Source organism: Marinimicrobium sp. ARAG 43.8 (assembly GCF_050113635.1).
GTDB lineage: Bacteria > Pseudomonadota > Gammaproteobacteria > Pseudomonadales > Cellvibrionaceae > Marinimicrobium.
In genome coordinates, this window is the sequence record NZ_JBNJLT010000011.1 from 1 (window position 1) to 48,335 (window position 48,335).

The 48,335-nt window shown below is 57.3% G+C and carries 46 protein-coding genes and 1 tRNA gene; 16 read left to right on the forward strand and 31 right to left on the reverse strand.

Annotated features, from left to right (window positions below; all coding sequences use genetic code 11):
- Positions 1–129 precede the first annotated feature (129 nt).
- Positions 130–411 carry a hypothetical protein gene (locus tag ACQCLF_RS15160; RefSeq protein ID WP_426988792.1) on the reverse strand — a complete coding sequence of 94 codons (282 nt, stop codon included), beginning with the start codon at positions 409–411 and terminating at the stop codon, positions 130–132.
- Between the two features lie 13 nt (positions 412–424).
- Positions 425–3,346: an RNA polymerase-associated protein RapA gene (rapA, locus tag ACQCLF_RS15165; RefSeq protein ID WP_426988794.1), complete on the reverse strand. Its 2,922-nt coding sequence runs from the start codon at positions 3,344–3,346 to the stop codon at positions 425–427.
- Between the two features lie 159 nt (positions 3,347–3,505).
- On the opposite strand from rapA, the gene ACQCLF_RS15170 reads away from it, so the two are divergent.
- Positions 3,506–4,405 carry a D-hexose-6-phosphate mutarotase gene (locus ACQCLF_RS15170; RefSeq protein WP_426988796.1) on the forward strand — a complete coding sequence of 300 codons (900 nt, stop codon included), beginning with the start codon at positions 3,506–3,508 and terminating at the stop codon, positions 4,403–4,405.
- A gap of 83 nt (positions 4,406–4,488) precedes the next feature.
- Here the strand turns inward: ACQCLF_RS15170 and ACQCLF_RS15175 are convergent, their stop codons facing one another.
- The 6 genes from ACQCLF_RS15175 to ACQCLF_RS15200 form a co-directional block, all read right to left on the reverse strand.
- A complete protein-coding gene (locus tag ACQCLF_RS15175) occupies positions 4,489–5,472 on the reverse strand; it encodes a malate dehydrogenase (protein WP_426988798.1) in 984 nt (327 codons plus the stop codon).
- Between the two features lie 176 nt (positions 5,473–5,648).
- Positions 5,649–6,836, reverse strand: coding sequence for a lipopolysaccharide assembly protein LapB (gene lapB / locus ACQCLF_RS15180; RefSeq protein ID WP_426988800.1), 1,188 nt, complete (start codon positions 6,834–6,836; stop codon positions 5,649–5,651).
- A gap of 5 nt (positions 6,837–6,841) precedes the next feature.
- Positions 6,842–7,141, reverse strand: a complete 300-nt coding sequence (locus ACQCLF_RS15185; protein ID WP_426988802.1) for a LapA family protein — start codon at positions 7,139–7,141, stop codon at positions 6,842–6,844.
- Positions 7,142–7,234: 93 nt separating this feature from the next.
- Entirely contained in the window at positions 7,235–7,528 is a 294-nt protein-coding gene (gene ihfB / locus ACQCLF_RS15190; protein ID WP_426988804.1) for an integration host factor subunit beta, read from the reverse strand.
- Positions 7,529–7,710: 182 nt separating this feature from the next.
- Positions 7,711–9,612 (reverse strand): molecular chaperone HtpG, encoded by a 1,902-nt coding sequence (htpG, locus tag ACQCLF_RS15195; RefSeq protein WP_426988806.1) that lies wholly within the window; start codon positions 9,610–9,612, stop codon positions 7,711–7,713.
- 502 nt (positions 9,613–10,114) lie between these two features.
- Positions 10,115–12,565, reverse strand: coding sequence for a glycoside hydrolase family 3 protein (locus tag ACQCLF_RS15200; protein ID WP_426988808.1), 2,451 nt, complete (start codon positions 12,563–12,565; stop codon positions 10,115–10,117).
- Between the two features lie 256 nt (positions 12,566–12,821).
- Here ACQCLF_RS15200 and ACQCLF_RS15205 point away from each other — a divergent pair, with 256 nt between their 5' ends.
- The 3 genes from ACQCLF_RS15205 to ACQCLF_RS15215 are packed head-to-tail and all read left to right on the forward strand — an operon-like array spanning position 12,822 to position 14,576.
- A complete protein-coding gene (locus ACQCLF_RS15205; RefSeq protein WP_426988810.1) occupies positions 12,822–13,241 on the forward strand; it encodes a secondary thiamine-phosphate synthase enzyme YjbQ in 420 nt (139 codons plus the stop codon).
- Positions 13,242–13,299: 58 nt separating this feature from the next.
- On the forward strand, positions 13,300–14,262 hold the full coding sequence (locus ACQCLF_RS15210; RefSeq protein ID WP_426988812.1) for a DnaJ C-terminal domain-containing protein: 963 nt from the start codon (positions 13,300–13,302) through the stop codon (positions 14,260–14,262).
- Between the two features lie 2 nt (positions 14,263–14,264).
- Positions 14,265–14,576, forward strand: coding sequence for a chaperone modulator CbpM (locus ACQCLF_RS15215; RefSeq protein ID WP_426988814.1), 312 nt, complete (start codon positions 14,265–14,267; stop codon positions 14,574–14,576).
- Here ACQCLF_RS15215 and ACQCLF_RS15220 read toward each other — a convergent pair.
- Positions 14,573–15,244: an RluA family pseudouridine synthase gene (locus ACQCLF_RS15220; protein WP_426988816.1), complete on the reverse strand. Its 672-nt coding sequence runs from the start codon at positions 15,242–15,244 to the stop codon at positions 14,573–14,575. The genes ACQCLF_RS15215 and ACQCLF_RS15220 overlap by 4 nt on opposite strands.
- A 30-nt stretch (positions 15,245–15,274) precedes the next feature.
- Here ACQCLF_RS15220 and ACQCLF_RS15225 point away from each other — a divergent pair, with 30 nt between their 5' ends.
- Positions 15,275–15,535 carry a DUF2970 domain-containing protein gene (locus ACQCLF_RS15225; RefSeq protein ID WP_426988818.1) on the forward strand — a complete coding sequence of 87 codons (261 nt, stop codon included), beginning with the start codon at positions 15,275–15,277 and terminating at the stop codon, positions 15,533–15,535.
- Between the two features lie 41 nt (positions 15,536–15,576).
- Here ACQCLF_RS15225 and ACQCLF_RS15230 read toward each other — a convergent pair whose 3' ends face one another.
- On the reverse strand, positions 15,577–16,041 hold the full coding sequence (locus ACQCLF_RS15230; protein WP_426988820.1) for a MarR family winged helix-turn-helix transcriptional regulator: 465 nt from the start codon (positions 16,039–16,041) through the stop codon (positions 15,577–15,579).
- Between the two features lie 232 nt (positions 16,042–16,273).
- A complete protein-coding gene (locus ACQCLF_RS15235) occupies positions 16,274–16,408 on the reverse strand; it encodes a hypothetical protein (RefSeq protein ID WP_426988822.1) in 135 nt (44 codons plus the stop codon).
- A 303-nt stretch (positions 16,409–16,711) separates the two neighbouring features.
- Between ACQCLF_RS15235 and ACQCLF_RS15240 the strand changes: the two genes are divergently transcribed.
- Together ACQCLF_RS15240 and ACQCLF_RS15245 are read left to right on the forward strand one after the other, a co-directional pair.
- On the forward strand, positions 16,712–18,376 hold the full coding sequence (locus tag ACQCLF_RS15240; RefSeq protein ID WP_426988824.1) for a nitrite/sulfite reductase: 1,665 nt from the start codon (positions 16,712–16,714) through the stop codon (positions 18,374–18,376).
- Entirely contained in the window at positions 18,360–18,869 is a 510-nt protein-coding gene (locus tag ACQCLF_RS15245) for a DUF934 domain-containing protein (protein WP_426988826.1), read from the forward strand. Before ACQCLF_RS15240 ends, ACQCLF_RS15245 begins: the two co-directional genes overlap by 17 nt.
- Positions 18,870–18,949: 80 nt before the next feature.
- Here the strand turns inward: ACQCLF_RS15245 and ACQCLF_RS15250 are convergent, their stop codons facing one another.
- From ACQCLF_RS15250 to ACQCLF_RS15290, 9 genes are all read right to left on the reverse strand, one after another.
- Entirely contained in the window at positions 18,950–20,128 is a 1,179-nt protein-coding gene (locus ACQCLF_RS15250; protein ID WP_426988828.1) for an ABC transporter permease, read from the reverse strand.
- On the reverse strand, positions 20,125–20,877 hold the full coding sequence (locus tag ACQCLF_RS15255) for an ATP-binding cassette domain-containing protein (protein WP_426988830.1): 753 nt from the start codon (positions 20,875–20,877) through the stop codon (positions 20,125–20,127). Before ACQCLF_RS15255 ends, ACQCLF_RS15250 begins: the two co-directional genes overlap by 4 nt.
- Before the next feature lie 12 nt (positions 20,878–20,889).
- Positions 20,890–22,320 carry an alpha/beta hydrolase gene (locus ACQCLF_RS15260; RefSeq protein ID WP_426988832.1) on the reverse strand — a complete coding sequence of 477 codons (1,431 nt, stop codon included), beginning with the start codon at positions 22,318–22,320 and terminating at the stop codon, positions 20,890–20,892.
- 53 nt (positions 22,321–22,373) lie between these two features.
- A complete protein-coding gene (locus ACQCLF_RS15265; protein ID WP_426988834.1) occupies positions 22,374–23,516 on the reverse strand; it encodes a patatin-like phospholipase family protein in 1,143 nt (380 codons plus the stop codon).
- A gap of 71 nt (positions 23,517–23,587) precedes the next feature.
- Positions 23,588–25,198, reverse strand: coding sequence for an AMP-binding protein (locus tag ACQCLF_RS15270; protein WP_426988836.1), 1,611 nt, complete (start codon positions 25,196–25,198; stop codon positions 23,588–23,590).
- A gap of 224 nt (positions 25,199–25,422) precedes the next feature.
- Positions 25,423–26,268, reverse strand: a complete 846-nt coding sequence (locus tag ACQCLF_RS15275) for a dienelactone hydrolase family protein (RefSeq protein ID WP_426988838.1) — start codon at positions 26,266–26,268, stop codon at positions 25,423–25,425.
- A gap of 99 nt (positions 26,269–26,367) precedes the next feature.
- The gene (locus tag ACQCLF_RS15280; RefSeq protein ID WP_426988840.1) at positions 26,368–26,688 is read right to left on the reverse strand and encodes an NGG1p interacting factor NIF3; all 321 of its coding nucleotides are present in this window, start codon (positions 26,686–26,688) and stop codon (positions 26,368–26,370) included.
- A gap of 33 nt (positions 26,689–26,721) precedes the next feature.
- Positions 26,722–27,579, reverse strand: a complete 858-nt coding sequence (locus ACQCLF_RS15285; RefSeq protein ID WP_426988842.1) for a CheR family methyltransferase — start codon at positions 27,577–27,579, stop codon at positions 26,722–26,724.
- A 63-nt stretch (positions 27,580–27,642) separates the two neighbouring features.
- Positions 27,643–28,599, reverse strand: a complete 957-nt coding sequence (locus ACQCLF_RS15290; RefSeq protein ID WP_426988844.1) for a chemotaxis protein CheV — start codon at positions 28,597–28,599, stop codon at positions 27,643–27,645.
- A 214-nt stretch (positions 28,600–28,813) separates the two neighbouring features.
- Between ACQCLF_RS15290 and flgA the strand changes: the two genes are divergently transcribed.
- From flgA to ACQCLF_RS15325, 7 genes are all read left to right on the forward strand, one after another.
- Positions 28,814–29,554, forward strand: coding sequence for a flagellar basal body P-ring formation chaperone FlgA (gene flgA / locus ACQCLF_RS15295; RefSeq protein ID WP_426988846.1), 741 nt, complete (start codon positions 28,814–28,816; stop codon positions 29,552–29,554).
- 154 nt (positions 29,555–29,708) lie between these two features.
- Positions 29,709–30,026 carry a flagellar biosynthesis anti-sigma factor FlgM gene (gene flgM / locus ACQCLF_RS15300; RefSeq protein WP_426988848.1) on the forward strand — a complete coding sequence of 106 codons (318 nt, stop codon included), beginning with the start codon at positions 29,709–29,711 and terminating at the stop codon, positions 30,024–30,026.
- Between the two features lie 77 nt (positions 30,027–30,103).
- On the forward strand, positions 30,104–30,583 hold the full coding sequence (locus tag ACQCLF_RS15305; protein WP_426988850.1) for a flagella synthesis protein FlgN: 480 nt from the start codon (positions 30,104–30,106) through the stop codon (positions 30,581–30,583).
- 117 nt (positions 30,584–30,700) lie between these two features.
- A tRNA-Arg gene (locus ACQCLF_RS15310) sits at positions 30,701–30,776 on the forward strand.
- A 29-nt stretch (positions 30,777–30,805) separates the two neighbouring features.
- Positions 30,806–31,519: a 16S rRNA (uracil(1498)-N(3))-methyltransferase gene (locus tag ACQCLF_RS15315; RefSeq protein ID WP_426988852.1), complete on the forward strand. Its 714-nt coding sequence runs from the start codon at positions 30,806–30,808 to the stop codon at positions 31,517–31,519.
- 13 nt (positions 31,520–31,532) lie between these two features.
- Complete coding sequence (gene relB / locus ACQCLF_RS15320; protein ID WP_426988881.1) at positions 31,533–31,706, forward strand: type II toxin-antitoxin system RelB family antitoxin; 174 nt, start codon at positions 31,533–31,535, stop codon at positions 31,704–31,706.
- A complete protein-coding gene (locus ACQCLF_RS15325) occupies positions 31,690–31,956 on the forward strand; it encodes a type II toxin-antitoxin system RelE family toxin (RefSeq protein WP_426988854.1) in 267 nt (88 codons plus the stop codon). The genes relB and ACQCLF_RS15325 overlap by 17 nt, the downstream gene beginning before the upstream one ends.
- Positions 31,957–32,034: 78 nt before the next feature.
- Here the strand turns inward: ACQCLF_RS15325 and ACQCLF_RS15330 are convergent, their stop codons facing one another.
- Together ACQCLF_RS15330 and ttcA are read right to left on the reverse strand one after the other, a co-directional pair.
- A complete protein-coding gene (locus ACQCLF_RS15330) occupies positions 32,035–34,485 on the reverse strand; it encodes a putative bifunctional diguanylate cyclase/phosphodiesterase (protein WP_426988856.1) in 2,451 nt (816 codons plus the stop codon).
- A gap of 209 nt (positions 34,486–34,694) precedes the next feature.
- A complete protein-coding gene (ttcA, locus tag ACQCLF_RS15335; RefSeq protein WP_426988858.1) occupies positions 34,695–35,573 on the reverse strand; it encodes a tRNA 2-thiocytidine(32) synthetase TtcA in 879 nt (292 codons plus the stop codon).
- Positions 35,574–35,882: 309 nt separating this feature from the next.
- Here ttcA and ACQCLF_RS15340 point away from each other — a divergent pair, with 309 nt between their 5' ends.
- Both ACQCLF_RS15340 and ACQCLF_RS15345 read left to right on the forward strand, forming a co-directional pair.
- Complete coding sequence (locus tag ACQCLF_RS15340) at positions 35,883–36,635, forward strand: flagellar brake protein (protein ID WP_426988860.1); 753 nt, start codon at positions 35,883–35,885, stop codon at positions 36,633–36,635.
- Positions 36,636–36,743: 108 nt separating this feature from the next.
- Positions 36,744–38,315, forward strand: a complete 1,572-nt coding sequence (locus tag ACQCLF_RS15345) for a methyl-accepting chemotaxis protein (protein ID WP_426988862.1) — start codon at positions 36,744–36,746, stop codon at positions 38,313–38,315.
- Positions 38,316–38,337: 22 nt separating this feature from the next.
- On the opposite strand, the gene gorA is transcribed toward ACQCLF_RS15345, so the two are convergent.
- The 9 genes from gorA to lolA form a co-directional block, all read right to left on the reverse strand.
- Entirely contained in the window at positions 38,338–39,699 is a 1,362-nt protein-coding gene (gene gorA, locus ACQCLF_RS15350) for a glutathione-disulfide reductase (protein WP_426988864.1), read from the reverse strand.
- Positions 39,700–40,017: 318 nt separating this feature from the next.
- Positions 40,018–41,433 carry a DUF3482 domain-containing protein gene (locus ACQCLF_RS15355; RefSeq protein WP_426988866.1) on the reverse strand — a complete coding sequence of 472 codons (1,416 nt, stop codon included), beginning with the start codon at positions 41,431–41,433 and terminating at the stop codon, positions 40,018–40,020.
- A complete protein-coding gene (locus ACQCLF_RS15360; protein WP_426988868.1) occupies positions 41,430–42,491 on the reverse strand; it encodes a DUF2868 domain-containing protein in 1,062 nt (353 codons plus the stop codon). Before ACQCLF_RS15360 ends, ACQCLF_RS15355 begins: the two co-directional genes overlap by 4 nt.
- 97 nt (positions 42,492–42,588) lie before the next feature.
- Positions 42,589–42,822: a hypothetical protein gene (locus tag ACQCLF_RS15365; protein ID WP_426988870.1), complete on the reverse strand. Its 234-nt coding sequence runs from the start codon at positions 42,820–42,822 to the stop codon at positions 42,589–42,591.
- 94 nt (positions 42,823–42,916) lie between these two features.
- Positions 42,917–44,335 (reverse strand): siroheme synthase CysG, encoded by a 1,419-nt coding sequence (gene cysG / locus ACQCLF_RS15370; RefSeq protein WP_426988872.1) that lies wholly within the window; start codon positions 44,333–44,335, stop codon positions 42,917–42,919.
- A gap of 79 nt (positions 44,336–44,414) precedes the next feature.
- Positions 44,415–45,707: a serine--tRNA ligase gene (serS, locus tag ACQCLF_RS15375; RefSeq protein ID WP_426988873.1), complete on the reverse strand. Its 1,293-nt coding sequence runs from the start codon at positions 45,705–45,707 to the stop codon at positions 44,415–44,417.
- Positions 45,708–45,773: 66 nt separating this feature from the next.
- Positions 45,774–46,148, reverse strand: coding sequence for a fluoride efflux transporter CrcB (crcB, locus tag ACQCLF_RS15380; RefSeq protein WP_426988875.1), 375 nt, complete (start codon positions 46,146–46,148; stop codon positions 45,774–45,776).
- A gap of 10 nt (positions 46,149–46,158) precedes the next feature.
- Positions 46,159–47,499, reverse strand: coding sequence for a replication-associated recombination protein A (locus ACQCLF_RS15385; protein ID WP_426988877.1), 1,341 nt, complete (start codon positions 47,497–47,499; stop codon positions 46,159–46,161).
- Entirely contained in the window at positions 47,496–48,119 is a 624-nt protein-coding gene (gene lolA, locus ACQCLF_RS15390; protein ID WP_426988879.1) for an outer membrane lipoprotein chaperone LolA, read from the reverse strand. The genes ACQCLF_RS15385 and lolA overlap by 4 nt, the downstream gene beginning before the upstream one ends.
- Between the last annotated feature and the right edge of the window lie 216 nt (positions 48,120–48,335).

The window sequence follows — 48,335 nt, forward strand, 5'->3', positions numbered from 1 at the left end:
CAGGCAAGCACCTGCTCCATTGGGAGACTCTTGGAGGCATGGATGCCGACATGAAGCCTACAGGGAAGTATTTACGGCGGGTCTCCCAATGGAGCAGGTGCTTGCCTGCCGACGACCTACAAAGTCCCCTTACTCATCAAACATCTGAATCATGTAACCGCCTTTGATCGCCGCCTGCATTGCCTTATCGGCCTCCACCACACGAGGATCCTTGCGCAGCGACTCCCCGACAAACTTATGGTTCTCAATCTCGATATCCGTGAACCCGGCGCGCATCAAGTACACCTTGCACAACTGCTCCGCGCCAAAACGGTCCACATAATCGATATACACAATGAACGGCTTTCGATCCCCTTTGCGAATATCATCGCGATCCACACGTGCCGTACCATTGGCTGAAAAAATATACATAGTCCCGCTCCACTTAAACCGTCATGATGACCCGCACCGCATCCAAGCGCAATTGCGCACGCCGCAAGTACGATTCCGCCTGATCCCGCTGTTCACCCAGCGCTTCAATTTCATGGCGACGCACGTTTGGGTTCACTTCTGCCAGCGCTTCCAGGCGCTCCTTTTCCGCCGAGAGCGTGCGGCTGGCAGCCGCCAGAGCGTCGTCGACCAGCGCCTGTTGGCGCGGACCGACCAATGCTTCGGCTTGATCCATCATGGCTGACAGTTGCGGACGGGCATGTCGCACCAGATCCTGAGCGGATGGACGAGGCACTTTTTGCAGCAGCTCATCCAGCTTTTCAACGCTCAGCACCTGACTCAAGTCCTTGCCTTTAGGATCGATTAACACCCGTAAGACGGACTCCGGTAGATAACGGTCCAACTGCAACTCTGTCGGGGCCGGACAGTGCAGAACAAACAACGCTTCCACCAACAAGGTGCCGGGTTTCAATGGAGGCAGTTTAATTGTGGCCAGGGCGGTATTGCCAAACTCACTGTGGGCGATCATTTCCTGAGCGCCGTGGACCAACGGATGCTCCCAGCTGAGATAATGAATATCTTCACGCGACAGGGCCAGGTTTCGGTCGAACGTAATGGTCATGCCATCTTCGATTAAACCTGGAAAATGTGGCACACGCATGTGCTCACTCGGATGGATCACCCAGGCTTTTTCGCTGTGCTCTTCCTGATCCACACCAAAGGCATTAAGCACACGTTCCAAATAATCAGCCAGGGTGGGATCATGATCCTGCTCCTGAAGCGCCGACACCAGTGGTGCCACTCTGTCCGGCTGGCACGAATTCAGCTCCAGCAGGCGATCCCGACCGGCCTGTAATTGCTCGCGCAACGCATCGGCTTTTGCACGAGTGTCGTCGAGCAATGCCTCGAAAGCCGAGCTGTCACTATCCACCAGCGCGGCCAACAACCTGGACTCTTGAGCATCATACAGAGCACGCCCGATTGCGCAGGTGCGCTCGAACGCATCAAGCCCCTCGTGATACCACATCATCAGCCGCTCTTGTGCGGTATCGGGATAAAAGGGAACGTGGATATTCACATCGCCCTGTTGACCAATGCGGTCCAGACGCCCGATGCGTTGCTCCAGTAAGTCCGGATTGAGGGGAAGGTCGAATAGCACCAGGTCTTGGGCAAACTGAAAGTTGCGGCCTTCACTGCCGATCTCGGAGCAAATCAGCACTTGGGCGCCCATTTCTCCGTCGGCAAAATACGCGGCGGATCGATCACGCTCCAACAAGCTCAGCCCTTCATGGAAAACGGCGGAAGCCACACCTTTGCGCAACCGTAAATACAGTTCAAGCGACTGGGCGCTGTCGGCGTTGGCACAAATAACCAGCACCTTGTGACCGCGACGGCTTTTCAGGAACTCAGTGAGCCACGCTACCCGCGGGTCCACCAACCACCAATCTTCACCGGTTTCATCCTGCCAGAAGCTTTCCGGTTGTAGTTGTTCGCGCAAAGGGCGCTCGCTCAACGCGAGCAACTGCTCATCAATATCCAGCTCATGACGGTGCAAACAGCGCTGCGGAAAGCCGCTGACAGAGGCCCGGGTATTGCGGAACAGCACGCGCCCGGTACCGTGGCGATCCAGGAGCTGGTGAATCGCTGAATCCAGCGCGGCAACCGGGCTCTCCTCGGCCTCACGCTTGAGACGTTGCAGGGCGTCGTTCGACAGCCAGTGGGAAAGCTCGGCCTCCAGATCTGCTGGCCAATGGGGTGTATCCGCATCCCGCGCGGCCAGCAACTGCTGGACCTGCTCATTAAGCGCCGCGTATCCCGCCTGCTCGCTCAGAAACGTCGCCAAGTCGTGATAACGTTCGGGGTCCAACAGGCGCAGCCGGGCGAAGTGACTTTCCATCCCTAACTGTTCGGGCGTGGCGGTCAACAGCAGCAGCCCGGCGGCCACACTGGATAAGCCTTCGATACAGGCATATTCGGGGCTGGCTTCGCCACCCTGCCACTGCAGGTGGTGAGCTTCGTCCACCAGCAGCAGATCCCATCCGGCGTCTACTGCTTGCTGGTAGCGATTCGGACTGCCGACCAGAAATTCCAGCGACGTTAAAATGAGTTGCTCACTTTCAAACGGATTGTCATCCGCTTCGGCGATCACAATGTCTTCGCCTTCCGGCAGCAAGGAAGGGTCAATATCATCGAGACTCATAAGCGCCTGGCAGCGTTCTTCGTCCAGTAACGTGAAGGACAAATTGAAGCGCCGGAGCATTTCGACCAACCACTGATGCTGCAGGCTTTCCGGAACCACCAACAACGCCCGGCGTACCCGCCCGGTCATTAATTGCTGATGCAGGATCAGGCCGGCTTCAATGGTTTTCCCCAGCCCCACTTCATCCGCCAACAGCACTCGGGGCGCTGGCCGACGGGCCACTTCACTGGCAATGTACAGCTGATGGGGCAACGGTTGCACACGCGGTCCACTCAACCCATAGGCGGGACTGGCCCGATGCTGATGCATGGTCTCCAGTGTCTGGTAACGCAAACTGAAGTGTCGATATTTGTCGATTTGCCCGGAGAACAGCCGCTCCCTTGGGGTACTGAACTGCACGAAGCTATCCAGCTCGAACTCCGGAATCAGTTGCTCTTCACCTTCCTCGGTCACACCGCGATAGGCGAGCAACAGCCCCTGCTCCAGGACTTCGCGAATGGTAATAGAGGTACCATCCTGATGCTGAACCGCTTCGTCTACCTGATAGCGCACACGGCTGACCGGCGCGCTGCGCAGAGCGTAGGTTCGCCGCTGCCCGGCGGCGGGAAACCCCAACGTCAGTTGCCGCTCATCCACTTCCAGAACAATACCTAAACCCAGTTCTGCCTCAGTGTCACTCACCCACCGCTGCCCGGTCACAAATTGCTGTTGACTCACGCCTGCCTCTGTCAATCGCCGATTTCAGGATGCGCATGATACTGACTGTATGTCCGGGGGTAAACGCCGAAGAAAGAGCAATGGTCCGCAAAGGGCCGCTTGACGTAAAATACCGGGTTTAATCCTGATTCATCGAACGCTATTTATCGAGGAGAACCCATGGCAGAACTGGCCGAGATTATCGCGCCCTATGAGGGAATCACTCTGACCGACAGTCAGTCTCTCTTTCCGGACTCACAGGGCGAAGGCCTGCCGCTGATTCACATCCGCTCCGCTCTGTGCGAAGCGGTTGTCGCGCCTCAGGGAGCACAGCTGCTCTCTCTGGTACGGGCCGACGGCACGCCGCTGCTCTGGTTGAGCCCACAGTGCCATTTTGAAGCCGGTAAGGCACTCCGAGGCGGCATTCCGGTGTGTCTCCCCTGGTTTGGTCCCCACCCGGACGGTGATAAGCCTCAACATGGTTTTGCCCGCACTCGGGACTGGATGCTAACCCAAATCGCCCAGGCTGAAGACGGGCGCTGTGAACTGTCCTTTGAGCTGAATCACGCCGGGGACGACCTCTACCCCGCCGCGTTTAGCGCTCGGTTGCGCATGCGGCTCGGCCAGCACGCCGAGCTGGAGCTGGAGATCCGCAATGAATCCAGGGCCGAGGCTTACTTCACGTGGGCGCTGCATTCTTACCTGCCGGTGGACGATGTCGCTCGGGCAGTGGTTCCTGCGCTCGCAGGACGACAGTACCGGGATAACCTTCAAAACCACGCTCGACTCACGCAAAAAGGCCCATTGATGTTCCCGGGAGAGGTGGATCGGGTATTTGAGCGCATTGAAGAGCCGGTGGAATTGGGTCCCAACCCGAGCTTACGCATTGAGCACGACAATGCACCCAGTCTGATCGCGTGGAATCCAGGCGCCGAAAAAGCGGCCAAGATGAAGGATATGGGGGCGGGCAACGAGCAAACGTTCGTATGTCTGGAGCGCGGGGCTGTACTGGACGAAGGATGGACACTGGCCGCTGGCGAGAGCCGTCGCGCCAGGATGATGATTAAGGCAGGTGCATAGACACGGCGCAGTGCCATTTATAGAAAAACCGCCATGGCACCCTGGATGCCATGGCGGTTTCCTTTCAGCGTTAACACACTGGATCAGGCCGGCAGCAGATCCTTCACCGCATCACGCTCTTCCAGAAGCTCTTTCTCGGTCGCCTGCATTTTCTCACGGGAGAAGTCGTTGACGTCTACACCCTGAACAATTTCCCACTCGCCGTTTTTGCACACGCAAGGGAAGGAGTAAATCAAGCCTTTCTCGATGCCGTAGCTGCCATCGCTGTAGACACCCATGCTGACCCAATCGCCCTCGGCTGAACCCAGAGCCCAGTCACGCATATGGAAAATAGCGGCGTTGGCGGCAGAGGCAGCGGAAGAAGCGCCACGGGCTTCAATAATGGCGGCACCGCGTTTCTGAACCACCGGGATAAAGTCTTTTTCATACCAGGACTGATCCACCAGCTCCATCGCGTTGGTACCGGCCACCTGCGTTTGATGAATGTCGGGGTACTGAGTCGATGAGTGATTACCCCAAATGGTGAGATGGGTAATGTCGTTAATGGTTTTGTTCGTTTTCTGAGCCAGTTGGGTCAGTGCACGGTTGTGGTCCAGCCGTGTCATGGCGGTAAACTGGCGCGGATCAAGGTCCGGGGCATTGCGCTGGGCGATCAGCGCATTGGTGTTGGCGGGGTTGCCCACCACCAATACTTTTACATCACGGGAAGCGTGATCGTTCAGTGCCTTGCCCTGAACGGAGAAGATTTTGGCGTTGGCTTCGAGCAGATCTTTACGCTCCATCCCCGGACCACGAGGACGGGCCCCGACCAGCAGCGCATAATCGGTGTCCTTAAAGGCAACGGAAGCGTCGTCGGTGCAGACCATACCGGCCAACAGCGGGAACGCGCAGTCATCCAGCTCCATGGCCACACCTTGCAAGGCCTTCAGCGCCGGGGTGATCTCGAGCAATTGCAGGATAACCGGCTGGTCCGGGCCAAGCATTTCTCCAGCGGCGATGCGAAACAGGAGGGAGTAGCTGATTTGGCCGGCGGCGCCGGTAACGGTAACGCGTACAGGTGCTTTCACAATGTGTCTCCGTTTTGGGTAGTAATTCATGGACTTGCTCCCCGGGGATACTTCGCTGGCCTGAGCGCAGCGGACCCTACCGACGGGGTGCCGGCTGTCTTGTTGTGGGACGTGTTGACGCAGCCTGACGGCGGGACATTATAGGGGATTGACAGAAAATTTCACCTGACCGGGCCCTACTCGCCTTCCACCCCGGTAATCGGGGTGATACTGCCCCAGGTTTTACAGCCCGGACACAACCAGTGCATCTGATTTCCAGCGAACCCGCATTTCTTGCAATGATAGCTGGGCTTGGCGGTCATCACCTGATCCACCAGCTGTTTCAGTAGTTGCAGATTGTCCCTGGCGCGCCCTTCGGAATGCAGTAAATAGAGCTCCACCGCACGATTCAGAAGTTTAATCGTGGGCCGTCGGCGCAGGTGCTCGGCAATGAAGTCGGCCGCTGCGTGATCGTCTCGCGCCCAGCGGACCTGCTCGGCCATTTTGATCACCAGCGAGCTGCTCGGGTATTGCGCCAACAGCTCTTCCAAATAGCGCTGCAAGCCCCGGTGGTCTCCCAGTCGTTCGTAACAGGCGCACAACAGGTCGAGTGACTCCACGAGCAATTCAGGGTCCTGATGGGGAACCCGGTGCAACGCTTTCAGCGCTTCACGCTCATTGCCCAGCCGATGTTCCATCTCGCCCCACAACAGGCTCGCCCGCACGCATTGGCGATCAAAACCGAGCGCATTTTGCAGGTAGCGACGGGCGGCGAGCATGTCATTTTGTTCCATGGCATCTTCTGCCAGTTCGCAACAAAAGTGCGCACGGGCTATGGCCCTCTCCCCCGCCGCCTGACGACCGAACCGTCGCAGGCTAAGCTGATTGGCTGACTCAATCGCCTTGCCCCAGTCCTTTTCATCCTGGTAGATTTCGATCAGGTGACCCAGCGCTTCGGCTTTATACTGGCTGTTCACATCCACCAGTTCCTGCAACAAGCCTTCCGCGCGGTCCAACAAGCCGGCGCGAATAAAATCCCGCGCCAGCTCAAGTTGAGCTTCGTGCAGTTGCTGGGTGGTGAGGCTGGGGCGGGCCAGTAAGTTCTGGTGGATACGGGTGGCCTTCGCCACTTCCCCCTTGCGGCGCAGCAAATTGCCCAATGCCAGGTGCGTTTCCAGCGTGTCCGGATTGACTTCAAGGGAATCGATAAACGCGTCGACAGCACTGTCTGCTTCATCGTTCAACAGGTAGCTGAGGCCTTTGAAATACTTGGGCCCGAAATGGCGGTCATCTTGTTGTAGGCGACGCCCCCGTTGCCGCCACCCGAGGAAAAAACCCGCAGCAATGGCGACCACCAGGAGGCCGAACAAGCCGATATCGACCATTGCAATCAGTCTCGGATGGGTTGCAGGCGCAATTGCTTGAGCTCTTTCTCACAGCGCGCCAGTTGGCGGTCACGAGTTTTCAATTGACGTCTCAGACTCATTACCGGCATCAGTGCCACGGCCATACCGAGCAGCGCACCGCAAACGGCAAAAACCAGCAACCACACCCCCAGGGACAAGGTGGGCAGAGCAATACCTAGCAGCGTCACCGGTACGGCTTGAGCGTTTTCCAGCGCAAACCAAAGGCCCAGCACAAAGGCAAGAATCAGGACGATGATTTTCATCCAGCGCCAGAGGGGTTTCATGCAAAGAGTCCCTCTTGGGGCGGCCGTTTGGCTGTAGGGAAGCGGTCAACGTTAAACAGTGCGTCGGCCAGGGAGCTGATTTGAGAGTCTGAGTCAGTCATGCAGGCTTTCATTGACACGATCGCGCATCTCCTTCCCCGGTTTGAAATGGGGGACGTATTTGCCTTCCAGTTCAACGGTTTCACCCGTTTTGGGGTTGCGGCCCATGCGAGGCGCACGGTAATGCAGCGAAAAGCTACCAAAACCGCGAATCTCGATGCGTTCGCCGGATGACAACACATCGGCCATATGGTCGAGAATAAGCTTCACCGCCAGCTCAATGTCTTTAACCGGCAGTTGCTGGCCCTGCTGTTCGGCAATGTACTCTATCAGTTCCGATTTCGTCATGGCGTATGCCCTGTTATTGGTGAGAAGAGCGATCGCTGCTTCCTGTGCTCTCCTCGCACTTATTCTTGTCCATTTTCAACAACTTAGGCTAGCTTATACCGGACTTTCCGTGCGCGCAAGGGGGCGCCCGGTTTGCGGGGGTGAGCCTGGCGGATGGGCTTTCCCCATCCGCCCTCCGCCATTCAGTGACTGAGTTCCAGCAACAGTTTGTTCAACCGCTGCACATAAGCCGCCGGATCTTCAAGCTGGGTGCCTTCGGCGAGGTTAGCTTGATCGAACAGCACCTTCGCCAAATCCGCAAAGCGGTCTTCATCGGCCTCCTGATCCAGCTTCTGAACCAGCGGATGATCGGGGTTGATTTCAAAGCTCGGCTTGGTTTCCGGCAGGGCCTGGCCCGCCTGCTCGAGAATGCGGCGCATCTGGGCACCCATCTCGTGCTCGGCCACCACCACACAGGCCGGAGACTCGGTCAGACGGTGAGTAATGCGTACTTCCGCCACTTCCTCACCAAGCGCTTTTTTCACCCGTTCGATCAAGGGTTTCAGCGCTTCAGCCTGCTCCTCCTGGGCCTTTTTCTCGTCTTCACTGTCCAACTCTCCCAGGTCAAGCTCGCCCTTCCCGGCGTCTTGCAACGACTTACCGTCGTACTCATGCAGGTGGCTCATCAGCCACTCATCCACGCGGTCATACATCAGCACCACTTCGATGCCTTTTTTGCGGAAAACTTCCAGATGGGGACTGTTTTTCGCCGTGTTGAAATTTTCCGCCGCGATGTAGTAAATCTTGTCCTGTCCCTCTTTCATACGACCGATATAGTCGTCCAGGGACTGATCCTGATTCGCGTTGTCGGTATGGGTACTGGCAAAACGCAGCAGCTTGGCGATTTTTTCGCGGTTGGCGAAATCCTCAGCAGGCCCCTCTTTGAGCACCTGGCCAAACTCTTTCCAGAACGAGGCGTATTGCTCGGGTTCTTTTTTCGCCAGCTTATCCAGCATATCCAGAACACGTTTCGTCAGCGCGGTGCGCATAGTGTCGATGTTGGGGTCTTTTTGCAGAATTTCCCGGGAAACATTCAACGACAAATCATTGGAATCCACCACGCCTTTGATAAAGCGCAGGTACAACGGCAAAAACTGTTCCGCATCATCCATGATGAAGGTGCGCTGAACATACAATTTCAAGCCACGGGCACCGTCGCGGTTATAAAGGTCAAACGGGGCGTGTTCAGGCACGTACAACAGGCTGGTGTAATCCAGGTTTCCTTCCACACGGTTATGGCTCCAGGTGAGCGGGTCCGCGTGATCGTGGCTGATGTGTTTGTAGAACTCTTTATATTCCTCGTCACTCACCTCGGAGCGCGAGCGGGTCCAGAGTGCCGTAGCCGTGTTCACGACCTCGTCTTCCGGCTCGGCTTCTTTATCGTCTTCCGACATTTGCAGCTTCTGCATCACCACCGGGATGTCGATGTGGTCCGAGTACTTCTTGATAATCGAGCGCAAGCGCCAGTCATCAGCAAACTCTTTAGCATCTTCTCGCAAGTGCAACTCAATGGTGGTACCACGTTCAGCTTTCTCGATATTCTCGATGTTGAATTCAGCCTCACCTTCACTTTCCCAGCGCACCCCCAGATTCGCATCCGTGCCTGCCTTGCGGGTGGTCACCACCACCTTGTCGGCAACGATAAACGCGGAGTAAAAACCCACCCCAAACTGGCCGATCAGCTTGGAGTCTTTTTGTTGATCACCCGTGAGGTTTTTAAGAAATTGTGCCGTCCCGGATTTGGCGATGGTACCGAGGTTATCGATAACCTCTTCACGGTTCATGCCGATACCGTTATCACTGATCGTAAGGATATTGGCATCCTTATCAGCGCTGACACGCACTTTAAGATCGCTGTCACCTTCGTAAAGCGCGTCGTTCTCCAGCGCCTGGAAGCGCAATTTGTCCGAGGCATCGGACGCGTTGGAGATCAACTCACGCAGGAAAATTTCCCGGTTCGAATACAACGAGTGAATCATCAGGTGCAGCAGTTGTTTGGCCTCGGTCTGAAAGCCGAGCGTTTCTTTGTGCGCGTCCACGGTCATGAGGTGTAGCTCCTGTTATATCAGTCTGCCAGTGGCGTTAAACATGCACCCCCCGCCAGCCTGGCGGAGGATTAAAAATGCGTTGAAGCGGATTTGGGGGCTTTGCCGGGAATATCAAGGGTGGGGTTTAGGCGTCGCACTATGAAGGAGTTGGGGTTAGCACTTTGAAGAAGGCGCTCCGGGAGGTAAGAGCCCTTCGAGACACGCCGTGAACCCATCCTTGGGGGCTCGGTTACCCGCCGTCCAGGCGGGTAACGGTCTCGAAGGGCTCTTACCTCCCTACGCCGTGCCATCTGCAATAATGGAGAGATAGCACCATGCCCTCCATCCATATCGCTCTACCTGCGAAACAGCGTCAATTTGGCACAGCCGCAAATCACTTTCCCGTTGTGAGGCCGTTACCTGCCTGGACGGCAGGTAACCGAGCCCCCAGGGATGGGTTTACGGCGTGCCTCACAACGGGAAAGTGATTTGCGGCACCCCATTCAAAGCGATGAAAGAATCAGACCGCGTTTTTCTCAATACGAACCCCGGAGAACGTCAGATCGAGCCGCCCTTCCGTGGCCAGACAAAACGGCTCCAGTACCCGCGTGAAAAACTCCTCCGGCGGCAAAACCAGCCCAAAATCCGACCCCACATCCGGAAAGCGACTCAACGCCACCACCAGCGTCGTCCAGCCCTGTCCGGCCAGCTGCCGCAACTCATCCGTCACATCCACCTCGGAAATGGCCGACGGGCCACAGCCCATGCGCATCTGCACCGTCGCACTGGGGGCCACATCCACCCGTAGATCCACCACAACAGCCCCCGCATCGCGCAGGTAATCCGTCAGCACCTGACGGTCGCGGGTTGCCAGAGACACCACCCCCGCGCCCTGGCCACTCCAGCACACCCGACGCGCGTCCTCCTGCACCTCGCGATCCACCGCCGAGACCGTCAGCGTCGACACCGACACTTGATTACCCGTCATCACCGCGCGATCATTTTTGTTGCCCTCAACCTCCAGTTGCCAGTGATCGAGCGGACGCTGGCGGAACAGGTGCCACACGTCTTCCGTGGCCGACAAAACCAACCCTTCTTCCGGCAAATGGTCGGAGATCTCGCCCGACTCCCCATAGGCTAAACCATAACCGCAGGGAAAGAGCGGGGCGTAATCGGGAACGTCCGGATGCAACGGTGCCTGATCGGGCCTAGCGGGCCAGGAAAAACTGAGCTTGCCCTGAACCGGGTAGCGAACGCGTCCCTCGCTGTCGGAGAACAGAACATCGGCGACACCATCGCCTTCGGTACCAGGCTGCCAAATCACCATAAAAGCGTCCGAAGCGTTCAGCTCCCGATTGACCCACAACGGACGACCGGTGACGAACAGGGATATTACGGGAATGCCGCGCGACTTCAGGGATTTCAGCAATTCCCAGTCACGGGTGTCCCGGGGCTTATATTGCACGTTTTGCACGTCGCCCTGCATTTCTGCATAGGGGTCCTCGCCAAACACGACCACCGCCACATCCACCGGCTGGTCGCACTGCCCTTCAGCATTCACGATCAACTCACCACCCGCATCGCGCACCACAGCGTCAAAGGCACTTCTCAGCGTGGCCGCTCCCGGGAAGTCCTTCATCGAGGTCCCCGTTCCCTGCCAGGTAATCGACCAGCCACCAACCTGTTTGCTGATGTTGTCCGCGCCATCGCCCGCCAATAAAATGCGCTGTTTCGGGTTCAACGGCAAAAGCTGGTGGCGGTTTTTCAACAGCACCAGCGACTCACGAACGGCACGACGCGCCACCGCACGATGCTCAGGCGCGCCGAGCAGTGCCTGCTGCCCCGCCAGCGCACGGCTGGACGGTCTGCCGCGCTCGAACAGACCGGCGCGCAACTTCACGCGCAGAATGCGACGCACCGCGTCGTCAATGCGACTCATAGGAATCGTGCCATCCCGGGCCTGGGACAGCGTGTTATGAAACAAGGTTTTCCACTCCGGGTGCGGCACCATGAAGATATCCAGTCCGGCGTTCACGGCCTGGGGACAGTTGAGCACCTCGGCCCCCTCGATAAAGGCATGACCGTTCCAGTCACCCACGACCAATCCGTCAAACCCCATCTGGTCTTTCAACACCTCCGTCAGCAAGTAACGATGCCCGTGCATGTGCTCGCCGTGCCAGCGGTTGAATGAAGCCATAATCGCCTGCACACCGGCCTCAATCGCGCTGATGTACCCCGCCCCATGAACATCGCGCAAACGAGCTTCCTCATCAAGACAGTCTCCGCGATCAATACCGTTCACGGTGCCGCCGTCGCCAATAAAGTGCTTGGCTGTGGCAATAACGTGCCGATCGTCCAGTTGCTCATCAGCCCGGCCTTGCAGCCCCTCGACCATCGCTGCGGCGTAGTCACTGACCAACTCGGGGTCTTCAGACCACGACTCATACGTGCGCCCCCAGCGGTGATCCCTCGCCACCGCCACGGTCGGCGAAAAGTCCCAATCAAGACCGGTGGCGGCGATTTCACGGGCGGTGGCCTCCCCCACCGATCGCAACAGCTCTGGGTCTCGAGCCGCTCCCAAAGCGATGTTGTGTGGAAAGAGTGTGGCGCCTACGAGGTTGCCTACCCCGTGCACAGCATCGGTTCCCCACATGATCGGAATCGCCAGATAGCCGTCGCTATCATCCATCGAGGCATCCCAAAACTGGTCCGCGAGAGCCACCCAGTCATGCGCCGTGGCATAACGATCATTGTTGGGCACGCTGCCACCACCGTTGAGTACCGAACCGAGGTGGTATTCGCGAATGTCGTTTGGGGTGACATGGCGAATTTCCGGCTGAATCATCTGCCCCACTTTCTCCTCCAGGGACAACTGGGCCAGCAAATCCTCCAGCCGCGCTTCAAGCGCTCTGTCTTTGGGAATGGCACTGGGAACACGGGGCCACCGGGCCGCACGCACGGCATCAGACATAAAGCAACAGACTCCGATTGACAATACACTGTGCCGACGCAGGGCTCGCCATTGGCACAACTGTGAGATGGCACCACCGCCCCTTTTTATGGTTTGGTGGACTATAAGGTCGCGCATTTTAGCATAGTAAACCGGTTTCATGCTGACCGGCCAAAAGGACGAAGCCCCTCAGAGAAGATTGCCCCCCTCACGTCACTTGAACATTAAGCGCTTTGCGTTACTCTGATTCTTTTCGACAGCCGTGGAGACCAGTAGTATGTGGCGACAAGCCGAGTTTCAACTATCGCCCAAACAGCGTGGATTTCACCTCGTTACCCGGGAAGTCATGGCAGGTTTGCCGGATATCTCCGGGATACGCTGTGGCCTTCTGCATTTATTCATTCAGCATACCTCAGCCTCACTAAGCATCAATGAAAACGCCGACCCGACCGTGCGCGGCGATCTTGAGCGGCATTTTAATGAATTTGTGCCGGAGCGAGCGCCCTACTACGAGCATGATTATGAAGGCGACGACGACATGCCAGCCCATATCAAATGCTCAATCCTCGGCGCGTCGGTGACGGTACCCATCACGGATGGGCAGTTGAACCTGGGCACCTGGCAGGGCATTTATCTGTGCGAGCACCGCAACCGGGCGGGCCGTCGAACACTGGTGGCAACCGTTCAGGGAGAGTAAGCTTTCAAACCATTGCTGTGATGTAAATTGTTGTGACGTAAAGAGGCAAGCGATCACGATGGAATACAAGGATTACTACCACACCCTAGGCGTTGAACGCGATGCCAGCCAAGACGATATCAAGCGTGCTTACCGGAAGCTGGCTCGAAAGTACCACCCCGACGTCAACAAAGAACCAGGCGCTGAAGACCAGTTCAAAGAGCTGGGAGAAGCCTACGAAGTGCTCAAAGACCCTGAAAAACGGGCCGCCTACGACCAGCTCGGCACCCAATGGCAGCGCGGCCAGGATTTCGAGCCACCTCCGGCCTGGGATCACCCCTTCGGGGCCGGCGGAGGGGCCCACAGCGCCAGTGGCGGTTCCTATCAGTCCAGCGGTGACTTTAGTGACTTTTTCGAGAACCTGTTTGGGGGTGGCTTTCAGCAACAGGGGTTTCGGCAAGACGGCAATCGGCGTATGCCGGGCCAGGATCTACACGCCCGCATCCAGATTGATCTGGAAGACGCTTTCAGCGGGGCGACCCGGCAAATCACACTTCAGCACCGGGAGGTCGACGCTCAGGGCCGAACCAGTAACCGCCCCCGCACGCTGAATATCAAGATTCCCAAAGGTATCAAGCCCGGCCAGAGCATTCGGTTGGCCGGGCAAGGCGAAGCCGGTTTCGGTGGCGGCCCGAAAGGCGATCTGTATCTGGAAGTGGAATTTCGCCCCCATCGCTACTTTCGGGTCGAGGAGCGCAATCTGTTCCTCGACCTGCCTCTGACGCCCTCGGAGGCGGCACTCGGCGCAAAAATTCAGGTTCCCACACCCGCCGGAGCGGTGGAACTCAAAATACCTCCCGGCTCGCAAACCGGGCGCAAGCTACGCCTTAAAGCCCGCGGATTGCCAGGCAACCCACCCGGCGACCTGTACGTGGAGCTCAGCATTCACGTACCGCCCGCCAATAGCGACAACCTCAAAGCTCTGTATGAGCAGCTGGCCTCAGCAACGCCGTTTAACCCACGCCGTCATCTGGAGGACTGACTATGGTAACCGACTCACGAGGCCTCAGTGGGCCCATTCTGGAAGAAGAAGTCGAACTGAGCCTGAGAGAGTTGTGCCACAGTTGCCGGGTCGAAACCGACTTCGTGGTGGCACTCGTTCAAGAAGGCGTCATAGACCCGCTGGGTCCACAGACGGCCCGCTGGCGATTTCACGGACACTGCCTCACCCGGGTAAGGCGCGCCGCCAATCTGCAACGCGATCTGGGCATCAATCTGGCGGGTATTGCACTGGCCCTGGACTTAATGGAGGAAAGCGACCGTTTGCGCACGGAGCTTGCACGCTGGCGCACTTAAAACGGCACATCCACCTCAAAGGTTAAGCGCTCCCCGGTTTCCGGGTGATCGAAGCTCAATCGGTTCGCGTGCAGCAGCAGCCGATCCGCCCGCGCCACCACAGAAGGCGGCGCATAAAATTCACACCCCAGGATTGGATGACCCAGGGCTTTGCAGTGCAACCGTAACTGATGAGAACGGCCGGTAATGGGATGCAACGCCAGGCGACTGGTCCCTCGCTCGGTATCTCGGGACAATACGCGATACTCCGTCAGCGCCGGCTTTCCGGAAGCGCTCAGTCGGCTGCAAGGTCGATGCTCCCGGTCCGGCTCCATCGCCCACTCCATGCGCCCCTGATCCTCCACCACCAGCCCCTCAACCACGGCGGTGTAGGTTTTCTTAACCGTGCGAGCCTGGAACTGGCGGCTGAGGTGAGAGAGGCTGCGGCGCTCCAGCGGGACCACGACAAGACCGGAGGTATCGAAATCCAGCCGGTGAACGGCATGGAGGTCGGGCCACGTCTCTCGCAAGCGAGCGATTACGCTGTCCCGGTTTAACGGGTGGCGACCGGGCACGGTCAGCAAACGCGTGGGCTTGTTAACCACCACAAAGGTCGCTTCCTGGCGTACAATCTCCAGAGGCTCGTCGCAGGCGGGCAGTACGATCAACTGATCCACGGATTCCGTCATAACAACCTTCAAATCAATACGGAGTGGCTGATGGCTTCATCCAAACAGCAATCAGACGTTCGGGCATCCCAGGCGAAATCTACCAAGCGAGCGGGAAAACCCGGTTTCTTCCAGATTGTGCTAAGCACCCTTGCCGCGGCGTTTGGGGTGCAGAGCAACCGGAATCGCGAGCGCGATTTCAGCCACGGCAGCATTTTCCCTTATATCGCGGCGGGGGTGATCTTTACCGTGCTTTTCGTGGTGGCGGTTATTTTCCTGGTCCGCCTGGTGCTGCATACCGCTGGCGCCTAGGCTGAGCGCGCCATCACCGCACTCACTGGAAAATAGCGTTGCTACATGTGCTTCCACAGCTGCAGGCTGTCGATATCCGCGGCCCTCAACATCTTCTGAATATTCCCTTTGAACGCTCGAACTTCGGTCGGGTGAAGCTGGCTTAGAAACTCAGCCTGATGGGTTTCGGCCCGCTGGTTCAGTGTCTCCACCAGCCCGGCACCTTCTTTAGTGAGATGGATTTTGACCGAACGGCGGTCCAGTCCATCGTGCTCACGCTGTATTAATTGCTTGTGTTCCAACCGATCCAGCAACCGCGTAACCGCCGAGCGGTCCACAGCAATATTGTCAGCAATTTGCGCGGGAGTGCGCGCCAAGTCATGAAACAAGACGTTGAGGATCATCCACTGCGGCCAACTAACGTCCTCTTCCTCCAACGCGCGATTGAACGCCTCACGCATACTGCTGGCCAGACGGTTGATCCAGAACGTAAAACTGTTGTGCAAATGAAAACCACTCCGAGTCATTCGCTCACCGCCCGCTGCGCTTGCTCCATTTGATGACCTCATACTTGCCGTGCCTCTTTTCTTCGATATCCTTGCATTTTAATTGCAGTTACAACTATCCGCAAATGAGATAATGTTATCGGAAAGCAAAAAGAGCAGGAATGGGCGGGATCATACAAAAAAGCCCGCCTGGCGGCGGACTCTCTACAGGGAATACTAATGTTACAGGGAGTACAAATGACTACCCGAAATGCTACTGGCCGCTGATCCAGAAAATACAGGTGGCGACAAACAGTGCAATAAGCGCCACGGCGGCTATCGCATCGGCCATGGCGTCTTTCTCACTGGGTTCGTGCGTCTCAGTGGTGGTATGGGTCGGATTCGTCATTTTGTTATTCTCCTCTGGTGTACACTGGGAATTAGCGTCCGAATACCGCATATAACCATACCTGTCCGAGCTTTGACAAGCCGGATATAACCAACCGGCATGACCTTAGCCCAAATTAATGGTTCAAACCCGACGTCGCCTTTGCTATGTTGCAGGGATTAAGGCCCAGGGCGGCCGGGCTCGCGCCGGAAGCGCTTTTCGTGTATCCTCCGCCGCGGCCCAACGCCGCATTTGAGGCCAGTCACAGGCCCCGAACCAACCGTGGTTTGCAACCCTTCGGCAGTACAGGTAATACAGCCCTCTATGTACATTTACGACGAATACGATCGCCGCATCCAGGGGCAGCGCGTGAAACAGTTTCGCGCCCAGATGGAGCGCTATCTCGACGGACAGCTGGAAGAAGCCGAATTTCTTCCCCTGCGTCTGCAAAACGGCCTTTACGTACAGCGCCTGGCCCCCATGCTGCGCATCTGTGTGCCCTACGGCCTGCTCAACAGCCGCCAGTTGCGCAAACTGGCCCATATTACCCGCACCTATGACAAAGGCTACTGCCACGTCAGCACCCGGCAGAACATCCAGTTGAACTGGCCCCAGCTCGAGCAGGTGCCGGATATTCTGGACGAGTTGCTGGAAGTGGAGATGCACTGCAACCAAACCAGCGGGAACTGCATTCGCAATACCACCACCGATCAGTTTGCCGGGGTTGCCACCGATGAATTACTGGACCCCCGCCCCTACTGTGAACTGATCCGCCAGTGGTCCACATTCCATCCCGAGTTTGCGTTTTTACCGCGTAAATTCAAAATCGCCGTGAGCGCCACTCAGGAAGACCGTGCAGCCATTCGGGTTCACGATATCGGTTTGCAAATCGTGCGCAATGAGGCCGGCGACGTCGGTTTCAGCGTCTACGTGGGCGGCGGTCTGGGCCGCACACCGGTCATTGGCAGCCTGATTAACGAATTTGTGCCCGAAGCCCATTTGCTGACTTACCTGGAAGCCATCCTGCGTATCTATAATCAGTTTGGCCGCCGGGACAATAAGTTCAAGGCCCGCATCAAGATACTGGTTCGTGCGATGACCCCTGAGGTATTTGCCGAGAAAGTGGCGGCCGAGTGGGAGCATCTGCGTAACGGCAGTGCCACCCTGACCCAGGAAGAAATTGATCGCGCCAAGAGTTACTTCACCGAGCCGGCCTACGAAACGCTGGACGATACCGCTGCCCAGGCGGAAGTGGATCGTCTCGCCAGCGAGACCAAGGCATTTGCCAACTGGCTCAAGCGCAATGTCCACCCACACAGAGTGCCCGGTTACACCGCCGTAAACCTGTCATTGAAACCGACCGGAGTCGCCCCGGGCGATATCACTGATAAACAGCTGGAAGTGATTGCCGATCTGGCGGATCAGTTCAGCTTCGGCGAGGTACGTACCACGCACGAGCAAAACATGGTACTGGCGGACGTGAAAAAATCCGACCTGTACACACTGTGGCAAAGTGCCAAAGCGGCCGGTTTTGCCACACCCAACATTGGCACCCTGACCGACCTGATCTGCTGCCCTGGCGGGGACTTCTGTTCACTGGCCAACGCCAAGTCCATTCCGATTGCCGAGGCGATTCAGCGCCAGTTTGACGATCTGGATTACCTGTACGATCTGGGAGATATCGACCTGAATATTTCGGGCTGCATGAACGCGTGCGGTCACCACCATGTGGGTCATATCGGCATTCTCGGCGTCGACAAGAAAGGCGAGGAGTTCTATCAGGTCACCCTTGGCGGCCATTCCGGCAACGAAGCGTCTCTGGGCCGGGTGATTGGCCCTTCCTTCAACGCTGAGGAAATGCCCAGCGTGGTGCAGAAAATTGTCGATGTGTATGTCGAGCAACGCACCGATGAAGAACGCCTGATCGACACCGTCAACCGAGTGGGCATTGCCCCCTTCAAGGAGCGCGTCTATGCCAAAGCTAGTTAAAGACGGCGCCATCGTCGACAATGAGTGGACGCTGATGGCCAAATCGGAAGAGGATGCCTCCAGCGTTAAGGTTCCTGAGGGTCAGGTTATCGTACCGCTGGCCGTATGGCAGGCCCAGAAAACCACGCTGGCCAATCGCCAGGATATCGGCGTGTGGCTCGACACCGATGAAACCGCCGACCAGTTGGGCGACGATGCACGTCAACGGCCACTGGTGGCGGTACACTTTCCCGCTTTCGCCGATGGCCGGGCTTTTACCACCGCGCGAATGTTGCGTGAGCGATTCGGTTTCGAAGGCGAGCTGCGTGCTATTGGTTACTTTCTGGCGGAGCAGGCGTGCTACCTGCGTCGCTGCGGCGTCAACGCCATGGACTTTGGGGAAGACCGCGAGCAGCACCTGCAAGCGGCCATCGAGGCGCTGAACGACTTCACCGAATACTACCAATCCTCCGTGGATCAACCGTTGCCTCTGTTCCGGCGCCGCGCTGGCTAACCATCGAACGGCGATGCAGAGTAAAACCAAAAGGCCCCGGTGCTTTATCAGACCGGGGCCTTTTTTGTATCCAACCATTATTACGGAAGGATTTTTTCCTGACGGTATCGATACACTGTCAGGAGCAGCAACCCGGCTGACAGCAATACCGTAACGCTCACCGACGCTGCCAGGGACGCTATATCAATCCCCCGCCCCATCACAAGGTTTAGTGCTATCTGGTATTGCCCCAGCAAAGGCACCGCCGCCGTACCGGGGGTGTCTGGTATGTTAAGAAACTGGAGCAGAAAAAACGGCAGCATCGGCACCATCATGGCTAAGCCAAGTTGCGTCTGCGCCTCTTTTGTCGAGCGTGAAAAAGCGGCAATGACCAACAGAAACGCCGTCAGCAGTAATGCGACCGGCAAGTACAATACCGCCGTCCATAAAAATGTGGACATCGAAAAATCGTAGCGACTGGCGAAGCCGCTGTCGTCCATAAACTGAAAACCAATAAAAGCGGTGATCAGCGGCAGGATCAACGACAACAGTACAAACGTGAGCACGGCGGCGTATTTGCCCGCGACCAAGATACGCCGCGGCACCGGCAGCGCCAACAGCGGTTCAAGGGAGAGTCGCTCGCGCTCTCCGGCCGTACTGTCCACCGCCAGATAGAAGCCCCCCATCATCATGGAAAACAGCACGATAAAAGGCAGCATCAAGCCCACAAATGCTTCCGTCACCTCTCGCTCCGCCACGTCCCGTTCACTGATACTCAGAGGTTCGAAGATGCCGGGATCAATGCCTCTTGCCCAATAGCGCAGTTCTCTGAGTTGGCCGTGATACGCATCGAGCGCCGATTTCAGCTGGCGGCGCAAAGGCTCTGCCGCATCATTGCCGCTGTCGTAATGAATCATGAGCGGGGCTGGCTCGCCTTCTGCCAGTGCCGCACCGTACGTGTCGGGAATCTCCAGCACCACGGATGCATCACCATCGCGCAGCCAGGAAGCCAATTGTTCCCGCTCAACGTCTACGGACTCTGGTTTGAAATTGCGGCCCACCAGATACGCCGCCAGATTCGGCGCCCGATCCAACCCCACCACCGACAGGGGGCGTGTCTGCTCCGGATTCACGCTGTGTTTATTGACGGTAAAAATCAACGGCCCAATCATTAGCGTCGGCAACATCAATGGACCGTACAACAACGTAAAAAACATGGAGCGACGATCCCGCAGGTTATCGCGTATCTCCTTGAGCCATAACGTCAGGAAGGCGCTCATGCAAACGCCTCCGGCGACTCACCAATGGCCACGACAAACGCATCTTCCAGGTCCTGTTGTTTAGTGCGCGTCAGAATGCCCTCCAGAGAGTCAGTCATGGCCACCCGTCCTTCGCTGATAATCGCTACCCGATCACACAGGCGGGAGACTTCCTGCATGATATGACTGGACACCAGAATGCAGTGCCCGGCATCACGCAGCTCACGCAAAATACGCCTCAGGTTGCGCGTGGCCATAACATCCAGCCCATTGGTGGGTTCATCCAAAATCAGGGTTCTGGGTCGATGGATCAGCGCACGCCCCAGTGCCACCTTGGTGCGCTGCCCTTGTGAAAACCCGTCGGTTCTCCGGTCGGCAAAAGCCTGCATATCCAGTTGCTCCACCAGGGAGTCAATGCGCTGCCGGGTATCACCGCGAGTCAGGCCGTACAGGCGGCCGTAGTACGCCATGTTTTCACGTGCCGTCAGGCGCGGATACAGGCCCGCATTGTGGGGCAAAAAGCCCAGGGTACGCCGCACGTTGTGCGGGTCTGAGAGCACATCGTACCCATCCACGGTGGCGCCGCCTTCATTGGGCCGAATCAAGCCGGCGAGAATTCTCAGCGTTGTGGATTTACCGGCGCCATTGGGTCCGAGCAGGCCGGTAATCTGTCCGTCCTGCGCCGCGAAGCTCACGTCCTGCAACGCGACCAGAGGCGTTTTTCGGCCCTTGGGCTTGAAGGTTTTGGATAACTGGAAAGCCTCAATCACAGCGAGCTGTCCTCAGGGCGATGGCCCGTTGCGATGAAAAAACAGGGGGACGGGCTGCGTACGCTGCAGACAGTCGGCCCGAATGGAATCCACATCGGCACTCTCGACAAATTGACCGATCAGCCGGGGAACACAACCGGACGGGCCGACGTGATGTGCCCTGGCAGGTACTACTAAATGGCGGGACTGATTTAAGCCCTCTTTTACTTGATCGCCATAAGCGGGCGGCGTGATGGGATCACGCTCACCACTGAGCAATAGCGTCGGCACCGATGACACCAACGGTGCTTTAAAGCCCGAGGACACCTTGCCCCGAGGCCATACATCACACAGCGCTTTCATTCCCTGAACCAGCGTCTCCCCCATGTAGGTGTCATTCAACGGTTCCGTCGACGCGTCGGCGTAGAAAGGCACATCTTCCGAACACACAATGCTGTTATGCATTCCCATCGCCATTTGGTCGCTCCAGTCCAGCTCAGCGGACAGACGTGCCAATACGGTGAAATCTTCATTCCGATAAGCGGCTTCCAACGCCTGCGGCAACACGGACAACAGATGGCTGTTGTACAACGCCATACGAATCACGCCAGTCAGGTGGGCACGCTCGAAACGCATTTCCTGCCAGCCACCCGTTTTGAGGGACTCAAAGCGGACCATCACCGGTGCACCGGACAGTTGTTGAAACAGGCCCACTATGCCTGAGGCGAGTTCCGGGAAGCGTTCGTGACAGGAGGGGTCTTCCTCGCACTGCGCCAGTAAGGCTTTTAGAGCCGCATCACTGAACACTGCTATCTCCGGCCCCAACGCCACAGGCAGGGGGAGAACACCGTCGAGCACAACGGTCCGCAATGCGCCTGGAAAGTGGCGCATATACAATTGGGCAACCCGCGTTCCGTAGGAGACGCCATAAACATTCCACTGCGGCAGGTTCAGGGCGCGGCGCACCCGTTCCAGATCCCGCACTGCCACCTCCGACAAATAGAACCGGGGGTCCCCCTCGAACTGTTCCAGGCAGGCCGAACCGAGTGCGCGCCACTGCTCGGGGTCATCACCGGTCATAGCGTCAACCCCCGCAAGGTCACAACGCTGGGGATTTGAGTGGCCTGTGCCGCGTTGATCGATCAGATAAATATCCCGGGTGCTGGCCACATCGCTCAGCCAGCGGTCCATCCAGAGAAAGCTTTCGCTGGCCGACTGTCCCGGACCGCCCGCCAGAGCCACCAACGGATCTCCAGTCGACTGAGCTCCCGACGTCGGCAACCGCACAATCAATAGCTCAATGGTTTTCGATGACGGGTCTGCCTCGTTTTCGGGAACGGCCAGAGTCGCACACTGGACGATGCGTTGACGCGGCTCACCCTCGAGAAGACATGTGCGAAACGCGACGTCTCCAACGGTGGCCACGGGTTGTTTGTCGAGCACAGTCAGGGCAATCGCAGGCATTGCCAAAAACGTGAGGACGCCAGCATGACACAGCTGTCGAACTCTACAGGCGATCACGGCGAGACACCAAAGAAAGGACGCAGTGACTCTGCCTCCCACATGGTGTCCTGATAACCGAGTTCAATCAGGTCGCGAATAAACTCCTGATGAAACAACAGGTAGCTGGCCGCTGTCGCGCCGCCGCCTTTGGTGGTAGCACCAATCGCCCTCAGGAAAAAGCGCAAACTTTTCGGTAAATAGCGCACCTTGCGCCCGGCTATGTGATCCAGCTCCCGCGAAGGCGAAATAACCCGATTGTCCACAGCGCGCAACGGCAGGCCCGCCGAGGACAAGCGACCTTCTGGTATCATTTTCACTAGCTGATTGATACGCTCCATATGCTCCAGGTCGCCCTCCAATGCGTCGATAAACGCACTGTTAAACAGTTGTCCCACAATTTGAGCCATAGAGGGAGAGTGCTTGACTGACCGGGGTTTAACAGGTTTTTTCATCTCACGGTTACCGCTCACACCCACGATGAACAGTGATTCAGCGCCCAAGTGAAGCGCGGGACTGATCGGCGCCAATTGCCGCAGCGCCCCGTCGCCATAATATTCACGGTCAATACGGACTGCGGGAAAAATGGTGGGGATGGCCGCTGAGGCCATCAGGTGCTCCAGCTTCAGCTTGGTGGGCACACCCAAACGGCGGTGTCGGTTCCAGCCTTCCAAATCGGGCGCGCCCTGAAAGAAACTGACCGATTTGCCTGAGCTGTAGCCCATGGCATTGACCACCACCGCCATCAATTTACCACTGGCAATCGCCTTATCGAGGTTATCAAAGCGTATCGAGGTGCCCAGGAGATTCCAAAGCGGGCCGTTGTCCAGCATGGATAGAGGACGTGTCCGCCCCACCCCTTCGTTAAACAGCGAAAACCCCAGCAAACCAAACCCTTTCCCCAGGTCTCCCCAGCTGTGTTTGTAAATCCGATCCGGAGTCAGCCCCTCCCATATGCCCGCGAGGGAGGCCACCGCCTCCCGAAAATTACCGGGGTGGCAGGCCAGGGCCAACGCATTGATTGCGCCGGCCGAAGTGCCACAAATAATCGGGAACGGGTTAACGGTTTCTTCAGGGAGGATACTGGCCAAGGCCTGCAGCACACCCACCTGATAAGCGGCTCGCGCGCCGCCACCGGAGAGAATCAGGGCTCGTTTCATCGATACCACTCAATGTTTGTCACACGATAGAACGCGGAATCGCGATTCCGTTATGAAAATCAGCCTTGTAGTTATTTGGCGTCTCCGTCGCGCAGTTCACGACGTAATACTTTACCGACGTTGCTTTTTGGCAATTCCTCACGAAACTCAACAGCGTGGGGGACTTTATAAGCCGTGAGTTTTTCTTTTGCAAATGCCCGCACATCGGCTTCCGACAATGTTTTGCTCGTCACCACAAAGGCTTTAACCAACTCGCCGCTTTCTTCATCCGGGACACCCACCACCGCCGCTTCCACGATGTCAGGATGCGTGCAAAGCACATCCTCTACTTCGTTGGGAAATACTTTAAATCCGGATACATTGATCATATCTTTCTTGCGGTCAACAATTTTGATGTAGCCGTCTTCATCAATTTGCGCCATATCACCAGTGCGGAACCATCCGTCTTCCGATAAGACTTTCGCGGTTTCATCGGGACGATTGCGATAGCCTTTCATGACCTGGGGCCCTCGCACGCAAAGCTCTCCGGGTTCGCCATTCGGGAGACGCTGCCCATCTTCGTCGATGACCTTGCACTCTGTATCAGGCAGCGCAATACCGACCGTGCCCAGCCGAATACCATCGGGGGGATTGATGGCCACCACGGGCGATGTCTCCGTTAATCCATACCCCTCCAAAATATCCGAGCCAGTCACCTCTTTCCAGCGCTTGGCCGCAGCGGCGGTCAATGCCATCCCCCCGGACGCCGTCAAGCGCAAATGGCTGAAGTCCATTTTGACAAAATCGGCGTTGCGGCACAGCGCATTGAACAATGTGTTCAACCCCACAAAGCAGGTAAAAGGCTTGCCTTTAATGGCTTTCACAAAGGCCTTGATATCCCTCGGGTTGGGAATCAGCAGGTTGTGGTTTCCCAGTGCCATGGCGGAGGTGATGTGCAGCGTAAAGGCGTAGATATGGTACAGCGGCAAAGGCGCGACATAGAATTCCTGATTAACCCGGAAATGCCCATCCATGTGGCGATTAAGCTGCATCATGTTGGCCACCAGATTGCGGTGCGTCAACATTGCGCCCTTGGCCACGCCGGTGGTTCCTCCCGTATATTGCAGTACGGCCACGTCCTCCGGCATGCTGCCCGTCGGCTTATGAGTCGCGTCGCTGTCGAGGGTTCGACGAAAGGAAACCGACGTCGGAAAATGAAAGTCAGGCACCATTTTTTTAATGTACTTCACGACCGTATTGATCAACCAGCGCTTCAGCGGTGGGTGAAGATCGGCCAGTTCAGTGACGATAACCTGTTCTACATCGGTCTGTTCGATCACGGCGGCGGCTTTGTCAGCAATATTCGCGAGCACCACCAGCGCCTTGGCACCCGAGTCCTGAAGCTGGTGGCGAACTTCCCGCTCGGTGTACAAGGGGTTGGTATTCACCACGACTAACCCGGCGCGCAATGCACCGAGCAATACCACCGGATATTGCAGAATGTTGGGTAACTGAATGGCGATACAGTCCCCTGGCTGAAGACTCGTTTCTCGCTGCAGGTAAGCGGCAAAGCGACTGGAGAGCCTGTCAATATCGCCGAATGTGAGGGTTTGACCCATGCAGCTAAAGGCGTCACTGCGAGCGTAGCGAGTCAAGGCTTCTTCAAACACTGACACCAGGGTACGGTCATAATCTTGCGCCATAATCACCATTCTCCATGCTGCTGATTGCAATCCGCCCAAGGGGTAACCATGGCACTCCCATGGGAGGAAAATTGGCCACTGCGTAAGACGCACCGGGGCGTGGGCCGACCCTTATGGCTCTCACGGATTATCAATCCCTTACGACAAGGTTGCAACCGACAGCCAACGGTTTTGCGAATCACCCCGCGACCGTCTCACCGCACGGTCTGCCACGCGGTGTCACTTCAGTCAAAAAGCTGCTCAAGAAATTGTTGGGTCTGGCGCCAGGAGTCCGCATCGGCTTCCGGGTCATACGCCAACGGAAGGTCAAAGCGCTCGCCCGCTTCGGTGGCATCCGAGTTGGTAAAAGCGTGTTTGGCACCCTCGTAATTCACCACCCGATAATCCACATCGGCTTCACTCATTTCTTTTTCGAAGGCCGCCACTTGCTCCGCAGGCACCATTGGGTCCGCTTCGCCGTTGAACACCAGTACTTCGGCCTTAATATCGCCTTTGCTGGCCGGTTTATCAGTACCCAGCATGCCGTGGTAGCTGATCACGCCCTCAAGATCCAGGCCCCGGCGCGCCATATTCAACACCACGGCTCCGCCAAAACAGTACCCCAGCGCAGCGATGCTGTCGCTGTCCGTCTGGGGCTGCTCTTTTAATACGTCCATGGCTTTGCGAAACCGTGCCTCGGCCTGTTGCCGGTTACTCATCACCGCCTGCATGAACGCCTGCGCTTTCTCGGGGTGATCGGCGTATTTGTCTGAGCCATACATATCCAGTGCAAAGGCGGTATAACCGAGCCGGGCGAGCATATCCGCCCGCTTGCGTACGTAATCCCCATGGCCCCACCATTCGTGTACCACCAGTATTCCGGGGCGTTCGCCCTGCACAGAGTCGTCAAATGCCAAGTACCCCGTATAGGGTTCACCCTCCACTTCGTAGCGGATCTCCCGGGAGGTGACGTCGGCATGAGCCAGCGCCGTCATCATCGTCAGTAAAATGGCCAATAGGGAGGCAAAATGACGCTGCCAATGAGTCGGCGCCTGGCGGCTCGCCAAAGTGAGAGACCGCAATTGTTTCATATCCGCATACCTCTTGAAGGAGTCGAAAACGCTACCGTTATATACACCCACTACATATACGTCCACTACGCTTCTCTGCATCAATCGCTCTCTGACCCGTTATTCTGCGCTCAGATCCGCAAGCTTCCAGACATCATAAGCGGGTTCTTCATAAGGATGGGCTTGCCTAAGGGCCGAGATAGCCGCGCGGATCCGGTCATCGGCGCAAACCATCTCCACGCGATATTCGTTCACCGTTTCTACCGCGCCCTCCCTTCCCAGATAAGGCTGGCTACCCGCCAAGGGCCGGAACTGCCCCTGTCCAGAAATCTGCCAGCAGCAGCGGTCATAATCGCCTATACGCCCGGCTCCAACGGCAAACACGGCCGCTTTCACCGCATCGGCGTGAGTTTCCGGCACAAAAAACACGAATTTGTACACCGTTTTGCTCCTTAGGCCTGACACACTTGACGCTCACCGCGCCCGGTACAGAATGCCAGGATCACAACGAATCATGTCGTACAGGTGAGCGGTGCCGGAGAGCCCCTCCGAAGAGCCGAGGAACAGCACGCCGCCCGGTTTCAGACAGGCATGGATTTTCTCCAGGATGCGACGCTTGAGTTCGGCATCGAAATAGATCAGCACATTGCGGCAAAACACCGCATCAAACTTACCCAGTCCGGCGTAGGAGTCCAGTAGGTTCCAGGCACGAAATTCGATACGGTCTCGTACCAAAGGCTTCACGCGCCAGACATTCTCCGCCGGATTATCAAAAAACCGGGTCAACCGTTCGCCGGATAAGCCTCGCACCACGGAGAGCCGGTCATATTCACCTCGGCGCGCCTGATCCAGAACAATCGAGGAGAGGTCCGTCGCCACTACCTGAACCGGTCTGTGCAAGACGCCCATGCGTTGCCGACGAAACTCCTCCACCACCATACTGATCGAATAAGGTTCCTGACCGGACGAACATGCCGCCGACCAAATTCGAATCGGTCCGTCTCCCCGGTGCTTAGGCTCCATCCACTGAGGTAACAATGTGCGATTCAAGTACTCAAACGGATAGACATCCCGAAACCAAAAGGTTTCATTGGTGGTCATGACATCAATGACCTGTTCCTTCAAGCGCCGGTTTGAGTTTTGTTTCAGGGCGCGAACCAGGTCACTGAACGAGGACAACTTGTGTTCCTCCAGCAATCGACGAATACGATTAGAAACCAGATACTGTTTGTTATCGCCCAGCGCAATACCACAAGCATCACGCAAAAACTGGCGAAAATGGTCGAACTCCGCCTGGTCATAGGCCTCACGTTTGCCCGCTGCTTCATTCATTGTCTCGCCACCACTCTCCCGGTTCCCCTTTCCAGAACTACAAGCAACACTTCACTGGGCGCACTATTCCGCAGTCTCTTCGATCAGGTCTTCGCCGGATATGGCCTTGATTCGCTCATTTACCTGAAAGGCCAGTTCATTCGGGCTGAATTTCGCTAAGAAGTTATCCGCACCGACCTTCTGCACCATAGCTTTATTGAACACACCACTGAGCGAAGTGTGCAGCAAAATATACAAGTCTTTCAATTCGGGATGATTACGCACCTCCGCCGTAAAGGTGTAACCGTCCATTTCTGGCATTTCAATGTCCGAAATAATCATAGCCAGAGATTCGGCCGGTTTCTCGCCCCGGGCCACCATGTCCAGTAAATAATCCAGCGCTTCACGGCCATCCTGACGTATGGTCGTCTCAACCCCCAGGGATTGCATGACTCTCTGGATTTGTTTTCTGGCAATCACCGAGTCGTCGACGATGAGCACATGCTTTTTCACACCTCCTTCACTGGCACCGCTACCCAATACATCCTCGCCGATGCGCTCATTGATCGGAGCCGTTTCCGCCAGGATTTTTTCCACATCGATAATCTCAACCAGCTCGCCATCGACCTCGGTCACGGCGGTTAAATAGTGCGCCTGGCCTGCTCCACGCGGTGGTGGATGGATATCACTCCAGTTCATGTTAACGATCCGGTCGACGCCCTGGACCAAAAACCCCTGCGCCGTGCGATTGTATTCGGTGATAATGACGAACGCGTGGTCAATAGCGCCCAGCGAAGCCTTACCGATAGCCAGACTGGTATCGAGTATGGACAAGGTGCCCCCCCGAATGTGGGCCACGCCACGCACCACCCGATTACGCCCCGGGAGTGCGTTGAGCGTAGGGCAAGGTAATACTTCCTTTACTTTGAAGACATTGATGCCATACACCTGTTTACCAGCGAGTCTGAAAAGCAGCAGCTCAAGCCGGTTTTCCCCCACCAGATTGGTTCGCTGATCCACGTTGTCTAACACACCGCCCATGTCCTACCTCTTGAAGTCTGAAATTCGCTGAGTCTAAAATTCGCGCGAGTTTAAAATCCCAGCAACGCCTGGGCGCATCCTACACCAGAAATCACACCAGCTAGCGTGACTTCGCGGCCCGGCACGCTCTTTGCTTTAATATCCGCTATAAGGTTTAGCGGCTGAAAACCGTCACGCTTTAATCGCCTCGCTTACAGGAAGAATAGGACAAAACATGAGGCTGTGTCGCCTATTGAACCATCAGCAGACAGGAGCCCACCGTAAACGGCGGCTATGGCTGGCTCTGTGCCTGTGGATACCCGCTTCTGTGGCGGCCAATCCAACACAGGATCTTGCGACGCTGCGCTCAGCGGTTGCTGACTATTTAATGGCGTTTTATCAGGTGCCAGGCATCGAGCGCACCCGGGTAGCGGTGGAGCCTTTGGACCGACGCCTGCGGCTGGCACCGTGCGAACAACCACTGGAGTTCCGTCTGAGCGACGAGGAACGCCGGGGAGGCAACCTGACGGTTCACACCCGTTGCCCGGGCCCTACCGCCTGGGCATTATATGTTCCCGCCCAGATTGCCGTATACCGGCAAGTCGCCGTGGCAGCGAAAGCCTTGGGCCGCGGCCACCGAATCACGGCAGCGGATGTGGCACTTGAGGTGCGCAATACCGGCCAATTGCGTCAAGGTTTTGTCGCCCAGGCGGAAACGGTGACAGGAAAAGAGTTGCGTCGCCCCCTGAGCGCCGGAGAGCCAATGCGGCTGAGTATATTGCAGGAACCCACCGTGATTGAACGGGGCGACCAGGTACGATTGCGGGCGAACGTGGGCACTATTATGGTCGACACCACAGGAACCGCTCTCGGTTCAGGCCGGGTAGGCGACCAGATCCGGGTGCGCAATGATCGTTCAGAACGGGTAGTACGAGGCCGAATTACCGCCCCGGGGACGGTAGAGGTCCAGCTATAACGCGAAACACGTCACGTTTATGCCAAAAAGGCATTAAAGTTATAAGGATGCCGGCCGTTATCCAGAGTAGCAGCCCTTTGAACAAGGGCCAAGGGCCGAGTGAGCCAGGCCCGGCTTCGGTCGGCATCATCGAAGATTTGTTGGGGAACAATCTATGGTTATCGATTCAGGCAATAGCATCAAACCCGGAAACGGCGGCAACAACCGTTCGGCGGGCATTCCCGCGACTGAAAATCGCTCTAAAACCGGCGACGCCCAGCAAAGCGCCCGCGCGCCTCAGGGCGATCAGGTGCAGCTAAGCGCGGAGGCGCAAAGCATTAATCGCCTGGAAGACCAGCTGTCCAAGCTGCCGGAGGTTGACATCGAACGCGTCGCCAGCCTTAAACAGGCTATCGCTGAGGGGCGGTTCGAAATTAACGCCGAGCGCATCGCCCAAAATATGCTTCAGCAGGATGATCTGCTCGGCGAATAGTGTAATAACCCGGCACCTCGGGCCTCCCCACCCGGGTACCGGTTTTGCTCCGATGATGGCCACGACCGAGGTTACCCATGACCCCATCCCCCGATTATCTCCGCGAGATGCTTACGTTGGACCAACAGCGTATAGACCAGCTTGAAACGCTGCTCGAGCAAGAAAGAGAAGCACTTGAACAACGCCACCACGAGACGCTCTCGGGCCTGATCGACACCAAACAACAGTTGATGGCCGCCCTGGGAGAGCACGCCCGCCAACGTCAAAGCTGGCTGGAAGCCGCCGGATTGAACCGTGACCACGAAGGCTGGCAACGCTGGCTCCAGCAACGCCCTGATGGGCAGGCGCAAATCCCCCAATGGCAGGCGTTGGCCACACGCTTTGAACACTGCAAAACTCTGAACGATATTAATGGCAAAATTATTCAGCGCGCTCAGAGTTCTCTGGGACAACTGCTGAAATTGATGCGCGGACAAACCACCGACGGGCCTTCCCTGTACAACGCCCAGGGTCAATCCGGAGGCGCTGGAGAATCACAAACACTGGGCAAAGCCTGAGTCGTTAAGGCAAAAACCGCCACAGTCCATACAGAACGCGCCGCCCGGCACGTCGCTTGTGCCGCTGACACGCTTTTTAGTATAGTGGCGCACCTTGCCGGTCTGACCGGTCATCGCGTCCCCGTCGATTAACAGGATAAATCCTCCGCCTCCTAAGCGGAAGCTCCAGGTTCGAGTCCTGGCGGGGACGCCATTTACCGACGAGCCTTCTCTCTCCATACTATGAACCTGCTCCTGCTCGAAGCTCAAGATTTACGCTCACCTGAACGCGCGTTGATTCGCGACGAACGGCGTCTCACCCATATTCGCAATGTACTAAGAGCCGGAAATGGCAGCACGTTGACGGTAGGGCTACTCAACGGTGCCATGGGAGAGGGTCACATTGTTCAAGACAACGCCCAGGGTATTGAGATAGCGTTATCACTGAACGGGCAACCCCCGGAGCCCCTGCCGTTGACACTTGTGCTGGCCCTTCCCCGACCTCAGCAACTGAAGCGAATTCTGCAAACAGTGGCCGGCAGTGGTATCAAGCAATTGCATTTACTGCACAGTCGGCGGGTCGAAAAAAGCTATTGGCAGACACCGGCTTTAAAAGCCGAAGAGATAGAGCGTCAGTTTACGCTGGGATTGGAACAGGCCGTGGACACGGTCATGCCCACCGTGCATTTTCACCAGCGCTTCAAACCTTTTGTAGAAGATGCGTTACCCGAGTTGATGTCCGACCATCTGGCATTGGTTGCCCACCCCTACCGCGCCGTGCCCTGCCCCAATCAGGTTCGACGCCCGATTCTATTGATGGTCGGCCCGGAAGGCGGTTTCAACGACTTCGAAATATCTTTACTGGAGGAGCGAGGGGTACAGACCGTGGAGCTCGGCCCACGCATCCTCAAAACGGAAACCGCACTGCCTTTTTTATTGGGACGGATTACCCGATGACATTGAAGCCCGCCTGACCGCCCTCGCCGCCAAAACCGGCCGTACCAAGACCTTTTACGCCAAGGAAGCCATCCTTGAGCACCTGGACGACATGGAAGACAAGTACCTGGCCATCAACCGCCTGGAGAACCCTGGCAAGCGCTGGACACTAGACGAGATGGAGCAGGACCTTGACCTGGAGCGTTGAGTTTGACGATGCGGCCGCCAAGGAGATGCGCAAGCTCGACCGCCAGGCCCAGCAAGAGATTCTTCGCTACTTCCGTGAGCGCATTACCACGGATGAAGACCCCCGCCGCTTTGGTAAGCCACTGCCCCGCGATCTGGCGGGATTGTGGCGTTACCGCGTTCGCAACTACCGTATGATTTGCAACATCGAAGACGACAAGCTGATTGTATTGGTGCTGCGCGTGGGCCACCGTAAAGACATTTACGAGTAACCCCTTTTTTAGTCTCAGGGTTTCCTTGCCAACATGCCAGGCTTTCTGACGCTGGTGGGCCATTACCAAGCCTGCATTTTAGAATCGTAGGCAAGCGGCCGCCTCTTCAAGCAACTCGTCAAAGCGCTCCAGCGGCACCGCCGGACTGAAATAAAATCCCTGGTAGAACGGGCAACCATAGGTTCGCAGTATCGATATCTGAGACTCGGCTTCTACGCCTTCGGCGACCACTTCCAGCTCCAACAGGTTCGCCATGGCAATCATTGTCTCAACCAGCACCCGGTCATTGTGGTCTTCCGCAATATCGTGAATAAAGCTTTTATCGATCTTCAATGTCGTAACGGGGAGCTGCTTGAGATAACTAATGGAAGAGTAGCCTGTGCCAAAGTCGTCAAGGGCGAAACGAATACCACGCTCAGCCAGCCGACGCATGGTCACGATAGCTTCTTCCACCTGCTGAATAACAATACCTTCTGTGACTTCCATTTCCAGAGAGCCGTTCGGGACCGGGTAGCGGTCCAGTGTCTTCAGCACATCATTTGCGAACGCCGTGCGCCGGAACTGCCGGGGGCTGATATTAATACTCAGCCTCATACCGTCTTCCCACCAGCCCTGCTCCACCCAGTACACCAGGGTCTCGCAAGCGGTTTCCAGTACCCATTGACCCACCTCCAGGATTAATCCCGACGTTTCCAATACCGGAATAAAGTCAGCAGGGGAAATCAGCCCTTTTTCCGGATGACGCCAGCGCAATAACGCCTCTGCACCGACGATGCGCCCATTATCGATATCCATTTTGGGCTGATAGTACAGGGCAAACTGCCGTTCTTCCAGCGCGCGATGCAGGTCGCCCTCCATGACCAGTTGTCGACTGACTTGATCCGCCATTCCTTCATTGAAGAACTCAATGGCATCCCGCCCTTTTTCTTTCACCTGATACATGGCCGTATCCGCATAGCGCAGGAGTTCGTGCACACTGCTGTCACGGTCGGGAAAAATGACCACCCCCACGCTACAGCTCACTCGCAACTCCAGATTTTCCGCGCAGAAAGGACGCGAGACAATTCGACGAATTTTTTCACTGATCTCTCCCGCCCTCAGAGCAGCGGTTTCCAAGTCCTGGTCCAGCACAGTAAGTACAACGACAAACTCATCTCCGCCGAGCCGAGCCACCATATCTTCTTGTCGCACCGTACTGGTCAGGCGCTTCGCCACCTCCGTCAGTACCGTGTCGCCAACCGGATGCCCCAGCGAGTCGTTGATATTCTTGAACTGATCGAGATCAATAAACAGCACAGCACCATAGTATTCATGCCGACTCGCCCGCTTCAGTTCCAGCTCCAACCGCTCTACCAATTGCACCCGGTTGGGCAGATGAGTGAGAGCATCATGATGTGCCATGTACTCCATTTTCACTTGTGCGTTTTTGCGCTCGGTAATATCCACCGACACAACCAGAGCCGCCACTTGATCGTAGTAATTAAGAGGCATAATGTGGCTTTGCAGATAGAGCTGGCGCCCATCGAATGCCGTAAATGCCTCTTCGTTGATTTCAATATCAATCCCCTGCCGAATCACCCGCTGATCGTTCTGTAATAGTTCATCTACATCCTCCGTGGCCTCCCGCAACAAATCCCGGGCATCACACCCTTCCATCGCTTCGGGTACGGTGCCCAGTAATTGCGCCAGCGTGTTATTCGCGAACAAGTAACGACCGGTTATATCTCGAGCCCCGACCATGACCGGAATACTGTCAATGATTTGCCGCATATGCTCTTCACTTTTGCGCAACGCCAATTCCACCGCGCGACGTTTGGCGAGAGACAGATCCACCGCATTAAGCAGCTCGTTACTGCTATCGAGTAGCTGGGCCAGTTCATCCTTACGCCCGGGCAACGGCGTGAGGCGACGCACGCCAGGCTCTTCGGGATTAATGCTTTTGATCTCCCGGGAAAGCCGGGCCAGGGGTTTTGCCAGAATGAAGTAGAACGCAAAAAACAGAAGGACCACCAGCAGGGCATTACGAACGAAACCGGTGACCAGATTCAGCAAAGAACGCTCATAGAAGCCCCTTAAGGCCTGATCCATGTCAGCGGTGAACGCCAGGCCACCGGCAACCGGTTGCCCGTAACCGGGAACCACCAGGTCGGTGTGCAATGTATGGGTTTCCTCACCCACCAGCTCGGTCAGCCAGCGGGTGCGGGAGGGTTTCATCGGGGTGGCTCCCTTGGCGAGCACGTTCCCAAGCTCATCGTTCACCCAGACGCCAATAACGAAGTCATACGCCAGCAGACCGTTCACCACCTCAGCAGCCAACTCATCATCCAGGGTGTGAACCGCTCGAACCGCCGGCGGCGTGGCGACTTCCATAACCCGATCAAACAGGCGTTCAAGCTCCGTACGCTGATTGCGAAAATCAAGGTATAGTTGAAGCGAGCTCATCAGCAAACCCAGCATGAACGCCAGGATAATGCCAATCCTCGCCAGCTGAAAAGAGACGCTTTGGAACAGTGAAGGAGGCTGTGTCATTTATCGTTATATTCCCATGGCGGCCCCTGGAAAGCCCGCTCGCCGGCAGCGATCCCAAGGAAGCGCTCAGTATCCAAGCAGGAGAAGCCATTCTCCCACAGTGCCGCTCTGTCGTCCATTTCCACAATTTTCGCGCCACGACTCCGGCCTTGACGGCGTCACGGCATACATTATCACCAGAGGTTTAGTACCCGCAGTATAGTGGGCGTTCAGGAAAGCTGCAGAGCGGGTATAAATTGCTCGACACCGGATCCCGGCTTCTCTTGGTGATCCTCAGCGACTGCTGCCGGATCCTGCTTCAGTTGGGCAAAATCAAACAGCGTCGTATCGGCCAGCTGCGACGGGGCCACATTACGGACGGCTGAGAAGATCGTTTCGGTCCTCCCCGGATGCTGCCGTTCCCAATCACTCAGCATCTGCTTTATGACCTGCCGCTGCAGGTTTTCCTGCGAGCCGCACAGGTTGCAGGGGATAATGGGGAACGCCTTATAGTCAGCATACTCGGCCAGATCCTGCTCTTTGCAGTAAGCCAAGGGACGGATCAACACATTGCGTTTGTCGTCAGAGAGCAGCTTCGGCGGCATCGCCTTGAGCTTGCCGCCATAAAACATGTTCAAGAACAGCGTTTCAATGATGTCATCCCGGTGATGACCCAGGGCGATTTTGGTAGCGCCGATATCATTGGCAAAGCTGTATAACGTGCCGCGTCGTAAACGGGAGCACAAGCCACACGTGGTCTTTCCTTCCGGAATCACATCCTTGACGATGCTGTAGGTGTCCCGCTCAATAATATGGTAAGGCACACCCACTTTAGCCAGGTACTCCGGTAATACATGCTCAGGAAAACCCGGCTGCTTCTGATCCATGTTAACCGCGATCAACTCAAAACGGACCGGCGCGGTTTTCTGTAGGTTCAGCAGGATATCGAGCATGCCATAAGAGTCCTTGCCACCCGATAGGCAGACCATTATACGGTCACCCTCTTCAATCATATTGTAATCGGCTATGGCGCTGCCCACCTGACGGCGCAGGCGTTTTTGCAGCTTGTTGAATTCAAGGCGCTCTTTGCGCAAAGCGGGCTGACTCATAAATCCCTCGGTTAATACGCATGGGGGCCTGCTGGCCCGGGCGACATTGTACGTATTTTACCCGGCACTGGGAATTGCCGCCCAACGGCAGAGGTTTGCCGCTCCCGCGCCGCTTCCGCTCAACACACACCCACGGGTGGCCCGCTGAGCGGGGCTCAGAGGCCACGACCCGCTCAGCGGCGGGCACTATCGTTGATGGCACAGCTTTTGCTGGTTTAGAGATTGCGCTGATTGCACTATTGGCAAAGCACCGTTTGTCACCACCCGAAAAGTGGCCCACTTCCCGGCCCAAGAGGATTGAGCACTGCCATGGCCTTGTTGCGGACGTTCCTGAATCGATTCGTCACCACCGACGAGACTCGCCCCGCGCCGATTGAACCCGCGCTGGGGCGGCCCGAACCGGAAAGTGTGTCACTTCTGCGTCCTCTGGCTTTGCGGCGACAGCTGCTCACGGTTCGGGTCGGACAGCAACCTTACCAGAGCCTCATACTCGCGCTTGATATTGAGCGCAAGCTGTTATGGCTCGACGACCTTTTTCCGCGTACCGCTTCACTGATGATCGGGGAAGCCGTGAATGTTGAACACCCGATGCATCATCAGCTGCTCTCATTTTCAGCACCTGTGGCCGGCTGGAGCGCCAGCGGTCAACAGGGAGGAATCGCGCTGCCCTTACCCGAAAAAATCTCAATTGGCCCTCGTCGGCGCTGGCCCAGGCTCGACGTGTTCGGCTGGCATCCGATCAGTGCCCGGCTGACCATTCCCGGCTGTGAGCCAGTTTCTGGTGAAATCCTCAATATTTCGGCGGGCGGCGTTCGTCTGAGCCTCAGCGGCGACTGGCGCGCCCGGCTTCGCCACGGCGATATTTTGCCCCTGTGCGAGTTCAAAGTGTGTGACCAGATTCGAATTCGTTGCCGTGTTCGAGTGTGTGCTCACGGGCTGACCCACCGGCCGTGGCGCCAAACCCGGCTGAGCCTGGCGTTCGAGGACATCCACCCTTCTGTACAGCAGGCCCTGGCCGTTTACATCGAGCGGGCTATCGCCACGTTCGCTCACGCGGCCTGAGCAATACCCAATCGCGAAAGCGGCTTTCCCTGACCCCTCAACTTTTCGGGCGCCTGGCCGATAGCCAACCAGGCGAAGTTACGAGTCCTGAAAGTCAAAGGTATTTTTATGCGCAACAACGGCCCCACGACGGGCAAAGATATCCCGGTCAAGGCGGGGGAGGAACTGGTGTCCTCAACGGATACCAAAGGGACAATCCGGTTCTGCAATGACACTTTTCAGGCCATTTCAGGGTACACGCGCGAGGAGTTGATCGGCCAACCTCACAACGTCATCCGCCACCCCGAAATGCCCTCCCCGGTGTTCGCCCAGATGTGGACCGCATTGAAAGCGGGTCAACCCTGGATGGGTATTGTGAAAAACCGTTGCAAGAATGGCGATCACTACTGGGTGGACGCCTACGTGACGCCACTGAAAGAGAACGGCACGATTCGCGGATACGAGTCCGTTCGTGTTCAGGCAGACCCGGTGCGGCGACAACGTGCCGAAGCGGCGTATGCCAGGCTGCGCAATGGCCAGTCGGCCTGTCCCCGCTGGCGCTCCCTGTGGCAACACCTGACCCTCTTTCGACTCACCGCCGCCGTGGCACTGCTTTGCTCTCTGCTGTTTCTCATGCTCACAGGCCAGTGGAGTGCGGCATCAGTGGGTAGCGCGTTTGTTCAAAGCCTGATCATCGGGGCCGCCGCCCAGTGGTTGCACCGAAAGGCACTCAGTAAACCATTAAGTGAGGCTCGAGAGGTACTGCACGACCCGGTGGCGGCGTACATTTACACCGGGCGCGTGGACGCTATGGGTGAAATCCGTTTCGCAACGCTCGCCACACGATCGCGCCTCGGAACCGCTCTGGGTCGCTTTGGCGAAAGTGCGCGTGAATTGCATCATCAAGCTGTTGAAGCCCAGCAGCAAGCACTACAAACGCGACGCGGGATGGAAGAGCAACAGCGGGAGACCTCCCGGGTCACCGATGCCATGACGCAAATGGTTCAGGCCGTTCAGGAAGTGGCCAGCGGTGCCTCTGACACTTCCAGTGCCACTCAAGAGGCCATCGGTGAGGTAGAACGAGGTCGACAGGTTATCCATACCGCGGGCAACGCCATTTCCGAGCTATCCCGTCAGGTTGGACAGCTCGGCGAGGTACTTGACCGCCTGACGCGAGACAGTGGTGAAATCGCCCAGGTAGTGAACGTGATTCGCGGCGTGGCCGAACAAACCAATCTGCTCGCTCTCAACGCGGCTATTGAGGCGGCGCGGGCCGGTGAGCAAGGCCGGGGCTTTGCCGTAGTGGCCGACGAGGTGCGGACTCTGGCACAACGCACCCAGGATTCCACCGGCCATATTCAGGCGATTATCGGCAAGCTTGGCGAAGCCACGGGAGAAGCCGGTGAAGGGATGGATGAATGCCAGGCATTGGTAGAGCGCAGCGTGGGTGAAATGGACAATGTGAGATCCGCACTGGAAGCGATTACCGCCGCTGTGCAGCAGATCGACAAAATGTCACACCAAATTGCCGCCGCGGCTGAAGAGCAGTCAGCGACCACCGCTGAGGTGCAAGGCAATACCCAGCACATCAATGACATCACTGACCGCACTCGCGAGGAAGTCACACAGGCGGAGGCACTGAACCGGCAAATGGAAGCGCTCTCCGAGCGGCAGTTGAACTTAATCACCCGTTTTAATTAACGCGAGGCTCACTCATTGCCGACTACTCAACCTCTACAGGCTGGCGCAGGGTAACGAACTCCTCTGCCAGCGTGGGGTGGATACCAATCGTGCGGTCAAAATCAGCTTTGGTGGCCCCGGCCGTCAACGCTACTCCCAGGCCTTGCATGATCTCACCCGCGTCGGGACCGACCATATGACATCCGAGCACGCGATCGGTTTTGCCATCCACCACCAGCTTCACCAGGGCCCGCTCATCAAGGTCAGGCAGTGTGTATTGCATGGGACGAAAAGCGCCCCGATAAATGTCAATTTGCTCGTACTCTTCACGCGCCTGCTCTTCCGTCAAGCCACAAGAGGCCATGGGCGGCTGACTGAAAACGGCGGTGGGAATCCAGCGGTAATCCACGGACTGCCCGCCCTCGCCGAACAGGTTGCGCGCCAGCGCCATACCCTGCGCCAGTGCCACCGGCGTGAGTTCCATGGGGCCCGTTACATCCCCGAGGGCATACACAGACGGTTCGTCAGTTTGAAAGTGGTCATCCACTTTTAAATGACCATCATCCCGTATCGAAACCGCTGTATTGTCCAGCCCCAAGCCTTCGGTTTTCGGGCGTCGACCGGTGGCGTACATCACCTGCCCCGCTTCAATTATTTCGCCGGTATCGGTATAGACCCGCAGCAACGTATCCGAGTCGCGCTCAATATGGGAGACATCCGTATTGAAATGCAGGTGAATGCCTTTTTTCGGCATTTCCATGGCCAGGTGCTCACGGAGGTCGCGATCAAAGCCACGCAAGAACAAGTCCCCGCGATAGCATAAGTGGGTTTCCACACCCAAGCCATTAAAGATGCCGGCAAACTCCACAGCAATGTAACCTCCCCCAACAATGACCAGCCGCTCTGGCAATTCATCGAGGTAAAACGCTTCGTTAGAGGTAATGGCGTGCTCGATACCGGGAATGTCCGGCTTCCAGGGCCAGCCACCCACCGCAATGAGAATGCGTTCGGCCGAATAGCGCTTCTCACCCACGGCGACGGTATGAGGCCCGGTTAGTGTTGCGGTACCATTAATCAGTTCAACACCGGCGGTGTGCAGGAGTTTTTCGTAGATGCCGTTCAGGCGCTGGATTTCACGGTCTTTGTTGTCTCGAAGGGTTTGCCAGTCGAACACTGGCTTTTCAAGGCTCCATCCGTAGCCACCGGCACTGTCGAATGTTTCGCGGTAATGGGAGGCAAACACGAAGAGTTTTTTGGGCACGCAACCTACGTTGACGCAGGTTCCGCCCAAATAGCGTTCTTCGACGATGCCCACTCTGGCGCCCAGTTGTGCCGCAAACCGGCTGGCTCGAACGCCACCGGACCCGGCGCCAATGACCAGTAAATCGTAATCGTATTGGCTCATCTGTTGCTCAGACTCCTGTTACTCGATAAAACCATAGTTGCGTAGCGCTCAGAAGCCGGGTGTCCTTGGAAAACCCGCCGTAAATCCGTCCATGGAGGCTTCACGTCGGCATCCATGCCTCCGAGAGTTTTCCAAGGACACCCGGCTTCTGAGCTTAGCGAAAGACTCCGTCCTCAACCGTCCATGCTAGCTGACGTAGGCGTGGGAAGACGGTATGCAGACTCTCTTCGGCATGGATGCCGAAGTGAAGCCTACAGGGACGTGTCCACGGCGTGTCTGCCCCCCCATAGTCCCTGCACCTGCGCCAAACCACCGCACTCAGCTAACCCAACTTTCGGTCTCTTCGCTCAACACCGCTTCCTCCAATGAGCGCTGTAGCTGTTCCCCGACCCAGGTCACCAATGCATCCTGATGTTTGGCCTGCCAGCGATGCTGCTGTAACCGCTTTGCCCAGGAGAGCAGTTGTATCTGATCCTCCCGGGACCACTGCGCCGCCTCCGCACGCAGCACCACGGCGCTGCGCTGGGCGTGTGGTCGAAGCCACAACTGGCGTGTAAACGTCAGAGCGCGCGCCATGACCACCAGCGGAAAGTTTGGATGCCGAACCGGACCCATCACTTGTTTCTGGCGAGTCAGCGGAAGCCCTTTCAGGCGCTTTCCATCCAGCTCCCGGCTTGCGAGCCAACCGCCTACCGACCCGAGGACGCCGCCCGAAATGGCACCGGTCAACAGCGAGGCGCCTCCCAGGCCAGCGTCCACCGCCAGCCCCGCTGCGGCACCAGCGCTACCACTGACCCACAACAAATCGCGCTGCTTCAAGCCCCAAAGATACCAGGTTTCCGTGTTCATCAAGGCGTCGTCACCCAGCTCCCAGGCAGTCTCGCGTTGCAGCTCGCTTTGGTGATGCCCCCACTCATGGCCCAGGGCTTGAAAGAATTCGACCTCTCTCGCCTCCAGTGTTTCTCGCAAACCGGCCTCTGCGCGCTGGCGACCGAGTGCGCCCGGAAATTTGACGGGCTGATGCTCCAGCAGTTGTTCAGCCCAGTAGGCCGCAAGCGCATCGGCGGTGTCGGTTAACCGCTGCCGGTCGCGAAGCGCGAGCCCTTCTATCAATCGCCGAGTCGGCACGGACCAGCCTGGAGTCAGTTCGCCAATGGCTCTCAATAAGGCCTGGCGGGCCGGCATGGTGGCAGACAGCGGATTAAAAACTCTGACCCACTGGAAAAACTGACCCAGAGTGCGCTGCCAGGTCAGCACGTCGGCCCCAGCTTCCATCGGGTTGATAATGGCCAGCCGTGGTTGGCCCGTCCAGCGCAAGATTTCCATCTCCGCCTCGTCCATTGGCGATGGTGGCTGCGAGCCGTCCACTACGTACAAGATGCCAGCCCCGTCAACAATCGGTGTCAGCAGGGCCACTTCGTCGGCAAAACGTTCCGCGTGACCGGGGGCATTTAAAAAAGCCCGCACGCGTTCGGGACGCTCGGCAGGGCTGATGGAGTCGCGTTGCAACCAGTCAAGTACCTGCCTGGCACGCTGGAACCCCGGTGTATCAATCAGGCGCAGCAACGGTTTTCCGTTCAGGGCAAATTCAAACGTATCCGCCGAACGCGTCGTGCCCGATTCCGGACTGATTTGCACGCTGTCATTTTCGGTGAGTGTGGCCACGACTGAGGATTTACCACGATTTGGATGCCCTACGACGCAGAGCGTCGGTGTCGAGTTTAGAAGGCTCATGCGGCGGACACCCAGATCAAGCCCTGCTGGCTGGCAAAGTGTCGCCAGCTGGCCAGGTGACGCTCGGGCACAGCGCTGTCCGCGTGGCACGCTTGAATCCCCTGTTCAGCTACGCCCCGTTCGCGCGCCTGGTTCACCAGGTCGGCCAATTCGCCGACGGGGGAGCGAGTCGCCGACACTCGCCACAACAGACGCTCGGGTTGAGTCACAAGCAGACGCTCCAGAGTGTGTTCATCGTCTCTCCACACCGACGCGCCCAAGGTGACGCCATCCGGCCCCGGTGTTTCCCAGTTGATGACTGTCGCGGACTGCCACAGGGAAGAATCCGCTGCCAGCACGGGCGACTGAGGAGTCGGTCGATGAAACGAGGATGACGGCCCGGTGACCGCCGGGGAGGAGTGCTGCTCGGCCCGCCAGTAGTACCACGATACAGTGGCACTCAGCAGCACCAAAACCGCCCGGGGAATCAGGTTATAGGTGATAAGACTGGCCATCAAAAAGGGCCACCAGTCCCCAGCCCTGTGCACGGAGCCATCCCCCGGGGCGATGCGAAGATAGCGCGTTGCCTCCAGCAACGCCGCGTCAGGCACCGCAGAGGGCCACACCGTAGCCCAGGGCAGCGACAGTGTCTGAAACAGTCCTTCTGGCAGGTGCTGACGGTCCAGCAGGGTCGAACTCCACCCGAACGCGAGATCTGTAAACAATAGCAGCAGCCAGAAACCGGCCAGCATCCCTATTCCGACGAGCAGCCAAAGTCCGTGCAGACGGCACAGCATTTGCCACCGTTGTGTCCGGTTCGGAAACCAATGCCAACGGACTTTCCCCCAGCGAAACAGCCAGGGCCGCTCCCGCCGAGTCAGGGTCAGTAGCAAGGACACCACCGCCCCCATCAACGGCAGTCCCGCCCACAACCACCAAAGCCACAGCACATTAAGGCGTCCGCTGGGCGCATACGCTAACGATGCCGCAGAAATCAGCAGACCGGCAACAACGGCCAGGGGCCAGATCCAGAAAGGTAACGTCAGGCGGGCCGACGGCCCGCCAAAGGCTTGGGTCATTCAATCCCCGCATCACAGTCAGTCGGCAAGCATCACCTAAAGCAGGGATTTAACCATATTCGTGTAACCCACCGCGAGCCCGACGACACGGTGCGGCCTACACCTCTATGTCGATACGACGGCGACGCCGCCGGTCGCCAGAGCGCAGGTCCACCAGCGGCTTAAGGTGGCGTCGCCGACGCTCTGAGCGACGGCGTTCACGAACCGGCTCGGTCGGACTGGTATCGAGCACCTGTTCGCTCACTGGAAGGGTCTCGTCCCTGGCACGGGTGGTACGGATCTTATTGCGGGCCGAGGGGGGTAAAGTATTGGTCGGGCCGATATAGGTCATGGGACCTCCCGCTGAGTCAAGGCGAATGAGCATATATACGATACCTATCGACTTAAGACTCAATAACTTGACGCTGGTTTCACGTTACTGTGATCTAATCCTCACTATCGTCTGTTTTTTGACTGTCGTTCTCCCCGGGGCGAAACCACCCCAGGTGACGATGTAACTGCACCACCTCCCCCACAATCAGCAGCGTGGGGCCGTGCACTTCGCTCTCAGCCACTTGTTTGGGCAGGTCGGCCAACGTACCGGTCAACACCCGCTGTTCCGACAACGTGCCTTTTTCGACCAGTGCGGCCGGCGTGCTCTCGCCGCGCCCATGCTGAATCAGCGTTTGGCAAATATCGCTCAGCCCGATCAAACTCATGTAAAACACCAGCGTTTGTCCAGGCAGAGCCAGCTCCGGCCAACTCAGATTCGGGTTATCGGTTTTCAAGTGCGCGGTAATAAAGCGCACCGACTGAGAGTAATCGCGATGCGTCAGCGGAATACCGGCGTACGCCGCACACCCCGAGGCTGCTGTAATACCGGGTACTACTTGAAAGGGAATCCTGTGCTGCGCCAGCCGGTCAATCTCTTCGCCACCGCGTCCAAAAATAAACGGGTCTCCGCCCTTGAGGCGCAGCACGCGTTTGCCCTCCTGCGCGAGCTTCAACAGTAATTCGTTGATATTCTCTTGAGGCATGCTGTGCTCGTGACGGCGTTTACCCACGTAGATTCGGTCGGCATCGCGTCGTACCAGTTCCATAACCCTCGGTGAGACCAGGCGATCATAGAGCACGACATCGGCCTGTTGCATCAACCGGAGCGCCTTTAGCGTCAACAACTCCGGGTCACCGGGCCCCGCGCCGACCAGATACACTTCTCCGCGGGTGTCGACGAAGTCCTGCGCGTCAAGCGCTTCCGTCATCGCTTCCTCGGCCTGCGCGACTCGACCACTGAACACCTGCTCAGCAATTGGACCCTGTAATACTTTTTCCCAGAAACGGCGGCGGTCGGCCTCCGGCAACGCTTGCTTGACGCGCTCTCGCCACCGGCTGGCCAACTGCGCCAATTGCCCATATTGCTGGGGGATCAGGGTTTCCAGTCGGGCGCGCATCGAGCGCGCCAGCACGGGCGCCTCCCCACCACTGGAGATGGCTACCACCAGCGGCGAACGATCAACAATGGCGGGAGTAATAAAGCTACACAGCGCCGGGCTATCGACCACATTGGTGGGCAAATAACGGTCCTGGGCTTCCTGGGAAATGCGCTCATTCAACGCGTAGTCATCGGTGGCCGCACACACCAGCACCACCTGGTCCAGATCATCATGGCGGTAGGATCGTAAGTGCCATTCACCCCCGCCCTGCTCGGCAAGGGTTTGCAGCTCTGCCGAAATTTCAGGCGCGACCACACACAATCGTGCACCGGCCCGCGCCAGAAGCCGGCCTTTACGGGTGGCGATATCGCCGCCGCCCACCAACAGGCAGCGGCGGCTCTTTACATCAAGAAAAACGGGGAAATAATCCATGGCGCGTTACCGTGTGAGACGTTGGGCAACGGCGGATACGCCTCCAGCGCTTATCCGCCCGAGGCTACCGGATAAGGGGTTAAAGCGGTGTGTTCACACCCAGCGACGTTCGGCCATTCATGTACGGCTGAAGCACTTCAGGAATCAGGATGCTGCCGTCAGCCTGCTGATAGTTTTCCAAAACAGCCAGCAGCGTCCGACCTATCGCCAAGCCAGAACCGTTCAGGGTATGCAGCAACTCTGGCTTACCCGTTTCTGGGTTGCGGTAGCGGGCCTTCATGCGACGCGCCTGAAAGTCCCGGAAGTTACTGCAGGAAGAGATTTCCCGATAGCGCTCCTGGGACGGCACCCACACCTCGATATCGTAGGTTTTGGCGGCGGAGAAACCGAGGTCACCGCCACACAGAATAACCGTTCGGTACGGCAGGCCCAGTTTCTGCAAAATGGCCTCTGCATGCCCCGTTAGCTCTTCCAGGGTTTGTTCCGAGTTCTCCGGACGCACGAATTGCACCAGTTCCACTTTCTCGAACTGATGCTGACGAATCAGGCCACGGGTGTCTTTGCCATGCGCTCCGGCTTCACTGCGAAAACAGGGTGTATGACTGACAAAACGCAGGGGTAAAGCGTCAGCACCGTCGAGCAGAACATTGCGCAGAATATTGGTCACCGGCACTTCGGCGGTCGGAATTAAATAAAAACAGCGTTCATCGTTGAGCTTGAACAGGTCGTCTTCAAACTTGGGCAATTGGCCGGTTCCGGTCAGGGAGTCGGCGTTAACGATAAAAGGAACATTCACCTCTTCGTAACTATGCACTTCAATGTGGGTATCAAGCATGAACTGCGCCAAAGCCCGATGCAGACGCGCGACACCAGAGCGCAGCAACGCAAACCGCGCACCGGTCAGCTTGCTGGCCGTGTCAAAGTCCAACCCGCCCAGGCGAGCGCCCAGATCTACATGATCCACAACGGGGAAATCAAATTCACGAGGCGTACCCCAGCGACGAACTTCTACGTTGTCCTCTTCGGAGGCACCCTCCGGCACTTCATCGGCCGGGAGGTTGGGGATACCACTCAAAATTTCATCCAGTTCACCCTGAATCGATTCGAGTTCGGATTCAGCATCGCTCAACGACTGTTTAAGCTGGTTGACCTGGGCCAACAGGGGTTCAATGTCCTCACCCCGGCGCTTCGCTTCGCCAATGGCTTTGGCGCTGGCATTGCGCTCGCTCTGTAATGTTTCAGTGTTGACCTGTACCTCGCGGCGCCGTTCTTCCAGCGCTTTAATGCGTGAGGTATCCAGCACATAGCCACGCTTTTGCAGCGCTTCAGCCACCGCTTCCGGATTGGTACGAACCAGTTTGGAGTCCAGCATAAACAGTCTTGTCGAATTCAGAGGGTGAAAAGAAAAATGACGCAGGCTCTCGCCAGTGTCCAAATATTACAGCATCAAGCGAGTCAGAAATACCGATGTCGACACCGCGATCAGGCAGCCCGCTAACGTAAGTAACGAATACGCCACGGCCGTCACCGGTGACCCATTTTGCCATAACAACAGGGCATCGAGGGAAAAGGTGGAAAACGTGGTGAGGGCACCCATGAATCCGGTAATCAGAAACGGCCTGTATTCCGGGGGCAACACCCCTTTATCCACGATCAGTACAAATACAATACCTGCCAGGAAGCAGCCGAGCCAGTTGGCCATCAGAGTGCCCAGCGGAAAGCGCGCTCCAAATACGGGAAACAACCATTCGGTCAGACCGAGCCGCCCCATGGCCCCGAGCGCACCGCCGATGGCCACCGCCAACCACTGCATGGTATTCTCCTCAGGAATATCGCTTGTTGGTACTCTGGCTGTCCAATTCACGGAAGTGTGCCAGTTTCTCCCGGATTCGCTGCTCCAGCCCTCTCTCTACCGGCTCGTAGTACCGCCGTTCAGCCAGTTCCTGCGGCATATAGTTCTCACCAGCGGCATAGGCGCCAGGTTCGTCGTGGGCGTAGCGGTACTCAGCGCCGTAGTCCATGGCCTTCATCAGCTTCGTGGGCGCGTTGCGCAAATGCACAGGGACATCGTAACCCGGCAGATCACGCACATCAGACATCACTTGATTGAACGCATTATACACCGCATTACTCTTGGGTGCCGACGCCATGTACACCACGGCCTGCGCAATCGCCAATTCGCCCTCTGGGCTGCCCAGCCTCTCCTGCGTGTCCCACGCCGCCAGCGCCAGTGGCAGCGCCCGGGGATCGGCGTTGCCGACGTCTTCGCTGGCGATACGCACAATGCGACGAGCGATATACAAAGGGTCACATCCGCCGTCAAGCATGCGGGCAAACCAGTAAAGAGCGCCATCGGGTGAAGAGCCCCGTACCGATTTGTGCAAAGCGGAGATTTGTTCATAGAACAGATCTCCGCCTTTGTCGAAACGGCGCACATCGGCGGCGAGTACCTCCTCCATGACCGCCCGGTTGATCACTTTCTGGCCATCGTGTTCTTCGGCGAGATCCGAGGCAATTTCCAGCAAATTCAGCGCGGTGCGGGCATCGCCGCTGGCTGCTTTCGCCAACGTATCCAGCCACTCATCGTCAATACTGATGCCATCGCTGCCCAGACCACGCTCCCTGTCGGTCAGCGCCTGGGTCAACACGGCGCGAATGTGCAGGTGCTCCAGCCCGCGCAGAACGTAAACACGGCAGCGAGACAGCAGCGCGTTGTTCAATTCAAAGGAGGGGTTTTCTGTAGTCGCGCCGATAAAAATCAGCGTGCCGTCTTCCACATAGGGCAGAAACGCGTCTTGCTGGGCCTTGTTGAAGCGATGCACCTCGTCCACAAACAAAATTGTTTTTCGGCCTCGCCCGTGACGCTCCTGCTCCGCCACTTGCACCGCTGCACGAATATCTTTTACCCCGGCCAGAACCGCCGAAATGGTTTGGAAGCGTGCATCGGCCTGTTCTGCGAACAGCCGGGCGAGCGTCGTCTTACCGACTCCCGGAGGCCCCCACAGAATCATCGAATGGAGGTGACCGCGTTCCACCGCATCCCGCAAGGGTTTACCCGGTGCCAGCAAGTGTTCCTGGCCGATATAATCCGCCAGTTTCCGTGGCCGCATCCGGGCGGCCAACGGTTGATACACAGGCTCAGTCTGAAACAGGTCGTCTCTCATTCATCCACCAGAACGTCGACTCCATCGGGCACCTCAAACGTAAACCGCGATGCATCAATAGGCTGATTGCGCTGCACCTCCGACAATTCGAAGCGCGTTTCCTGATCGAGATTATCCTGCATGTAAATAGCGCGCAGCAGCGGTCCATCAAACGCCAGCACCAATGCGGAGAACAGGCTGTCCTGGTCCTTTGGCGACAGGCTGAAAGCGGTCCAGCCCTCTTCGGTGGCGCTTTTCTCAATATCGAACTGACGATTTAACGCGTCAAGTTCATCGCTCAGAATGAGCGCGGGGGTATCCTGTAACTCGGTATCGAAACGGCGCACCGTCACTTGCATCAAATCGGGGTCGTACAGCCAGATGGTCTCGTGGTCGGAGACCAGGCGCTGCTCAAACGGTTCGCGCGTATGCCAATCGAATTTGCCGGGGCGCGCCATGGCAAAATCACCGCCGCTTTCTTCCAGTACATCGCCTTCACTGTCATAAAGCTCTTGGGTGAAAGTGCCCTGAAGGGTGTCCATTTGGTCCAGGCGTTCACGCAGTTCTGTGGCGGGATCGGCCTGGACAAGACCGCTCAGCAGGAGGCTGGCGGCGAGAGTGACGGTTTTTAATGTGCGCATAAAGTATTCCATCAGAAGAGTTGTTCTGCTTTGATTCAATCAGGCTTTGGACCCTGCCAAATCTGTGAAAAGTTCCTGTTTTGTGGATAGTGACCGATTTTTGCGGTTAATGGAGGCTCCGGTCGTGGTCCGGCACACCCCCTGAAGACGCGCCGTAAACCCTTCCCTGGGGGCTTCACTTCGGCATCCATGCCGAAGAGAGTCTTCAGGGGGTGT

Excerpts from the sequence above, each read along its gene's own strand:
- ACQCLF_RS15355 (WP_426988866.1), bottom strand. The coding sequence starts at position 41,433 with ATGAGCCTTCTAAACTCGACACCGACGCTCTGCGTCGTAGGGCATCCA.
- ACQCLF_RS15160 (WP_426988792.1), bottom strand. The coding sequence starts at position 411 with ATGTATATTTTTTCAGCCAATGGTACGGCACGTGTGGATCGCGATGAT.
- gorA (WP_426988864.1), bottom strand. The coding sequence starts at position 39,699 with ATGAGCCAATACGATTACGATTTACTGGTCATTGGCGCCGGGTCCGGT.
- ttcA (WP_426988858.1), bottom strand. The coding sequence starts at position 35,573 with ATGAGTCAGCCCGCTTTGCGCAAAGAGCGCCTTGAATTCAACAAGCTG.
- ACQCLF_RS15235 (WP_426988822.1), bottom strand. The coding sequence starts at position 16,408 with ATGACGAATCCGACCCATACCACCACTGAGACGCACGAACCCAGTGAG.
- ACQCLF_RS15290 (WP_426988844.1), bottom strand. The coding sequence starts at position 28,599 with ATGGGCGGTGTGTTAGACAACGTGGATCAGCGAACCAATCTGGTGGGG.
- ACQCLF_RS15340 (WP_426988860.1), top strand. The coding sequence starts at position 35,883 with ATGGCCTTGTTGCGGACGTTCCTGAATCGATTCGTCACCACCGACGAG.
- ACQCLF_RS15275 (WP_426988838.1), bottom strand. The coding sequence starts at position 26,268 with ATGAAACAATTGCGGTCTCTCACTTTGGCGAGCCGCCAGGCGCCGACT.
- serS (WP_426988873.1), bottom strand. The coding sequence starts at position 45,707 with ATGCTGGACTCCAAACTGGTTCGTACCAATCCGGAAGCGGTGGCTGAA.
- ACQCLF_RS15220 (WP_426988816.1), bottom strand. The coding sequence starts at position 15,244 with ATGACGGAATCCGTGGATCAGTTGATCGTACTGCCCGCCTGCGACGAG.
- ACQCLF_RS15285 (WP_426988842.1), bottom strand. The coding sequence starts at position 27,579 with ATGAATGAAGCAGCGGGCAAACGTGAGGCCTATGACCAGGCGGAGTTC.
- ACQCLF_RS15265 (WP_426988834.1), bottom strand. The coding sequence starts at position 23,516 with ATGAAACGAGCCCTGATTCTCTCCGGTGGCGGCGCGCGAGCCGCTTAT.
- ACQCLF_RS15205 (WP_426988810.1), top strand. The coding sequence starts at position 12,822 with ATGTGGCGACAAGCCGAGTTTCAACTATCGCCCAAACAGCGTGGATTT.
- ACQCLF_RS15225 (WP_426988818.1), top strand. The coding sequence starts at position 15,275 with ATGGCTTCATCCAAACAGCAATCAGACGTTCGGGCATCCCAGGCGAAA.
- ACQCLF_RS15210 (WP_426988812.1), top strand. The coding sequence starts at position 13,300 with ATGGAATACAAGGATTACTACCACACCCTAGGCGTTGAACGCGATGCC.
- ACQCLF_RS15305 (WP_426988850.1), top strand. The coding sequence starts at position 30,104 with ATGACCCCATCCCCCGATTATCTCCGCGAGATGCTTACGTTGGACCAA.
- htpG (WP_426988806.1), bottom strand. The coding sequence starts at position 9,612 with ATGACCGTGGACGCGCACAAAGAAACGCTCGGCTTTCAGACCGAGGCC.
- ACQCLF_RS15250 (WP_426988828.1), bottom strand. The coding sequence starts at position 20,128 with ATGAGCGCCTTCCTGACGTTATGGCTCAAGGAGATACGCGATAACCTG.
- flgA (WP_426988846.1), top strand. The coding sequence starts at position 28,814 with ATGAGGCTGTGTCGCCTATTGAACCATCAGCAGACAGGAGCCCACCGT.
- ihfB (WP_426988804.1), bottom strand. The coding sequence starts at position 7,528 with ATGACGAAATCGGAACTGATAGAGTACATTGCCGAACAGCAGGGCCAG.
- ACQCLF_RS15215 (WP_426988814.1), top strand. The coding sequence starts at position 14,265 with ATGGTAACCGACTCACGAGGCCTCAGTGGGCCCATTCTGGAAGAAGAA.
- ACQCLF_RS15345 (WP_426988862.1), top strand. The coding sequence starts at position 36,744 with ATGCGCAACAACGGCCCCACGACGGGCAAAGATATCCCGGTCAAGGCG.
- lolA (WP_426988879.1), bottom strand. The coding sequence starts at position 48,119 with ATGCGCACATTAAAAACCGTCACTCTCGCCGCCAGCCTCCTGCTGAGC.
- ACQCLF_RS15330 (WP_426988856.1), bottom strand. The coding sequence starts at position 34,485 with ATGACACAGCCTCCTTCACTGTTCCAAAGCGTCTCTTTTCAGCTGGCG.
- lapB (WP_426988800.1), bottom strand. The coding sequence starts at position 6,836 with ATGGTCGATATCGGCTTGTTCGGCCTCCTGGTGGTCGCCATTGCTGCG.
- ACQCLF_RS15260 (WP_426988832.1), bottom strand. The coding sequence starts at position 22,320 with ATGCCTGCGATTGCCCTGACTGTGCTCGACAAACAACCCGTGGCCACC.
- ACQCLF_RS15185 (WP_426988802.1), bottom strand. The coding sequence starts at position 7,141 with ATGAAACCCCTCTGGCGCTGGATGAAAATCATCGTCCTGATTCTTGCC.
- ACQCLF_RS15315 (WP_426988852.1), top strand. The coding sequence starts at position 30,806 with ATGAACCTGCTCCTGCTCGAAGCTCAAGATTTACGCTCACCTGAACGC.
- ACQCLF_RS15360 (WP_426988868.1), bottom strand. The coding sequence starts at position 42,491 with ATGACCCAAGCCTTTGGCGGGCCGTCGGCCCGCCTGACGTTACCTTTC.
- ACQCLF_RS15230 (WP_426988820.1), bottom strand. The coding sequence starts at position 16,041 with ATGACTCGGAGTGGTTTTCATTTGCACAACAGTTTTACGTTCTGGATC.
- flgM (WP_426988848.1), top strand. The coding sequence starts at position 29,709 with ATGGTTATCGATTCAGGCAATAGCATCAAACCCGGAAACGGCGGCAAC.
- ACQCLF_RS15385 (WP_426988877.1), bottom strand. The coding sequence starts at position 47,499 with ATGAGAGACGACCTGTTTCAGACTGAGCCTGTGTATCAACCGTTGGCC.
- ACQCLF_RS15240 (WP_426988824.1), top strand. The coding sequence starts at position 16,712 with ATGTACATTTACGACGAATACGATCGCCGCATCCAGGGGCAGCGCGTG.
- ACQCLF_RS15365 (WP_426988870.1), bottom strand. The coding sequence starts at position 42,822 with ATGACCTATATCGGCCCGACCAATACTTTACCCCCCTCGGCCCGCAAT.
- ACQCLF_RS15245 (WP_426988826.1), top strand. The coding sequence starts at position 18,360 with ATGCCAAAGCTAGTTAAAGACGGCGCCATCGTCGACAATGAGTGGACG.
- cysG (WP_426988872.1), bottom strand. The coding sequence starts at position 44,335 with ATGGATTATTTCCCCGTTTTTCTTGATGTAAAGAGCCGCCGCTGCCTG.
- ACQCLF_RS15170 (WP_426988796.1), top strand. The coding sequence starts at position 3,506 with ATGGCAGAACTGGCCGAGATTATCGCGCCCTATGAGGGAATCACTCTG.
- crcB (WP_426988875.1), bottom strand. The coding sequence starts at position 46,148 with ATGCAGTGGTTGGCGGTGGCCATCGGCGGTGCGCTCGGGGCCATGGGG.
- ACQCLF_RS15270 (WP_426988836.1), bottom strand. The coding sequence starts at position 25,198 with ATGGCGCAAGATTATGACCGTACCCTGGTGTCAGTGTTTGAAGAAGCC.
- ACQCLF_RS15200 (WP_426988808.1), bottom strand. The coding sequence starts at position 12,565 with ATGTCTGATGCCGTGCGTGCGGCCCGGTGGCCCCGTGTTCCCAGTGCC.